Here is a 56414-nt window from a genome sequence, read left to right as displayed (position 1 = left end):
GGCTCAAGCCCTTTCATGTTCAGTAGTACAAAACAAACCAGTAACCGCAAACGGCTTAAGCAATGGTGAAGCGACCGTATCTGTACTTGGCGGTACTGCTGGTTATACTTACTTATGGGATAATGGTGAATCTACACAAAAAGCCATAGGACTAAACGCAGGAATGCATAGTGTAAAAGTTACAGATGCAAATGACTGCTTTACAGAATGTACTGTAGAAATTACACAACCAAATGTATTATCCTGCAGTATACAACAAGATGCAACCGTAAAATGTTACGGTGGTAATACTGGTAAAGCAACTGTAACAGCTGTTGGAGGAAATGGTGAATATATTTATGAATGGGATAATGGCGAAACAATGGCAACTGCTGTTGCTTTAACTGCCGGATTGCATTCAGTTACAGTTACAGATAAATTAGGTTACACTACAAAATGTGAAGTTACCGTTGGTCAGCCACAAGATCCTTTAAGTGCAACTACAACACAAGTTAATGTAGCTTGTGGTGGAGGTACAACAGGTTCTGCAACTGTAATTCCAGCTGGAGGAACAAGTCCTTACACTTATTCTTGGAACACAACTCCTGTTCAAACAGGAGCTACAGCTACAGGACTTCAAGCAGGAACGTATATCGTTACTGTTAAAGACGCTAATTCATGTACAATCACAAAAACGGTAACTATTATAGACGGAGACTCTATTAAACCAATAATAAATCCATTACCAGAAACTTCTACTATTAATTGCCCAGCATTACCTGTATTTACTCAGGCAACTGCAACTGATAATGGTGGTAATACTCCGGTTTTAACTTACGAAGATGTTACTACTCAAGGTAACTGTGCCGGCTCTTATTCAGTTACAAGAACATGGACAGCAAAAGATGAGTGTGGAAACATTTCACTTCCAGTAAGTCAAACAATTAATGTACAAGATAAAACAAAACCAACTTGGGTAACACAAACAGATTCTTTAAACAGAACAGTAGAATGCAGCGATACTCAAGCTTTGGCAGCAGCACAAGCTTTACTGCCAACTGCAACTGATACTTGCGATCAAGATGTTTCTAATATTGACAAAGTAAAAGGTGAGTTTAAAGCTTCTACAGAATGTGGAAATGCAGGAACTTACACTAATACTTGGACAGTAACAGATGCTTGTGGAAATACTTCTGAAACTTTTACACAAGTAATTACAATTCAAGACACTACTGCACCAACTTGGTCAACTGAAACAGCTTCTTTAGACAGAACAATAGAATGCAGCGATGCGCAAGCTTTAACAGCGGCTCAAGCTTTATTCCCAACTGCTATTGATGCCTGCGATACAAGTGTTACTAATATTGATAAAATAAGTGGTGAATTTAAAGCTTCTACAGGATGCGGAAATGCCGGTATTTATACTAATACTTGGACAGTAACAGATGCTTGTGGAAACATTTCTGAAAAATTCACTCAAATAATTACAATTCAAGACACTACAAAACCAACGTGGTCAACTGAAGCTGATTCTCTAAACAGAACAGTAGAATGCAGCAATACACAAGCTTTAGCAGCAGCTCAAGCCTTATTCCCTGTTGCAACTGATGCATGTGATACTAATGTAACTAATCTTGATAAAGTAAGCGGGGAGTTTAAAGCTTCTGAAGAATGTGGAAACGCAGGTACTTACACCAATACTTGGACTGTAAAAGATGATTGCGGAAATATCTCTGAAACATTTACTCAAATAATTACAATTCAGGATACAACAAAACCAACTTTTGTTGGCAACCTTCCATCAGATAGTAATGTTTCTTGTGACGCTGTTCCAGAACCATTTAATATGGAAGCTTCTGATAATTGTAATGGAGATTTACCAATTGTTTTCAAAGAAGTTAAAAGCGATGTTAAAAACGAATGCGGTACAGAATATACCTTAACTCGTACATGGACAACAAGTGATTGTGGAGGAAATTCAATTTCGTATACTCAAGTTATAACAGTAAGAGATACTACCCCTCCAACTGGTACTGCACCATCAGATGTTGCTAATCTACAAAGTGCTGCAGACATTCCAGCAGGAAGTCCAGCAGACATAAAAGATGCGGCAGACAACTGCGCAGGAAATGTAAACATTACAGTAAGTGACACTAATAATGGAGGAACTGGATGCAATGGTGAATCTTACATCTTAACTAGAACTTACACTTTAACAGACTGTGCAGGTAATAAAACAGAATTAGTTCAAACGTTTACAGTTGAAAATAAAGTTTCTGTAAGCGGTATTGCAACAAATGTAAGCTGCCAAGGAAAAAGTGACGGTTCAATTGCAGTTACCAGCAGTCCTGGATCTACTGTAGTTATTACAAATCAAAATAACGAAGTAGTTGGAAACACAAATTTACCAGCTGGAACTTATACTCTTACTGCAACATCTGTAGTAAATAGTGAAAACGAAACTTGTACAGCAACTGCAACGGTTGTTATTACTGAACCAAATTATAAAGTTAAAATATCTGGACAAATTATAAATATAGATACCAATACTCCTATTGCAAATGTTCCAGTAACATTAATTCCTCAAGGTACAACTACAGGACCAATCTTACTACGTGTAACTGGAGCCGATGGTATGTACAGCTTCACAGGAATGCCTGCAGGAAGTTATTTAGTTCAGGTTCAAGATGCTAATTTAAATAGCGCATATCAACTTTACCCAGTCGACTCGAGCTTGTTCTTTACTACTCTTAAAGAATGTGAATTCCAAGTTCATAACTTTGAATACGGAAAATCAACACTTCCAGTTTTAGGAGACTATGTTTGGTATGATGTTAATGGAAATGGTGTACAAGACGAATGGTACGATGCAAATAATGATGGTGTTGTAACTAAAAACATCCCAGATGCAGAAGGCGCCATAGATTACAGTCTTTGGGAATGGATCGATTTTAATGGCGACGGAAGTTATGTTGGTCCAGCAAATGCGGGCGAGCTAAATGCCGGTGGTTTTGGAAACGCATCAAATGCAAATATTATAATTGATGGTCCAAATGGATATCATTCTGAAGTAATCATTGGAATTCAAGGATTCTGGAGAGATAGACCAGAGCAAGCAAATCCATATGGAGAATATAACATCAAACTAGTTAGAGAAGCAAATTTAGATGCTGTTGCAGCAGCTTTAGGAGAAACTGGACTTGTAAAAGTTCTTCCAAGCTCAAGTTCAACAGATAAAAAAGCAACATCAAAACCTGCCAAACTGCAAATGCACACGGTATGTCAAACTACCAGCCAAAGCGGTATAATTGTAAATGTTACTCCTGAGGATTTAGTTCATTTAGATGCTGACTTTGGTGTAAATTGTAAAGAATTTAAAGATATAGTTGCCAATGATGATAGTGCCGGTCCAATTGCAGGTGTTAATCATATTACAAAAAATGTCTTGAATGTTTTACCAAATGATACACTTGAAGGCGTGGTCGTAACTGCCTCTGATGTAATAATAACTACCGTAACACCAAATGAGTTTTTACAATTAAATTCAGATGGCTCTGTAGATGTTTTACCAAATGCACCAGTGGGTACACTTACAATGGTATACCAAATTTGTGAAGCTGACGCAACTTCAAACTGCGATACCGCAACGGTAACAGTAACTATAGTAGCACCGGTAATGACTGTCACTGCATCATCAATTTGTGTAAATGATGTTCCATACCTTGATTACACTATAACTCCAGTTAACTTTACTCCTGTAAGTGGTGTATCAATAACTTGGGCAGATGCAGCAAACAAAGTGGTAACTACGATGACTGACTTACCACTAAACGGTCGTGTTTTATGGCCTGGAGCTACGGTTGATACAAACGGAAAAGGTACTGACTGGCCTGGATGGGTATTCCAAAACAACCAATGGATTCAAGCTGCTGATGGTTTTGAAGGATTACGCCCAACTGCAAACATTACATTATCTGTTAATCCTAGTGAAACAATAACTGTAAATTATCCTCCATCTGAACCGTTCTGTACTGCCAGACCAACATTTGCAATTGTTGCTAATGATGATAATGGAGGTCCAATATCTGGAGGTACAGGAGCAACAAATGTAGTGAATGTATACACAAATGACACGTTAAATGGTAATGCAGTTAATCCAGCAGATGTTACACTTACAACCGTAACACCAGATCCAACTGGAGCACTAACACTAAATCCTAACGGATCTATAGATGTAAAAGTTGGTACAACTGGAGGAACTTATACATTAACGTATCAAATTTGTGAAAATGCAGACAATGGAAACTGTGATACTGCGATTGTAACAATAACTGTTATTGATCCTGCACCGCCAACACCAGTTGACGCTGTCGATGACACTTACAGTAACATTGGATGTAACACTTTTGGATTAGTTGGAAATGTTTTAAGTAACGATATAAAAGGAGCTGCTAGAGCCACTCTTGAACTTGTAAACTTTACATTATTAACAGAAACCAATAGCAATGTAAAAACAGATCCTAATATCACATTCGATACATTAGGAAATGTAAGAGTATCAAGTTTAACTCCAGCAGGAACTTATACTTATAGATATCGCATTTGTGACAAATTAAGTTCTGAAAATTGTGATACAGCAACAGTAACGATAATAGTTCTGCCAAATGGTGTAACTAATATTGCCAGCCAAGCTTGTAATGACGATTCAACATTACTAAACTTATCTAATTTACTGCCAGAGGGTACACCAACAACAGGAACTTGGGTAGACACAAATAACACTAATGCCTTACAAGGAAGTACACTTAACGCATTAGGTTTAGCACTTGGCACTTACATATTCGAATATAGAATAAAAGACGAGAACTGTCCTAGAACAATTGCGCTTAATATGGAAATAAACGACGATTGTAAAGTACTGCCATGTGGAAATATAGTTGTACATAATGCTTTCTCTCCTAATGGAGATGGAAAAAATGATGTTTTCGTAATTGATAGTATTGATGATTTAACCTGTTATCCAGGAAACACTGTAGAAATCTATAATCGTTGGGGAATATTGGTATTTGAAACTACAAATTACAATAATGAAACCAATGCATTTGATGGAACATCTAGAGGTAGAACAACTGTCAAACAATCAGATGGATTACCAACTGGAACGTACTTCTACATTTTGAACTACAAATCATTGAATGGAAATAATGAAGTTCAAAATAATAAGAAAGACGGATACCTTTATCTTTCAAAATAAAAACAAAAAAATGCGCTATATAAACAATTAACATATAGCGCATTAAATAATAATTTGTAAAAAAAATACTTATTTTTGAATAAAGATTCATACTAACTTTGCGATCTTTTTACAGAATTAAAAAGTTAGTTGGTAATAACTAAATAATACACATCTACTATGAGAACAAAATTATTTTTCTTCGTCATTATGTCTATAGCCTTAACAGGTTATGCACAGCAGGATGCACAGTATACACAGTATATGTACAATGCAATAAATATAAATCCTGCTTACGCGGGATCTCGCGGAGCTCTAAGTGTTTTTGGTCTGTACCGCACCCAATGGGTTGGATTAGACGGAGCACCAGAAACCAGCAGTTTCTCTATCAACACACCAATAAACAATAGTAATTTGGGTATAGGGCTTTCGCTGGTAAATGATAAAATAGGTCCAACAAACGAGAATAACATCTCTGCCGATCTATCATATTCAATCCAAACTTCACCAGATTTTAAACTCTCTTTTGGAATTAAAGGAACAGCTAATTTATTCAATTTAGATGTTAACAAACTAAATCCTGAAGATCAAGGCGATCCGCAGTTTCAAGACCTTAGAAATAAATTTTCACCAAATATTGGAGCAGGTGTTTACTGGCATTCAGATAAAGCTTATATTGGCTTATCGGTTCCAAATTTCATCGAAACCAATCGTTATGATGATAATGATGTAGCCATTTATAAAGACAAAATCAATTATTATTTAATGGCTGGTTATGTATTTGATCTTGATAAATTACAATACATCAAATTCAAACCTGCAGTACTTACAAAAATGGTCGAAGGAGCACCTCTACAAGTTGATATTTCTGCTAACTTTATGTTTTTTGAAAAATTTGTAGTTGGAGCAGCTTATAGATGGAGTGCCTCTTTAAGTGCAATGGTTGGATTTCAAATCACAGACGGACTTTATTTAGGTTATGGTTACGACCGAGAAACAACAAACTTAAATAATTACAACTCAGGATCTCATGAGATATTCCTGCGATATGAATTCTTCAAGAAAAATGGTAAAATGACAACTCCTCGTTTCTTCTAAAACTTATTATTATGAAAAATTATACGCTCCTTTGCTTAATACTATTAAATATTTTTAACGGCTATTCACAGCAGTCAAAGGTTAATTCAGGTGATAAAAAATACGATGGATATGCTTATGTTGACGCCATTAAAACCTATGAAAGAGTGGCCGAAAAAGGATATAAGTCTGAGGATTTATTTAAAAAACTCGGAAACTCATATTACTTCAATTCGGAATTTGAAGGTGCCGCCAAATGGTACGGAGAACTCTTTGCAATGAATCCGTCTCCAGAGGCCGAATATTTTTACAGATATGCGCAATCTTTAAAATCAACTGGACAGCTTGCCAAAGCTGATAAAGTTCTCAACGAGTTTAACACCAAATACAAAAACGATTCTAGAGGTAAGCTTTATAAAGAAGATGTAAACTATCTCGATCAAATCAAATTAAACTCTGGGCGCTATAAAATTGAAGATGCCGGAATCAACTCTAAATATTCTGACTACGGAAGTTTTGTGTATGACAACAAAATCTATTTTGCATCAGCAAGAGATACTGGTAATTTCAGCCAGAGAAAGCACAAATGGACAGGCGAATATTTTACTAACATCTACAATGCAGATATTGATGCTGAAAGCGGAAGTTCGACTAAGGTGAATAAAATAAAAACAGCGATAAATACAAAATTTCACGAATCGTCTCCAGCATTTACTAAAGACGGAAAGACTGTTTATTTTACAAGAAACAATTTTATTGACGGCAAAAAAGGAAAAGATGATAACAAAGTTACTCTAATCAAAATATACAAAGCTACACTTGAAAACGGAAAATGGACCAATATAACTGCTCTTCCTTTTACAAGTGACAGTTTTAGCACTGCACATCCTGCTTTAAGTCCTGATGAAAAAACACTCTACTTTGCGTCTGATATGCCGGGAACAATAGGACAATCGGATATTTACAAAGTAAGTATCAACAGCGGCGGCGGTTATGGCACTCCTGAAAATTTAGGAAAATCAATTAATACCGAAGGAAAAGAAACATTTCCTTATGTAACTAGTGAAAATGAAATTTATTTTGCTTCTGACGGACATCCGGGACTTGGCGGACTTGATGTATTTGTGGGACAATTGCAGGATAATGGAACCGTAAGTGATATTCAAAACCTAGGTGCTGATGTAAATTCGCCTAATGATGATTTCGCCTATATTATTGATCCAGCAACCAGAAGAGGATATTTCAGCTCAAATAAAGCCGGCGGACACGGTTCTGATGATATTTATAAATTTCTAGAAACTAGAAGACTAAAATGTCTGCAGGAATTAACTGGTGTAATTACAGATGCTGAAAGCGGTATAATACTGCCGGGAACAAAACTTACTTTATATGACAGCCAGCAGGTTATTGTAAATACCACCATTTCAAATGCCGAAGGAAAATACAGTTTTGCCGTTGAATGTGGTAAATCATATAATGTGAGAGCCGTGAAAACAGATTATGCAACTAAAGAAGTAATGGTTAACATTGGAAAAGTAAGCGGAAAAACGGATCTGCCAATTGCTTTAGATAAAATCATTTGTAAAGTTGCTATCGGAGATGATTTAGGAAAATGCTTCGGAATAAAAATGATTTATTTTGATCTTGATAAATCAAACATTCGCGTTGAAGCTGCTTTAGACTTAGAAAAAATATTAGATGTATTGAATCAAAATCCAACTATGAAGTTAGATATTCGTTCGCATACAGATAGTAGAGCAACTCATCAATATAATGAAGCTTTATCTGACCGAAGAGCAAAATCAACTATCGATTGGCTTATTAAAAACGGTGTAGCTAAAAATCGTCTGACCGGAAAAGGTTATGGAGAAACACAGCTCGTAAACAAATGTTCTGATGGTGTACCATGTACTGAAGAAGAACACCAAATGAACAGACGAAGCGAGTTCATTATAGTTGGATTGTAATACTCCCAAAATATATTATATCAAAAAAGCTGTCTATAACTAGACAGCTTTTTTTACAAAAAAAACGTTGTAACTCAGGAATTACAACGAAAACTAACCAACCAATTTGAAAGTTTTTTAAATTTTTGCAAATATATTAGTATAATATTTTTTTCCTGTTGTGGGATCAGTAGATATTGAAATACCAAAATGTGTATAATTTCCTTCGATATTTTCTTTGTGTCCCGGACTGTCCAGCCAAGCTCTCACAGCTGCTTCAGAAGTTTTATAGTTATAAGCAACATTTTCTCCAACCCTTTTGGCGCCTAGAACACTTTCAATGTTTTTAGACCTCAAAACAAAATCATTGTGATTTACGAGGTTGTTATCAATCATATACTTATTATGAACTTCACATTCATATGAGATATGATTAATTTTTTCCAATGCATTTAAACCAATACTTTTCCGGTAATCGTTTATTAATTGCATTGTTTCTAATTCAGACGCATTGTAGCTGTAGTCTGTAATTAATTTTTCTGTACCCCCAGTACTTTCCGTACCTTCTGCGACTTCTGCCGAGCATGAGTTCATTGTGATCGAAATCACAATGAACAGCATGGCGCACATAACTTTTTTCATAATCTTTAGTAGTTTAGTTTTAAAGTAAATGTTGGGGCAAAAACCTTAAATAATTATGTGACAATCTTTTTACATTTCTATATCAAACGTATTTAATTTATCGGTAAACTACAAAAAAAATCGATAAACTACATAAAATATTTTTAAACAAAAGTAAAAATCTTACAAATTAAGAAGAAAGGCGCTCAATCTTCCATGAGAAATCAGATTGGCTTGTATAACGAATGCGGTCGTGAAGTCTATTTGGTCTTCCCTGCCAAAATTCTACCTGAAGAGGTGTTACTAAATAACCTCCCCAATTTTCAGGTCTTGGAATAGGTTTTCCTTCAAATTCATGTTCCAGCTTTTTTAGATTTTCTTCTAAGAAAGTTCTAGACGGAATAACTTCACTCTGATTAGAAACAATCGCTCCTAACTTACTCCCATCAGGACGAGAGTCAAAATAGCCGTCAGAAATATTTTCTGAGGTTTTTTGGGCAATTCCTTTAATAATTACCTGACGTTCCATTTCGTGCCAGAAAAAAGACAAACAAACATTAGGATTGGCTTCTATAGCCTTTCCTTTCTCAGAATTATAATTGGTATAAAAGATAAAACCTTCTTCTGAGAATTTCTTTAATAAAACTACACGAGATTTTGGAAATCCGTCCAATCCAATCGTAGAAACTGTCATGGCATTGACTTCTCCGCTTCCGCCAAAATCTTCAACTTCATGAAACCATCTGTTAAAAAGATTAATTGGATCTTCAGGAATATTAGTTTCTAATAATTCACTTTTCTCGTAAGATTTTCTATAATTGCTTAAATCGTTCATGATTGTTGATTTTAGTTTATTTTGTTTCAAGTTTCAAGTTTGTCAGGCTGAGCGAAGTCGAAGCCCTTCTTGTCTCAAAAGCCCTTCGACTTCGCTCAGGGTGACATACGTATATTAAAGTTTAAAACCTTTGTCACTTTGCACTCTGCATCTTTATCCCTTTCTAAATCAAAATTCAAAACTCAAACCGTCATCTCCTAAAAGAACATTAGGAAAAACGGATTCCGCCTCTTGTTTAAAACGTTCAATTCCGTCGTATCGTGTAGAATAATGCCCTAAAACCAATTGTTTTACATTTGCTTTTAATGCAATTTGTGCCGCTTCTTTTGCAGTTGAATGAAGTGTTTTTAATGCCAAAGGAGATTCAGATTCTAAAAAAGTAGATTCATGATATAAAACATCAACATTCTCAATAATCGGAATTATATCTTCGTTATAAACGGTATCAGAACAAAACGCATAACTCATTGACGGAATTGGGTCAAACGATAATTTTTCGTTTTCTATTATAGTTCCATCATCAAGCTTAACATCTCCTCCGTTTTTTATTTTTTGATAATAAGCAACATGAATATTATAGTGCTGAACTGCTTCTATGTTTAATTTTCTTTCTCCCGGTTTTTCCTGAAACAAGAATCCATTGGTATAAACACGATGTTTAAGGGGAATAGTTTTAACGATAACTTTAGCATCTTCAAAAATTACTTCACTTTTCTTCGACTCCAATTCATGAAAAAATAAGCTATAAGTAGTCCAAGATTCTGTCAGCTTCAATTGAAGAAGAATTAATTCTTTAATTCCTTTTGGCCCATAAATATGTAAATCGGTCGTTCTTCCTAGAAGAGAAAAAGTTGAGATCGTTCCAATTAATCCATAAAGATGATCTCCATGAAGATGGGAAATAAAGATGTGATTAATTTTCGAGAATTTAATCTTGTTTTTTCGAAGCTGTACCTGAGTTCCTTCTCCACAATCAATCAAAAACAAACGATTCTTGATTTCTAAAACCTGCGAAGTTGGGTTAGTAAGTGTTCTAGGAGTTGCGGCATAACAGCCAAGTATAGTTAACTTCAATTTAATGTTTATTCGTTTATTTGGTGAATCGTTTAATCGCGTTAAATTATAATCAAAAACTTATCGATTAAACAGTTAAACAAATCAACGATTAACCGATTCTTTAAAATCCTAAGTCTCTTTCAATTTCTTCCATCTCGATAATATCGTGCGCTTCTAAAAGTGAAGGCACAACAACTAATTTATCTGAAACGGCATTAAAATCAAGATCAGAAACTACAATTACAAATGATTTTTTTGCTTTTTTTTGAGATTTAGCAAGAGGTAAAAAAAGTTTCAAATCATTTTCTGAAAGTTCAGAATCTGATAACAGATCGATTATAACATTATGCTTTTCAAAGGTTTTAAATTGCTGCGTTACTTTTTCTACAAAGCCATTAAAATCACCTTGTGTATTTTTTATTGTAACGGTATGTCCTTTTTGATCTACTTTCATTTTATAATTTATGCGCTAATATTTTTTGATGAGCTAAGTTACGAAGTTTTTCTAAGTTTCGGGTTTCAAGTTTCAAGTTTGTCTCAACTTTGTCAGGCTGAGCGAAGTCGAAGCCCTTGCTTGCAAAACACATTTTGTACTTAAAAGTCCTTCGACTTCGCTCAGGGTGACATTCGGGTATTCACGTTCCAAAACTTGAAAGCTGAAACTTGAAACAAAAACTATTGAATCTTAGAAGCCAGTAAATAAATAACCGCCATTCTAATTGCTACACCATTCTCTACCTGATTCAAGATAACAGAATGATCAGAATCTGCCACTTCAGATGTAATCTCTACTCCCCTGTTGATTGGTCCTGGGTGCATGATTACAATTTCTTTTCCAAGAGAATCCAAAAGCGGTTTATCAACTCCGTATTGCTGTGCGTACTCACGTGTTGATGGGAAAAAATTCACATCCATACGTTCGTTTTGTACACGAAGCATATTCGCAACATCACACCATTCTAAAGCTTTACGTAAATTTGGTTCAACCGTAACACCAAGAGATTCAATATATCTTGGAATCAATGTTTTGGGCCCGCAAACTTTAACTTCTGCGCCTTGCATTTGCAAAGCATATATATTTGATAAGGCAACTCTCGAATGCAGAATATCACCTACAATAACCACTTTTTTTCCAGCAACATCTCCCAGTTTTTCTCTGATAGAATAACTATCTAATAAAGCTTGAGTTGGATGCTCGTGTGCACCATCTCCAGCATTGACAATACTCGCTTTGACATTTTTAGATAAAAAATAAGCCGCTCCAGGATTAGAGTGGCGCATTACAACCATATCTACTTTCATAGAAAGGATATTGTTTACAGTATCAATTAAAGTTTCACCTTTTTTAACAGATGATTGAGCTGCAGAAAAACTGATGACATCAGCAGATAAACGTTTCTGCGCTAATTCAAAAGAGAGTTTGGTTCTTGTACTGTTTTCAAAGAAAATATTGGCAATGGTAATATCTCGTAATGAAGGAACTTTTTTAATTGGTCGATTAATGACTTCTTTAAAATGATCTGCCGTTTCAAAAATCAGGTTAATATCATTCTCGTTGATATATTTTATTCCTAATAAATGATTTACGCTTAATTCTTTCATGTTTAATGTTTAACTGTTTATTTGTTTAATCGTTTAATCGTTGTCTTTGCGATTAAACAGTTAACCGATTTAACGGTCTAACTTTTTTTAATTTCTTTAATCGTTTAATCTTTAGATTTTTCCGATTAAACAATTAACCGGTTAACCGATTAAACTTAATTCGTCACTAAGTGAACAACATCTTCACCATCATTTTCTTTCCAGCTTACTATCACTTTTTCGCCATTAATAGCATCTACCTGACGACCTCTATAATCGGGTTGAATTGGCAGATGGCGACTGAAACGTCTGTCTATTAAAACCAATAATTCAATTTCTGAAGGTCTTCCAAAAGATTGAATTGCTGTTAAGGCAGAACGAATGCTTCTTCCGGTAAACAAAACGTCATCAATAAAAATGACTTTTTTGTTTTCGACTATAAAATTGATTTGGGTTTTATTGGCTTCGAGTGGTTTATCAGTACGACGGAAATCATCTCTAAAAAAAGTGATATCCAGATATCCCAAAGAAATTTCGGGAACCTTATATTCGTTTTCTAATATTTGTTTTAAACGTTCCGCTAAAAAAACACCTCTTGGCTGAATTCCCACTAAAATAGTCTCTGAGAAATCAAGATGTTTTTCGATTAACTGACAAGCCAAACGATGGAGTATGATAGTAACTTCTTTTGAATTAAGTAATACTTTTTGACTCATAAGTGATTGTAATGTTTGGTTGGCAAATATACGAAATCAGAATTTATTTGTTGGGTGTTGAGTAGGGAAATATCATTTTTTGTAATGAATGAGATTTCAACTATACAATCAAATCCAATTAAGCCATTATATTTCTTATTTCTGAAAACATAATTTTCTTTTTGAAAAATATTTTATTTTAAAAACATATTTTAGCAAAGAAAAACAGAAAATTAAAAACGAATAAAACTACAAATAATCTTAAATTTAATATGAAAAAAATCTTCTTTGTTTTAGTACAAATTCTATTAGTAAACCAAATAAATGCTCAGAAATTATCATCAGACTGGCAAAAAATGAGATTAAAAGGAACAATAAATAAAATCGTTGAAATACACGAGAGCTGCCCATCTGTAATGGTAGAAGGAGGCACATTTTATTGTCCAAAAGACACTACTAGTTATGAATTTAATCAAAAAGGATATTTAACAAAATCTAGTTCTGAAAATGATAATAGAAAAAAATCAAATTTAAATGGATTAGAATATATTACTACTTATGAAAATGTTGAAGGTGTGCAAAAGAAAAGCGCTGAAGATGTTTACAATGCAAAAAAACATTAATCAAACAATCTATTTATTATGTTCATACTGCAAAAGAGCAGATATTAAATCAATGGGAGTATTTTTATGATAATAATGGAAATAAAATCAAAGAAAAAACTACAGAATGGTGGAATGGAAATATAACCGTTAACTTAAGTGATCTTAATAAATATGGAGATACAACAAAAAGACAAACTTTGAGAAATGATAAAATTGTTAGTGAAGAAGAGTTTGATTATAACTATACCAATGATAAATATGGCAACTGGATAAGTAAAACTTCATCGAGTGGTAATCATAGTGAAACCTGGACACGAAAAATCTCTTATTATAAAAAATAAGGTTTACCCGCTCTGCGAAGTCTCCTGACTTCGCAGAGACAACAGTAAGACACTAAGAAAATCAAACCATATTGGAACGGGTACGAAGTCAGGAGACTTCGCACAGCATAATAATTCAAAATAAATTTAAAAAGAGTAAAAAACCATGAAAGCAAAAGTCATCTCAATTCCAGTTCTTAATCAACAAACGGCTTTGCAATTTTACATTGAAAAGTTAGGTTTTGTAAAAAAACACGATATTCCTTTAGGCGGAGATAATAGATGGCTGACAGTGGTTTCTAAAGAGGAACCAAATGGCGTTGAAATTTTATTAGAACCATCACCAAACCATTTTGAACCAGCTAAAACGTATCAAAAAGCGCTTTTTGAAGCAGGAATTCCGTGTACACAATTTAATGTAGACAATCTTGAAGAAGAATACAATCGTCTTGTAAATCTTGGTGTAGCATTTAAAACAAATCCAACAGAAATGGGAAATGTAAAAATTGCCATTTTAAACGATACTTGCGGTAATTATATTCAACTTATTGAGATGTTATCCTAAATTATGAAATAACATTTCATTTCCTTAAATATCTGTTGATAGAAAAAAAGTTATAATTGAATTTCGAGAAGACTATAATTGCTTATTAGGTGGACAAGGAGGAAAATATTTATATGAGAAAGAAAATGGGCATTGGATTCTAAAAAAAGGCTTTGATCAATGAATAAGTCAGAATGAAAAACCACAAATAAAAATCAATGGATAAATACAAAGAAACTTTCGAAACGTGGAATAAAATTGCAAATCTCTATCAAGATAAGTTTATGAGTTTAAGTTTGTATAACGATACTTATGACTTCTTTTGCAATACCCTAACACAAGAACAAATAAACGTGTTTGAAATTGGTTGTGGGCCAGGAAACATTACGAAATATTTACAATCCAAAAAACCCAGCCTGAAAATTACAGGTATTGACATTGCTCCAAAAATGATCGAATTAGCTAAAGCTAATAATCCTTCAGCCAACTTTGAAGTAATGGATACAAGGGAACTTAGTTCCTTAGATCAAAAATTTGATGCCATTATGTGCGGCTTTTGTTTGCCTTATTTATCCAAAGAAGATTGTTCTAAACTGATAATTGACTCTGCCAAAATACTTTTAAACAACGGGATTTTATATTTAAGTTTTGTTGCCGGAAATCCTTCTCAATCTGGTTTTATTTCGGGAAGCACTGGCGATCGCACTTATTTTTATTATCATACTTTAGAAGATATAATAAATCAACTTTTAATAAAAGATTTTGAAGTCATTAAACTATTCGACTTAAATTATGTAAAAGGTGAAGATATAGAAATTCACACTATAATAATTGCGAAGAAAAAAGAACAATCAATTCAAAAGCCGATTATATAACCTAACTCTACAAAGTAACCTGTTCTCTTTTTTTCAAATATAGTTGGGCTTATTCCGTACGCAAAACTACTATACCATGTTTGGGTATATTGAAGTTTATCTTCTTTCCTATTGCTCCAATCTTTTTACCTGACCATAAATCACGAATCTTCACTGATTTCTCAAGATTTACTAAATCTGATTTTAAAACAAATTGGTTTGCTTCATCTCCGCGATTCAAAATAGCAATCGCTTTTCCGTCTTTTCCTTTTTCTCCCAGCAGTTTTTCCCAAACCTCAATATTTCCCTCTTTAAATATTCGTCTTGCTTGATAAAACCCTTTATCTTGATTTAAAGCAATTACTTCTTTATTGGTAAGAATACCAACAGTTTCTTTTGACATAGTTCTTAAATCATTACCTGCTAATAGAGGAGAATTCAACATGCACCACATCGAAAAATGACTTTTATCTTCCTCATAAGTCATTCCTCTGCCAACCTGTAACATATCCATATCGTTATAATGCCCAGGAGATGAATATTTATACAAATCAACATTCAAATCTATAATCTTAAGTATAGACGAAAATTTGTCATCAATATCATAGGAAATTCTCCAAGAATCTGCTTTATCGATTGCCCATTCTCCAGGAAATTTCCATCGACAAACATTCAGAACAATTGCTTCATTCTTAGCTTTTACAGCCTTTAAAATTTTTAAATATTCTGTTTTTTCATCAAGATTCATTTTCTCGCCGCCACACCAGTCGACTTTTAAAAAATCGCAGCCCCAGTCTTCAAAAAAAGTTTTAGTATCTGCATCAAGATATCCATACATACCAACTCCGATACCTTTTTGATCATTATCGTAAATAGATCCGCAAGTATTTCTTCCTGCATCGCTATATATTCCTGCTTTAAGTTTTTTGCTGTGAATATAATCCACTAAAGCTTTCATTCCCGAAGGAAACTTTTGAGCATCAACAAAAAGATTACCTGCTGAATCTCTTCCGCCAAAATAACCATCGTCTATATTAACATATCTATAACCAGCATCGTACAACCCAGAAGTAATCATAGCATCAGCCTGCTCTCGAATCATTTTTTCATCGATATTCACTCTAAAATTATTCCAGCTGCTCCAACCCATTATTGGCGGTTTAGCTTCTTGCGCGAAAAGCAGCCCGTTTATAAAAAAGACGAAAATTAGTTTGCATATTATTTTTTTTGAGGCAGTCTTCATTTAGTATGATTTCATGTTTGTTGCGATATAAAAGCCAATTGAATAACTTTTAAAAATAGTATATTTCAGTTTAATAAATTAAAATAGTCCGAAATAAAAGTAATTTTAAAATACACAAACTCAAATATAAATACATTTATTGAAAATCTACAGCTATAAATAGTGTACTCCTCTGGAAACAGCAAACAAATATATTTTTTGGTACGAAAGAAACTAAAACGCCAAATCCTAAAACATTTTCAAAAAATTCTATAACACATTTTCCTGATTCGTGAACTAATTTTATTTATGAAATTATAAAACTCAGAATCATGCAAAATAAAATACTAAGAATGTTAATGGTATTTGTAATACTGTTTTCATTTACAAGCTGCGAAATTATTGGAGACATTTTTAAAGCCGGAATGGGATTCGGGATATTTATTGTAATCTTTATTATTGCGATAATCATTTTCATTTTCGCTAAACTTTTTGGCAATAAATAGACATAAAAAAATCCCGTTATTCTCATAACGGGATTTTTACTATTAAAGATTATACATCTTTTTTCTTTGCTCTTGAATTTTTTCATCATCAAGATATTCGTCAAATGTCATGTAACGGTCAATTACTCCGTTTGGTGTAATTTCAACGATTCTGTTACCAACAGTTTGTGCAAACTCGTGGTCATGAGTTGTAAAAATCACTGAACCTTTAAAGTTTTTCAATGAGTTATTGAAAGCGGTAATCGATTCCAAATCTAAGTGATTTGTTGGTTCGTCCAGCATTAAAATATTTGCACGTTCCATCATCATTCTAGAAAGCATACAACGTACTTTTTCTCCTCCAGATAAAACTCTAGATGTTTTTAAAGCTTCTTCTCCTGAGAAAATCATTTTCCCTAAGAAACCTCTAATAAATACCTCATCACGCTCTTCTTCTGTTTTAGCATATTGACGTAACCAATCTACCAAAGTCAAATCGTTTTCGAAGAAATCGTGGTTTTCAGCTGGTAAATAAGCTTGGTTTGTTGTAATTCCCCAGTCAAAAGTTCCAGAATCTGCTTTTTGTTCATTGTTTAAAATTTCATAGAAAGCAGTTGTTGCACGTGAATCTTTAGAGAAAAGAACGATTTTATCGCCTTTTGCCATATTCAAATCAACATCTTTAAATAAAACTTCTCCGTCTACAGAAGCAGATAAGTTTTCTACATTCAAAATCTGATCTCCAGCTTCACGATCCTGATCAAAAATAATCGCAGGATAACGACGGCTTGAAGGTTTAATTTCAGAAATATTCAATTTCGAAATCATTTTTTTACGAGAAGTTGCTTGTTTCGATTTCGCAACGTTTGCACTAAAACGACGAATAAATTCTTCAAGTTCTTGTTTCTTCTCTTCTGCTTTTTTGTTTTGCTGTGCACGTTGTTTTGCCGCTAATTGGCTAGACTCGTACCAGAAAGTATAGTTTCCTGAATAGTGATTGATTTTCCCGAAATCAATATCAGAAATATGTGTACAAACGGCATCTAAAAAGTGACGGTCGTGAGATACAACGATTACAGTATTTTCGTAGTTTGCTAAGAAATTTTCTAACCAAGCGATTGTTTCAAAATCCAAATCGTTGGTAGGCTCATCCATAATCAATACATCAGGATTTCCAAAAAGTGCCTGCGCCAAAAGCACACGAACTTTCATTTTTCCTTCCATATCACTCATTAAAGTATAATGATGCTCTTCATTAATTCCTAAGTTAGACAACATTGATGCAGCATCAGAATCTGCGTTCCATCCGTTCATTTCTTCAAACTGAACTTGTAACTCCCCTATTCTGTCAGCATTTTTATCGTTGTAGTCTAAATAAAGTTCATCCATTTCTTTTTTAACAGCGTACAAAACTTTATTTCCCATTAAAACGGTTTCCAAAACAGTATGCTCATCGAACATGTTGTGATTTTGGTTTAAAACCGACATACGTTTTCCTGGTTCTAAATGAATGTGCCCAGAAGTTGGGTCCATATCGCCCGAAATAATTTTAAGAAATGTAGATTTTCCAGCACCATTGGCTCCAATAACGCCGTAAATATTTCCGTGAGTGAATGTGGTATTTACTTCGTCAAACAAAATTCGTTTGCCAAATTGAACTGATAAATTATTGACTGTTAACATGAATGTCTTTTTAATTAATTTGGTGCAAAAGTACGGAAAAAGGTTCAGAGTTGCAAAGGTGCAAAGCGACTAAGTTTTTTTATTCTGGAGAGGTTTTCTCGCAGTCCCGATAGCAATCGGGAGTAAAGACGTAAAGTTTTATTTTTTTATAGATTATTACACGCAATCTTGTCATTTCGACTGAAAGGAGAAATCGCACTAGTTAATCGACAAAGATGTGTGATTTCTCCTTCGTCGAAATGACAAAAATGAGATTCCTTTGCAAAATTACTCCGATTACAACTTACTTTCTTTTGCCAGCGCAACTTCCAAACTTTCAAAATTTGGGAGTACTTTAGCAATCATTCCTTCTTTATTGAGAATAAAATGTGTTGGAAATGAATTGAGTTGTAAAGCTTCATTCATATATACTTTCATATCAGGAATTACAGCATACGAAAGAGGTTTTCTGATTAAGAATGCTTTTAATTGTTCTACGGAATCTTCAGCAAGACTTATAAAAAGAATATCTTTTCGGTCTTTGTATTCTTCTACTAATTTATTGACTTGAGGAAACTCTCTGATGCAAGGTGTACAGTGAATGTACCAGCATTTTATTACTATGATTTTTCCTTTCATAGATTCGTTTGTAACTAGATTTCCCTCTAGATCTTTAAACGAAAATTTAGGAAAAGCTGTCCCTTCCATCTGATAGTTTTTAATAGCATCAAAACCTATTTGATTTATAGTCGCTTTTATGCTTGTATCTGATTTTGGCAGAATTTTAAACAACTTGTAATTATAAACTGATTCTTCTGATTTTAATCGAATTGGAATATAATTTCCATTTGCTAATTGGTCTAAAAACTTTTCTTTTGAAATTTCTTTAGATTCTAAATCAAGAGCAGTAAAATCTCTTGAAAGCATGATTTTTTTACTTTGATAAACGGACCAATCACTAAATGTTTTTTGAATTTGAATTGGATCAACTTCCGGTGTTCCATTTTTAATTTGGCTGTAACCAAAGGTAAAAACTAAAAATGCTGCTATAAAAAGAATTGATTTCGGCATGGGTTTTTAATACAATATTTAAGTCTCAAAAGTACTAAAATTGCCCTTAAATATTGGGAACAGATTTATAAGGTTTCTAGAATATCTATTTAATTTTTAAGATTAGGTAAAAAAGAAATATCCATATAATATTTCTTTGGATTACTCGGATCGATCATCACTTTTATTATATCGTCTTTTATAAACTCTGTTGGATCAAACCAAATACTATCACTTTCAAAAACATACATTTCGTTTGTTTGAGGATTAAGCCACTGACTGGATATTTGAAACGGATTTCTTCCATTTACAGCCATATTGTAATTTAAGTGCACTTGAACAAATTTTGTTTCAATACGCTTGCCATTATCTCGAAGATACTCTGTTTTTCTTTGCTTTAAAATACCGAATAGAATGATTCCGAAACCAATTAAAAAGAAAACTGTTCCTAAAATCCCAAAAATTAAAGGTCCGATCCATAATGAGGCAAATCCGTTAATACTGGCGTCTTTTGGGTCTGCAGGATCGTACAAAACTTCAACACTTTCGCCTTCACTATAACTTGGAGGATTACTGCTGATTGATGATGTGAACTCTATTTTACTTCCAGATTTTGTCGTAAAACTAACCATTGGCGCATAAGTTGTAGAATTATCAGATCTTTTACTGATTAACTCTACAACGGTTCCTTGTACTGTTTCGGCTTTTTTCAAAAAAGCTTGTCTATTCTGATAAAAATAAAAAGCTCCTGCGAGCATAAGCGCTCCTATTGTTAGAAATACATATTTAATTATGGCTAATGTTTTCATATTTATTCTAGAAAAATAAGGTTGTTATTTAATTATGTCTGCATCAAAAATGCAATATTTAGATCAAATCTTCTACTTTTTGAAAAGGCTGTAAATGTAATAATTTCATTATTAAACTAAACTGCTCTACAGTTAAAAAACATATCACAAATCAGACTAATTTGTTGTAGTTTCTCAAAAGAAAAAATTTGCAAAAACAATCCAATTAATTTAATTAAATTAGCGAAAAAATCTGACTAAAAAATGACGTTTCCATTTCAATTTAAGCTCTTTAACGAAACTTTTTATTGGCACGCTTTATTTGAAACATTAGCCTTTTTTATTGGGATAAGAATCTATTACTTTTTAAAAAAAAGAACATCAGATCCTATCTCAGATATTAATCGTATTATCATTATGATTGGTGCTATGATTGGCGCATTAATCGGTTCTAGAGTTATTGCCTTACTTGAAAACCCTGCGGCAATTACCAATCAGACTTTTCTAATTTTTTTTCAAAATAAAACTGTCGCTGGAGGATTTTTAGGAGGATTGCTTGGAGTAGAACTTATCAAAAAAATAATTGGCGTTAAAATCTCTTCAGGTGATCTATATGTTATTCCGATAATTGTGGCTTTATTTATTGGACGTATTGGATGTTTCTCAATGGGTATTGCCGAACCTACTTACGGCATCGAGACTAGTTTTATTACGGGAATGGATCTGGGAGATGGTTTATACAGACATCCAGTAGCTTTGTATGAAATGTTTTTCATGCTTTTACTTTTTATCTTTTTCCAAAAAATAAAAAACCGAAATCTTGTTAATGGTGACCGATTTAAACTATTCATGGTGCTGTACTTTTTATTTCGTTTTTTAATTGAATTTATAAAACCGTATAATCCTTTATTTCTTCATTTAAGCAGTATTCAATGGAGCTCCATTTTTATTTTTATTTACTACTCGAAATTTATTAATCGGGTTTTTAATCGTTTAAGCAAAACTTTACTTTTACAATAACTATACTTTTATCCTAATGAAAACCCGCGATTATATATTCTACGATTATACCAAAAGTTTATGTCCAACATGCTTAGATCTTGTTGATACTAAAATTGTATTTCAGGACAATAAAGTTATGATGTTGAAACATTGCAAAACACACGGCGAATTGAAATCGATGATTGCTGATGATGTTGATTATTACAAACAGATTCGTAATTATAATAAACAATCTGAAATGCCTTTAAAGTTTAATACAAAAGTGCATTACGGTTGTCCATATGATTGCGGATTGTGTACAGACCATGAACAACACTCTTGCTTAACGATAGTTGAAGTTACAGATCGCTGCAATTTAGCCTGCCCGACTTGTTATGCAAATTCGGCTCCAAACTATGGAAGACATCGTACTTTAGAAGAAATTGAAAAAATGTTCGACACTGTTGTCGCTAATGAAGGGGAACCAGATGTTGTTCAAATTTCAGGAGGTGAACCAACTGTACATCCTGAATTTTTTAAAATTCTTGACATTGCTAAAAGCAAACCTATCAAGCATTTGATGCTGAACACGAATGGAATAAGAATTGCGAAAGACATTAAATTCGTTGAGACATTAGCCGGCTATATGCCTGATTTCGAAATCTACCTGCAATTTGACAGCTTTAAACCTGAAGTATTAGAAAAACTTCGCGGAGAAGATTTAACTGAAGTTCGTAAAAAAGCAATTGAACATTTAAATCAATTTAATATTTCGACTACTTTGGTAATTACACTTCAAAAAGGAGAAAATGATGATGAAATTGGTCAGATAATTGAATATGCTTTGCAGCAAAAGTGCATTCGAGGCGTAACTTTTCAACCTACGCAAGTTGCAGGTCGAAATGATAATTATGATGATCTTTCAGGCCGTATCACTTTAACTGAAGTACGCAGGAAAATTTATGAGCAGTATCCTCTTTTTACACCTCAAGATTTAATTCCTGTTCCTTGTAATCCTGATGCTTTATGTATGGCTTATGCTTTAAAAATTGATGGAGAAGTTTTCCCGATGACTCACTTAATTAACCCAGAAGATCTGTTAAACAACTCCAAAAACACTATTGTTTTTGAACATGATGAAAAACTAAAAACGCACATGCTGAATCTATTCAGCACCGGAATTTCTGTTGATTGTGCTGAAACCGAAATGAATGAATTAATGTGCTGCTTGCCAAGAGTGCAGTCAGACACTTTAAACTATAATAATTTGTTCCGAATTTTGATAATGAATTTTATGGACGCGCATGATTTTGATGTTCGTGCTGTTAAAAAATCTTGTGTTCATATTGTAAGCGATAAGATGAAAATCATCCCTTTTGAAACCATGAATTTATTTTACAGAGATCATAAAATTGATAAGATTCGAGAAAAACTGAATGTTTAATTTACAAACTTTTTAAAATATGGAAGGATTACTATTTCTTGGATTCATCCTCGCTGTGATGTTCTTAGTTGGATTGATTGGTTTAATTTCTGGAAAAGAAAACAAAAAATTCTTTTTAACAATTATGTTGATACCAATAATCATTGTAGTTATAGGATTTGGAACTTGCGTTGCTATGCTGAGTTAAACTCTGTGTTCTTTTGAGCAAAATTGACAATATCATTTTTGATAAAATCATCAATAACTCTAATTTTAGAGCTAAAAAAATATTTTACTTTCAAAAAAAAATTAAACTATCTGTTATGAATAACCCTTTAGTCGCAATTGGAGGTATGGCTGCTTTTATAAGTGTAATTGCTTTTCTTGCTGGAATTCTACGCCTCATTTTTATCTCACGCGATAGAAAAACTTCATTGAAAATTATATTGTTTGCCATTATTGGTTTTGTAATTGGTTTTGGCACCTGCGCAGCAAACTTCAAACTGGGAAACATGCATTAATAAAAAAGCCTGGTAATAAATTACCAGGCTTTATAATGTTCGCATTTGAGTGAAAACCAAATAACAAATCACCCAAATTTGATCATTATTCTGAAATAAAATTTAGATTAAAAAATAAATAACCAAACTCAATTTTAACCGTTCCAATATTCTATTTCTGTTTATCATAAAAGAGCTGTCTTCAGCAAATTTTGCCCTATTTATCTCTGTCAGAAAACCTGACAGAGATAAAAAAATTACTAAATAATTCAGGCAACACAACTTACTAAGTACTAACTCAAACCAAACTCATTATATTAATTTCTTAAGGCTTTCATAAACTGATAATTCAACATCAGCATGATCTTTACTATTGCATTGCTCAATTAAATTTTTAAGCTCATCTGCTTTTAATTGCGACTTATTATCTAACACAAGCAACAATTCTTTTGATGCATCACTTAAGCTTTTTGCCAAAGGTAAAAACGGCTGCACTAAAGGCGCATTTGCACTCAAATCTGTTAATTCTTTATGAAGCGCAATCCATCTGGTAAAGAATGCCGTTACTTTAGCTTTATTCTCTGATGTTTTATTTGCTAAATACTGACTTACAGCATCATTAAAAGCTAATGAATCTTTTGCATCTGGTCCGCAAGCATCTGCAAAAAGTGTAAACGGAGAGTACATTTGATATTCAGTTCCTCCTTTGTTTCTTTTATACCCTTTTAATGGTTCACAAACATTCGAAAATTCCTCTAATGCTTCTATATTTTGATTATTTGAAATGTTTCTTAAAATAACCGCTTTGTTACGAATGTGTGTTAATCCAAGTTCTTCTAATCTGAAAGAGACTACATCAAGACGTTTTCTCATACTAGTCATATCGGTAATATCTTCCGCAGACCAAAGTCTTTCTGCAATTGCTGCAGTTCTTGGCCAAAGTCTAGAATCGATAGTTGTAGGAGTTACAAGTTCTGTCCACATTGTTGCTTCTCCACCTAAAACTCTTGCTTTTTCTTCTGCTGATAAAACTGCACCTTTTGGCATAGGATCATTTAAATAATGACTTTCTATTGGGTATAATAAATCAACATAATATCCATTTGACATTACAGTTTTATATCCTTTTTTAACAGCATCAATCAATGACTGACCTGCAACAACACCTTCGTTTGGTCCTCTCCATGCATGAATAATAGCATCTTTTGACATGTTTTTTGTCAAAATCTCTTCCCAGCCCATTAATTGCTTACCATGTTTTTTAAGCATCGGAACTAACTGCATGGTGAAATAAGTTTGCAATTCATGATTGGTTGTTAACTTATTTTTCTTTTTAAATTCTTGAATTTTCGGATTTTCATCCCAATCTTTTCCTTCATTCTCATCTCCTCCAATATGAAAATAAGCTCCTGGAAATAATGGACAAACCTCATCAAAAAGTTCACTTAATATTTGATATGTTTTAGGATTTGAAGGATCTAATGTTGGTGAAAAGATACCAGCATTTCTTTCAATTCCATAGGTAGCGATTGCTGTACCTTGAATATTTTTTTCGGAAGTTCCTCCTGTCAATGTAATCACTTTACTGCCTATTTCTGGATAAGCTGTAAGTATTGCAGATGCATGACCTGGAACATCTATTTCTGGAACTATTAAAATACCGCGCTCATCAGCATATTTTACGATATTTTTAATTTCCTCTTGTGTGTAATACATTCCATCTGAAGCTAATTCTATTAGTTTTGGATGTTTTTTCATTTCGATTCTCCAACCTTGATCGTCAACTAAATGCCAATGAAACACATTCATTTTCATTGCTGCCAATCCATCTAAATTTCTTTTAATTACATCAACCGGCTGAAAGTGTCTTGAAGCATCTATCATTAAACCTCTCCATGTAAATCTTGGAAAATCTGAAATTTTTGATACTGGAAAATAAAATGAACTACTGTTATTTTGCAGCATTTGTAACAACGTTTCAAGTCCGTGTAAAGCACCTAAATCGCTTGTTGCGTTTATCGTAATTTTATTTTGTTTGATATCTAAGTGATAACTTTCATCTTCATATAAACCAATTTTACCACTTTTGGTACAATTAATCTGCAGTTCGGCATTTGGAACTTCATTTAACTTTGTGATAAAACCCTGCTGAAAAAAAATTCCTGTTCTACCATCTAAGCGACGTAAAAAACGAGTTACTCCTCCAAATATTCTTGGATTAGGATTTCCAGTTATGTTTACTTTAAAGTTTTTGTTTAAAGCAAAATTCCCGTCGTTTAATACAACACTCTGAGGCCAAGGCATAAGATTTAACTGCTCTTTCTGAATTTGAGCGCTAGAGGTTACACCTGCTAATAGTAGGACAAATAAATATTTCATTTTTACTGTTTTTGAAAAGATGTTATCCTAAGACAACATTAATAAATAGATAAAAGAAACAAAACTCAGATAGAATCTTATTGAACCTCACTAATCGCTGCGAAATCAATCTGAATTTTGTAATTTGATTCGTTCTAACCGAATCTAATTTTTAGTAATCGAAACGTTTAAAAGCTTCGATTGCTTCATATTCTGCCAATCCTAATTCATCATAAAGAATAGCGGTATTTTTATTTCTGTCTTCGGCTCTAACCCAAAACTCTCTTGAATCATTTCCTTGAAACATTACACGGTCTTTTTGAGACTGGTGATACAAAATAGCATGACGTTTTAAAAGCACTTCTGATGGAGAAAGGGGAACAGCCATATCAATTTCATTAATGTCCCATTCTTGCCATGCACCTCTATACAGCCATAACCAGCAATCATCCATGTATTTTTCAGGTTTTAATTCACCCATTGCTGCAAAAATCGCATTCAAACAAACTTCATGAGTTCCGTGTGGATCTGCTAAATCTCCTGCTGCAAATACTTGATGTGGTTTTATTCTGGCAATAATTTCTTTTACAATAGCGATATCTTCTGCTCCTAACGGATTTTTCTTTACTTGTCCTGTTTCGTAAAACGGAAGATCTAAGAAATGAGTTTTTTCATCTTTTAGTCCAATATATCTTGTTGCAGCATACGATTCTCTTCTTCGTATTAATCCTTTTAGTTTTCGAACTTCAAGAGAATCAATTTCGTTTTCTGATTTATGGTTTAAAAATTCAATTACAGATTTAAAGTTGATCCCACTTCCTGCTTCACCAACAAAATCTTTGGCAACCTCAGCAAACTTTAAAGCTTCATCATCTGTAACTGCAATATTTCCAGAGGTTTGATATACAACATGTACGTCGTGACCTTGTTTTATCAATTTTGAAAAAGTTCCTCCCATAGAAATCACATCATCATCTGGATGCGGACTAAAAAGAATTACTCTTTTTTTTGCAGGATTAGCTCTTTCCGGACGATGCGAATCATCTGTATTAGGTTTTCCTCCCGGCCATCCTGTAATGGTATGTTGTAAAACATTGAACATATTAATGTTCAAATCATAAGCAGAACCTTCTTGTGCCAATAGATCAGACATTCCGTTGTTGTTGTAATCTCTGTCCGTTAATTTTAAGATTGACTGTTTTGTTTTTTGGCACAACCAAACAATCGCTTTGCTTTTTAATTCCTGATTCCAAATGCATTCTCCAACCAGCCAAGGAGTTTTAAAACGTGTCAATTCTGATGCAGCTGACTGATCTAAAACAAAGGTTGCGTTAGGATGATTTTGCAAAAATGTAGCTGGAACTTCTGAGCTGATATCGCCTTGAGTAGTTCTTTTGATGATATCGGCTTTATTTTGTCCCCAAGCCATAAGTACGATTCTTTTTGATCGCATGATGGTCGAAACTCCCATTGTAATGGCTCTTTTTGGCACATTATCAATTCCATTAAAATCTGATGAGGCATCAACTCTTGTAATATGATCCAAAGTAATAATTCTGGTACCAGAATTAATATGTGAACCCGGTTCGTTGAAACCTACGTGACCTGTACGGCCAATTCCTAATAACTGAAAATCAAGACCTCCTGCATTTTTAATATTCATTTCATAATCGATACAGTATTGATTTAATTCATCAATTGCAACTGTACCGTCTGGAATATTTACATTCTCAGGATTGATATCGATATGATTAAAAAGATGCTGATGCATGAAATAATGATAGCTCTGATTGTTCTCTTTACTCATTGGATAATATTCATCCAAATTAAAAGTAACTACATTGCTAAAACTTAAGCCTTCTTCTTTGTGCATTCTCACTAATTCCTCATACACTTTTATAGGAGAAGAACCTGTGGCTAAACCCAATACGCAGGTTTTATTTTTTTCCTGCTTAGATCTAATTAACTGCGCAATTTCCTGCGCTACAATTACAGAAGCTTCTGCAGAATTTTTGAAGATTTCGTTATGGATTTTCTCAAATCTTGTTTCTTCAAATTTTCCCGCGCTTTTATAGCTGATATCAGGTTTTATTTCTAAAGCACTTTTCATTTATTTTCTTTTTTTTGTATTTACAATTTTGGTTTTTGAAATGGTATAGACAACTTTCACTGCCTATACCATTCACTAACCAAACTTAAATTCTTATACTCTGTTTTTAGAAATTCGGACCAGTAGTATCCCACCAAGTTCTAGTTCCTCCATTATCTGGACCTCCAAGTTTTGCAACACCTGTTTTAACTCCTTCTGGATTTCCATCTCTTTCACTTTGAACAAAGTTTATTCTTCTTACACCAAATTGAGTAGTAACTACACCAGCACTTTGATTATTAAGAATTGGTAATAATTTAGGATAACCTGTTCTACGGTGATCAGACCAAGCTTCTTGTCCGTCAGGGAAGTTAGCAATCCATTTTTGAGTAATAATTTTTTGAAGTTTCACTTCGTTACTTGCAGTATTATCCCAAGCAACAGTAACTTTATTTACCGCTAAACCACTATTGAATGGTGCAACTGGATCTACATAGTCTTTTGCTGTATTTACATTATTTGCAGTATATTCAGCAGCGCCTCCTGTAGCAAGCTGATCAAAAGATGCAGCAATACCAGCTTTGTACAATGATTCTGCATCACCTCCCATATTCCAGCCTCTTAAAGCACCTTCGGCTCTTAAGAAGTACACTTCGGCAGCATTCATCCAAACTACTTGTTTGTCATCTTTTATTACTTTTCCGAAATTTGAAAATTTCATGTGTAATGTTTTATCTCCAAGTATACCACCTGTACGAATTCCTTTGTACTGATCAGGAAATTGTTCTGATGTTGCAAAGTAAGCTTTCATTCTAGGATCATTATAACCTCCCATGATAGACTCCATATCTGCAGACATACGGCTGTCATTGTACTCATAAGCCGCAACTCTTAAAGGATGTTGTGAAACATCTTTAGTTACCATAAAAGTATCAGTAGCAGCTGTCATTACACCAAATTTTTGACTCATCGCTTTTTCGGCTTCTGCTTTAGCTAATGTTGGATTTACTTTTACAATACGCATTGCTAATCTTAAACGTAATGAATTGGCATATCTCACCCATTTTTCATAACTACCTGCATATGTTGAACGGTCCGTATTTACAAAAGAGCTTGGTTCTTTTGCGTCTATTCTTCTTGTTAATTCATTTACTGCAAAATCTAAGTCTTTAAACATTGCTGTATAAACGTCTTGTTGAGAATCGTATGCGATTGTCGAATTAGTAGTTCCTAATTGAGAGTAAACAATTGGTCCCCAAGCATCGGCTACTTTATGTAAAGTTTCTACTTTAATAATTGTTGCAAGTGCATAAAACTGATCGTATTTTCCTTTAGATTCTTTTTCAACTTTTAAGAAATTTGCCATTACAAGTGAATATGCAGCTTCCCATCCTGCTCCATTCCATTTATCAGTAAGAGCGTAAGAAAGATTATTTGCTCCATCAAAACCTGGAGCTGTTGAATAACCTCCCCAAGTATTTGCTGATAAATCAATGGCAATTTGATATCTCCAACCTGGAGTATTTACCATTACATTCTCGAACATATTTTTAAAAGGACCTAAGATATGGTTAAAGTCCTGTGTTACTTCCTCTTGAGTAAAAGCATCAGGATTACTATTAATCTCATCGAAATTATCTGTACAACCAACTAAGGCTAAAAGACCGAAACAGATTAATGATTTTTTTATATTGTTTGTTTTCATGATATTTTAAATTAGAAAGTTACATTTAAATTAAGACCAATACTTCTTGTTGATGGCAAACCATAAATATCAACTCCTTGTAAACCTTGACCTGTACTTAAAGCAATGTTTGGATCAAAAGGTGCATCTTTATAAAAGAAGAATAAATTTCTTGCGATTAATGATAAAGTTGCTGTATTAACAAATGGCAATGTTTTTTTACTGAAAGTATAGCCAAGTGAAACCTCTCTTAAACTTACGTTTGTAGCATCATATACATACTCAGCTGTAGCTCCGTTAAGTCCGCCAACTGCTTCGTAATATTTTTGAGCATCCATTGAAGTCACTTTAGTACCATTAGGCATAACTGCATTTACAGGAACACCACCAGCATTTCTTGCATCTCCACTTCTTTTTGAAACTCCGTAAAAATCATTCATAGATTCTGTAATACTCATTACATCACCTCCAAAACGTCCATCGATTAAGAAGTTAGCTGTAAAAGCACCAAACTTAAATGTATTTGACCAACCTAACATGAAATCAGGATTTGCATTACCAACTTCACGGAAAGCTCCTTCAATTGCTAAGTTTCCTTTGTCATCTAAAACAATTTCTCCTTTATCATTTTTAACGATACCTTTTCCTTCAATAACTCCAAATGGTCTTCCTTCTGTTAAAGCATATCTGTAGTTGATATTGTTTACAGGAGTTAAAGGAATTGTTCCTCCTAATTCTTCTGGAATTTCTTTAACTTTATTTTTATTTTGAGAATAGTTTACTGTAGTATCCCATGAGAATTTATCTCCAGTGATGATTTTTCCAGTAAGAACAAGTTCGATACCATGATTTTCGATACTACCAGCGTTAATTCCGTAAAAAGTATAACCGTAAGGATTAGTACTTGGTGCAGGAACTTGGATGTATTGATTTTTAGTTTCTGAATTGTAATAAGAAACCTCAAAACCAAATCTGTTATTAAACATTCTCCATTCTGTACCAAATTCGTATTCTGATTTTAACTCAGGTTTTAAAGATTCACCTGGTCTTGGTCCTACTGTTGGAGGAATAATGATACCACCTTGAACTGTTGATTTTGGAGAAGTTACGAAAGCCGAAACATCGTTTCCTACTTCTGCATAAGTTCCTCTTACTTTTCCAAAGTTAATCCACTCAGGTAAAGTTGTCATTTCACTAATAAGAGCAGTCACACCCACAGATGGGTAAAAGTATGATGGAGTATCTGTATTTACTAAAGTAGAAGACCAGTCATTACGTCCTGTAATATCTAAATATAACATGTTTTTGTAACCAAAAGTAGCAGAAGCAAATATAGATTGAACTTCTCTCGCAGAACCTGTAGCTTGAAGATTTAAGTTATCTACACCTTTGTTACTTCCAAAATTTCCTAATGTAAATAAGTTAGCATTAATAAGCCCTGGAGTGATACCAGAATCTAAAGTAGTTGAATGATTTGCTAAAGTATTATTGATACTAGCACCTACTATAGCATTAAAGCTGAAATTCTCGTTGAAATTAGTATTGATTTTAGCAATTAAATCTCCATAACGTTGTGTACTTAATGTACCTACATTAATATATCTACCATTATATCCAGACAAAGAATTGTTTGTAGTAGCATAAATTCTCTTATCAAAATCATTTTCAATTCTGTTATAGCTGTATCTTGCACCAATGCTCAACCAGTTGTTTGCTTTATAATCTAAAGCGATGTTTCCGTTAAAGAAATTATCTTTATCAACAGATTTGTTTCTATTGATTAACCAATAAGGATTTTGAACGTAGATATCAGCATCCAATGGTGTGTAGAAATTTTGTCCGTAAAGGTTTCTAGAAGGAATAAATGATTCGAAATTATCTTTGTAAAAATTAAAGTCATTTGCTCTTTGAAACAAATAAACACCTGTAAGAGGATTTGAATAAAGTCCGTTTACCGGTCTGTTATCAATAGTTTGGCTTGTATATTTTGCATCAGCAGAAACAGTTAATTTATTGTTGAAAAATTTAGCTGTTTGACGGATTCCAAAATTGTTTTTCTTTAATCCATTACCTTCAATAATCCCTGAAGAAGAAGTGTTAGCATAAGATAAAGTTGTAGAAGCAATATCTGATCCTGTTGTAAATGAAGCAGAAGTAATTTGCGTAACTCCTGTATTAAAAAAGTCTTTTACAAAATCATTTGAAGCTACTTTTCCTCCCCAAGATTTTTGTGCATTTAAAGTTCCATATTCATTTTGGAATTTTGGCAAAGAATGTACAGATTCAAAAGTAGTAACAGAAGAAACTGCTAAGTTTCCTTTGTTTTCCTTATTTTTCTTAGAAGAAAGCAAAATAACACCATTTGCTCCTTGAGATCCGTATAATACAGATGCTGCTGCACCTTTAAGTACGGTCATTCCTTCATAATCATCAGGGTTAATTAAAGAAACTGTATCTCCCCCGTCACGGTTACCTCCTGCAGTACTACCAAATGAATCATTTGGCTGATTTGAACTACCATTATACAAAGGAATACCATCAATTACATAAAGCGGCTGGCTGTTTAATATAGAAGAGTTACCACGAATAACTACTTTTGTAGATCCTCCAGTACCTGCAGAACTTTTTGTTACTGCAACACCGGCAACTTTACCTGCAATTGTATTAATAACGTTGGCATCTTTTACACGAGTCAACTCTTCTCCTTTAAGTTCTTGAGCTGCGTAAGTAAGAGATTTTCTAGTTTTCTTAAGACCTAATGAAGTAACAACTACTTCGTTTAACGCATTTGATGCAGCTGGTACCATTTTAACATTAATTGTAGTAGCATCACCTACAACTATCGATTGTGTTTCAAGACCTACATAAGTAAAAACTAATGTTTGTCCTTTTGTAACTTCAATAGTGTACAATCCGTCAAAATCGGTAGTAGAACCTTTTTGACCTCCTTGCACAGCAACAGATGCACCCGGCAACGGCATCCCATCAGAATCTGTAATCACACCTTTAACATTTTTTACCTGAGCAAGCGAAACTTGCGCCGTAAAAACAATCATAAAGATTAAGAAAATTTTTTTCATGTTTATTTATTTTGTTAGTTATGATGTAAAATTATTCTTAAGGGATTGTTAAAAAAAATATATTATACAAACTGCCTGAAATTTTAAACAAACGACATAAATCGATCAATAATCCGTCGCACGAAAACGTTTTCCTATCTATAAAATGCAGTTTTTACCACATTTACGGAGATTTTATTCAACAATAGGTTAGTTTTATTAAAAATCATTTAACAAATCACAAATATTTGAAAATCTGTTATTTAAGATAAAAACTATCAAATTCTTTTAAATATTATTAAAAAAAAGAAGTAATTAAATGTTAAAAAAAATGCCTAATAAAATGTTATCATAATTTTAATTTCTAAGATTTAATTACAATAACACCTTATTAGGCAAAACTTTATGCAGGAATTTCTATTTAATTAGCATCCCACCAAACTTTATTCAACCAATCATTTTTTCCTCCCATTCTAGCTAATGCATCTAAATAATTTGCTTCATTCTTCTGCATCTCATCATTTGGATAATACAAACGTGTTGGCGTAACACCATTTGTCTGAGAATCTGGATTTGTAATAGGAACTAATTTTGGAAATCCTGTTCTTCTCCAGTTTGAATAAGCTTCAATACTATTAAAAATATAAGTTATCCAAAGCTGTGTTGCAATTTGTTCTTTTTCTTTTCCAGCAACTAATGGTTTAGCATTTAGGTAAGTATCAATTTTAGATTGACCAGCCGGCAGCGCTCCATAAATTTCTAATTGCTTAATACCTGCCTCAACTCCTTTTTTATAGTAATCAGCTGCAGAACCAGAAACCCAGCCTCTAAAAGCAGCTTCAGCCAGTAGCAATTGTGTTTCTGAATAACTAACATGTAAAAAAGGTGTCGTTTTTTTCTTGAAATAATCTTGAATTCCTGACGTTGCATCTGTTCCACCTGGAGCTTGATATTGATACAAACCTGGTTTTACTCCTTCATATAAATTTTCACCTGGTCCTATTGGTGCACCTTGTTTAACACTGCTGGTTTTTTTAGGAGTCGCAAGCATTGTTAATCTAGGATCTCCATTGTCTCTAAGATAATCTATGACCAAAGTTGTAAAGTGATCTCCATTTTCATTCCCTACAAAAGCATAAGCAAGTCCATTTCCTCTAAAATCAATAGATGCTGGATCATCATTAAAACTTGCATCTAAATGGCGCATGATACAATTATCTTCATTGCTGGCAAAAACCCCATTTTGTAAAGCCGCTTTAACTTGTTTTTCAGCTTCGACTGGTTTTATCTCAGAAATTCTCATTCCTAGACGCAAACGTAATGTGTTTGCCAGTTTCTTCCATTTTAGAACATCACCATTATAAAATAAATCGCCTTTTATGCTTCCGCCGCCAACTTTTAATTGATTATAAGCTTCATCTAATTCTTTAAAAAATGACGCATAAATATCTTCTTGTTTATCATATTTAGGCGTTACAATTCCTTTTGAGTAACCCAAACCAGCTTCAGAATAAGGAATATCACCATAAATATCAGTCATACGCTGTGCTACCATTACTTTCATAATCTTACCAACAGCATTCATGTTTGAAGCGGCAGGATCATTTTTTGTATTTTCAAGAATATCTACTACATTCTTTAATTCATTAGAATATCCATTTCTCCATAAAGCTGTAGCATATCCGTCATCTTTATTAAATCTGCTTCCAAATGTAGTTACGTTCCATGCACCAGAATAATGCTGTACAAAACCACCAGAATAAATTAAGTTGGTTCTCCATTGATAAAACCCATCTCCTGACATACACAATTGTATAAATGTAAGTTGTCCAGCTGGATTAGCAGTCAACGCCACAGGATCTTTCTCCAGCGCGTCAAAATTTTCAGTACAGCCTACTGCAGTAAATAATGCAAGTATGGCTATTATTATTTGTTTGAATTTCATAATATCTTTTTTTTAGAATGCAATTTTAATATTAAAACCATACGACTGTCTAAATGGTAATGAACCATATTCAAAACCTTGTCCGTTTCCAGATGTATACATAGATTCTGGATCAACATTTGGAAGATCTTTATTAAAAGTCAATAAGTTTCTCGCAAATGCCGAAACATAAATTGAGTTAATTTTAGCACCCGCAAAAACACTTTTTGGTATTTGATAACCTAAACTAACTTCTCTTAATTTTACATACGAAGCATCATAAATAAATGGAGCTGGTGTATTATTAAATACTGTATTCCAATAATCCTGAGGATTTACAGGTTTTGTATTTTTTTCATACTTCGGATTGGCTGTAGTTCCAACATTTACCACACCCTCAGCAACATAACCTCCTGTAGGAATCCATGTCGCTTGACTAAAATTAGGATCGCTCGCAATTGCTTGAGCTCTTGCTTGATTATAAGCATCTCTACCATCAGTAGTAACATTCAAAAGTCCTTTTTGAGCCGCAACAGAATTAGTCATAGAATACACATCCATTCCAAACTTCATATCAATTAAAAATTGAAGTGTTATTCCTTTATAGCTAAATCTATTTGTTAAACCTGCAGCCCAATCTGGAAGGCCTTTTCCTAATGCTACTTTTTCATCTGTAAATAATGGCAGACCATTTGCACCAACAACTTTTTCACCGGCATCATTTCTTAAAAAATCTCTTCCCATAATTGTTCCGTATTTACCACCAACTTCTCCCACAATAGAAGCTCCTGCCCAGCGTGCTTCAGAAATAGTGTAAGTTTGAATATCGGGATGTAAAGAAAGAATTGAGTTTTTATTTTTTGAGAAGTTCAAATCAATTCCCCATTCAAAATCTTTAGTTCTAATAGGTGTACCAGACAAAAAGATCTCAATACCTTCGTTACGCAATTCTCCAGCATTAACCGAAATAAACTCATATCCAGAGGTTGCAGATGAAGGAAGATCTAGAGTTTGATCAGAAGTATCTTCACGATAAACAGTAATATCGGCTCTTAATCTATTTTTAAAGAAAGAAGTTTCAAGTCCAAACTCTACCCCTGTTTTAGATTGGTAAGTTAAATTAGGATTTGGCGCCGCACTATTTTTGATATTTACCACACTCTGACCATTGTAAGATGCAAACGTGGTATAGTTTAATGCATTTTTATAAGCACCAGGAGCATTAGAAACTCTAGCCCAAGAAGCTCTAAATTTTCCATAATTAAAAACTTCATTTTTAAAATCAAAAGCATCAGAGAATACAAAACCCAGCGAAGCCGCAGGATAAAAAGCATCTTTATTAATTACACTGAACCAGTCATTTCTTCCTGTAAATTCCGCATATAAATATCCTTTGTAATCAAACTTTGCTGAACCATAAACTGAATTTGTTCTGGTTCTAGTTTCAACAGGAGCATTTTCTGTTTGATTCACAAAATTACTAATGTATTCAGTTCCAGGCTCTATAATTTTTGTTCCAAATCTTGAATTTTGATCTCTTCTAAAATCTCTTCTTCCAGCACCTAAAATTCCTGAGAAAGTAAAATCTTCAGCTAATTTTATGTCACTAAAAGTTGCGATTAAGTCAGTATTCATCTCTGACACATTTATATTATTTAAACCCAGATATCCTTCATCTCTTCCTGGCCATGTACTTCCTGCGGCCATAAAATCTTTAGCACTAAAAGCATAAGTATCTAAACCAGATCTCAACGTTAATGCTGCCCATCTTTTTAACTGATAAGTTCCTGATACATTACCTATAAAACGATTTTTCTTAGATGAATTATGATTCTCGTCTATCGTAAAATATGGGTTTAATTGATAAATATTAGTATTCCATTCATATATCTTACCTGTTTCTGGATCCTTATAATTCTTTAACCAAGCTTGATCAATATTTGGAGCCAATCCGCTTAATGAATAACCAATATTATTAGGAGAATCGCCTAGACCTGGTCTATTTTCAGTATTTTCGGCAATATAATTCACATTAGCATCCAATGTAAATTTATCCGATTTTAAAGTTGCATTTAAACTTGCATCATTTCGCTCTAAACCAGATCCCGGAATTACGTCATCGTTATTTAAATTATTATATCCAAAACGTACATAAGCATTATCACTTCCTGCCGATAATGAAATTCCATTTGTAGTTGTAAATCCAGTTCTAAAAAAATCTTGAATATTATTATCGACTTTAGCATAAGGTCTTGTCGAGCCGTCAAATATTTTTACTTGCGCTCCTACAGATTGAGAAAACTTTGGTCCCCAAGCACTGGTAGTGTAATTATAAAGTTCAGAAGGACCTCTGCTAGGATCTGGCAACGCACCATTTGTACCAGTTCCATAATCACTTTGAAAATCAGAATACTTAGCATTTACACGATCAAAGCTTACACCGCTTGTCAATTCAACTTGAAGCTTTCCTTTGCTTCCCTTTTTAGTTGTAATTAAAATTACTCCGTTCAAAGCTCTTGAACCATACAATGCCGCAGCAGCTGCACCTTTCAATACTGTTAAGCTTTCAATGTTGTTAGGATTAATTCCTGAAATTCCATCTCCATTATCACGTCCATCAAACCATCTGCTTGCTGCAGCATTATCATTTGACAAACCAGAATTATCAATAGGAACTCCATCTACAATATAAAGCGGCTGGTTACTTTCGCTTATACTTGAAATACCTCTAATAATAACTCTCGTACTACCCGCAATTCCCGTTGATGGTATTGACACGTCTACACCGGCAACTCTTCCTGATAAAGCTGAAGTTACATTTGTTGTAATCGCTTTATTTAATTGATCACCTTTTACATCTTGAACGGCATAACCCAGTTCTTTCTTTTGTCTTTTAATCCCAAGTGCCGTAACAACAACTTCATTTAAATTTTGCGCATCTTCTTTAAGCACAACATTAATTGTAGGTGAAGAAGTCACCGTTACTGTTTGGGTTTTAATACCAATATACGAAAACGCAAGAACATCTCCCGCAGATGCTTGAATCGTATACTTTCCGTCATAATCACTTTGGGTAGCCGTTTTTGTACCTTGAATAATAATACTTACTCCAGGCAGCGGCAATCCATTTTGATCGCTTACCAAACCTTTGATCGTTTTTACTTGTGCAAATGACATTTGCGAAGTAAAGATAATCGCAAGGATTAACATAATTTGTTTCATTTTTATCATGGTTTTGATTAGTTAAGCGATAAAAATATTGTTAAGGCACTGTTAAAAAAAATATATTATACAAACAGTACAGTTTTTTAAACAAACAACACGAAACATTCAACATTATGTTTTACGAAAACGTTATATCGTTGAAATACAGCATTTTTCAACATTTATTTTAAAATTTAATTCAAAAAAATTGTGTTTTTGACAGTAATTATGTAAAGTTGTACTGTATTTACAAGTCCTCCCTAAATAATAACAAAACGTTAAAAAAGTTGAACGAAATTCGAAAATTAAACTTTGACATAAAACTTCAAAATCATATTTGGTTTTGGGGCACTTATTTCACTCTCAACTTTTTGCGATGGGGCGCTTACTTTAATGACTATCCATATTCTTTTAAATCAAATTTAATTGAGTTCTCTCTACACATTCCTTTAGTATATTTTAATCTATTTATTTTAGTACCTAAATATGTCCTAAAACAAAAATACATTACCTACACTTTTGCTTTACTAGCAAGTCTTTTTGGTATTTATCTTCTAAAAACTGCACTTACCTTTTATATTATCTCAGAAAATATTTGGCCGGAAGCGAATCGAGAATATCACCCGTTTGAGATTAATCATATTGTAGCAGTATGCATTGGAGAATTGTATGTTCTAGCAATGGCTTCATCTGTTTACTTAACGCTGACTTGGCTTCGTGAACGTGAAAGAAACAGATCATTGCGAGAAAATCAGTTTAAAATCAAATTGAAATATCTAGAAAATCAAATTCAACCACATTTCTTTTTTAATACTTTAAACAATCTTTATGCATTGTCATTAGAATCTTCAGACAAAGTTCCAGATGTAATTATCAAACTTTCGAACTTAATGGAGTATGTTCTGTATGATGTAAAAGGAACTAAATTTGTTCCGCTGATTAAAGAAATAGATTATATTCAGAATTACGTTGAGATTGAAAAATTACGTTTTGAGAATGTCGAAGTTACTATTAATTTAGAATCGAACATCGAAGATATAATGGTTCCGCCGCTGATCTTTATCTCATTAGTAGAAAACGCCTTTAAACATGGCAGTATAAACAATACTAATTTAAAAATTAAAATCAACTGTAAGATTATTGATAACAAAATGTTAGATTTTGAAATCTTAAATAATTTTGTACTTTCACAAAATCTTAACTCAAAAGGCGGTATTGGTCTGGTTAATACAAAAAAGAGATTAAAACTGATTTACAAAAATCATTTTAGCTTAAAAGATACAACAAAACTGAATTACTATATAATACGTTTACAAATACCAATTGATAATGAAGATTAAATGTGTATTGATTGATGATGAACCTTTAGCTATAAAAGTACTGCAAAATTACTTTGCAAATTTTACAGACTTTGAAGTAATAGGAACATTCAATAATTCTCTAGAAGCGCTGGATTTTATAAACAGCACCTCTGTCGATGCCGTTTTTCTTGATATCAATATGCCTATGATGACTGGTTTTGAACTTATCAGTTTAATGGAAAACAAAACCAAAGTAATCATAACCACCGCATTTAGAGAATTTGCTGCCGAAAGTTACGATCTCGATGTTTTAGATTATTTAGTAAAACCCATTCCGCTTCCACGATTCATAAAATGCATTAATAAAATTACAACAGAATACAATTTAAAAAACAATATTAAGGTCGATACCTCAAAAAGCGATTCGCATATTTTTATCAAAGTAGATAAAAAAATGATGAAGATTAATATTGAAGAAATTCTGTTTATAGAAGGAATGAAAGAGTACATAAAAGTGGTTACTCCTGACAAAACCTATATCACCCACAGATCATTAACCTCATTATCTGAAGAACTGCCTGCTGAACGCTTTTTGCGCATTCACAAATCGTATGTTATTGCTTTAAACAAAGTAAAATCAATAGAAGGAAACCGCATCCAGATTCAGTCCTACACAATTCCTATCGGAAGAAATTACAGTAAAGACGTCAAAAATCGAATTTTGGAGTAAAATTTTAACATTTCTAACTCTATATAAATTAACACATTGTTGAATAAATATTGTAGTTCGTTTAAATTTAACATTATTTTTAATCAATAATTTTTTTTTGATACACGTAACAAATATATTTACGGTCTTCAAAAAACAATTTTATTAAAAATTAACCTTATTACAATTATGAGTTCAGAAAATGTGCAAACCAAATGGGGGCAGTTTATCTCGTTGATAATAGTCTTCTTCTTTTGGGGTTTTGTTGGTTCCGCCAATGATATCCTTATTCCCGTATTCAAAAAAGTATTCACCTTATCTCAAGTTCAATCACAACTAGTAGCGTGGGCTTTTTATGCGGCGTATTTTGTAGGATCTTTGATTTTCTTTTTAGTTTCCTTAAAATTAGATGTTCTACAAAAATTTGGATACAAAAAAACCCTTTCAGCTGGTTTAGTACTTTCAGCTTTTGGTTCATTTTTATTCATCCCTGCAGCAACAATGGAAAGCTTTCCATTTTTCTTAACAGCCCTATTTACTGTAGGATTAGGTTTTTCCATTCAACAAATTGTTGCCAATCCATTAGCCATTAAAATGGGAAGCCCTCAAACCGGAGCTCACCGTTTAACGCTTGCAGGAGGTATTAACTCTTTTGGAACAACAATTGGAGCAATTTTACTGGGAATCGCTTTATTTGGAATGGGTGACAACAAAAAAACAGCACTTTCTTTAGAAGATATTAAACTACCTTTTATCATCCTTGGTCTTGCATTTATTGCAGTTGCAATTTTCATGAACTTCTCTAAAATTGAAGACCCGGCAAAAGAAGAGGAAGAAGTAGTTAAAACAGCACACGAAAAATTCAACATCCTTGATTATCCACAACTATACCTAGGAATGTTAGGAATTTTTATTTATGTTGGAACCGAAGTTACAATTATCAGCAACCTGCCTGCTTTACTTCATACTGCCGAATTTGGTAATGTATTAGAAGATGCAATCGCACCATTTATCGCTCTATACTGGGGAAGTTTAATGATTGGCCGTTGGAATGGCGGTGTTAACGTTTTCAATACTTCAAACTTAGTAAATACAGCATTAAAATTCATTGTTCCTGCTGTTGCATTTGGAGTAATTATTGGAGCTAATATTTTTGCAGCACACGATGTTTCTTCATTCTACATCTACCCAATCTGGATTTTAGTATTTATTGGAGTAAGTTTTATAGGAGGAAAAAATGCTGGAAAAACACTAATGCTTTTCGGAATCTCTGGTTTATTAATGATGCTTGCAGGATTAGTTTGTCCAAGCCCGGAAATTGCTAAATTTTTCTTTATCTCTGGTGGATTATTCTTGTCAATTATGTGGCCTTCAATCTTCGATTTAGCAATCGCTGGTTTAGGAAAAAACACTGGAAAAGCATCTTCATTCTTAATCATGATGATTCTTGGAGGAGGAATTATTCCTTTAGTACAAGGAAGTATCTGCGATTTTGACCTTACACGACCAGAAGGAATCTTTGGTATTACATGGACACATTTCTCTTATATTGTACCTCTTTTAGGTTTTGCTTATTTAGGATTCTATGGCTTCTACTGCCCTAAAATATTAAAAAAACAAGGAATCAGCCACGTTCAAAGTGAAGGAGGCGGTCACTAATTAAAATATAATTACAATAAAAAAGTCCCATTTTTCATAAAATGGGACTTTTTTTATACACTCTGCCAATAACATAAAACTAAATTCAAGCAGTATCAAAAAACAATTCAAAACAACCTCTGAACCTTTACGACTTTGCTTCTTTGAACCTCATTACATTACTTAGCATTTATAATATTACTCAAATTCTTTTTAAAAATAGCCTTATTTTGCTCATTTAAGTTATACACAACATCTTTATCAGCGTGAACAATAACTTTGTCTATATTGGCCGCTAAAAGAGCCTGAGGGTCCTTGATTTTTAATGTGCAGGCACCATCAAAAAAACCGTCGTCTTCAATAATCTTTTTAGCTTCGATAATTGTTCCATCACTTAATACTGCCGATATTGTCATTGTTTTATTGAGTGTTTTAGAGTAAAATCCATCCATAACCAACATCAATCGGTATGAGTTTTTCAACTCAGGTCCCTTAAATTCATGTCGGGTAATATTATAACGCAAACCTTTAGCCAATACCTGAAATTTAGCACTGCAGTCCAGCTCATAAGTAGCTACATCTCCAGCTTCATTAACACTTGTAAGAATCTTTGCCGCTTGTGCATTTATAGATAAACTCGCAACAAAAAATGACATTAAGAATAGTATAATTTTCATAAATAATTTGTTTTTAGGTTACTATAAAAGTAAAAAAAAACGTCTTTTCTCGTTAGAAAAAAGACGTTTTTAATTTTACAAGTATCTAATAATTACTTATTTCCCTTCTCGAAGTCAGCTACAAATTGTGCTAAACCGATATCAGTTAATGGGTGTTTCAATAATCCGTAAATTGCAGAAAGCGGTCCCGTCATTACATCAGCACCAATTTTTGCACAGTTTACAATATGCATTGTATGACGTACAGAAGCTGCTAAAATTTGAGTTTCATAACCATAGTTATCATAAATCTCTCTAATTTCTTGAATTAAATTCAAACCGTCTGTAGAAACATCATCTAAACGACCAATAAAAGGAGAAACATAAGTTGCACCAGCTTTTGCAGCCAATAATGCTTGTCCTGCAGAAAACACAAGAGTTACGTTTGTTTTAATTCCTTTATCAGAAAAATATTTTGCAGCCATTACACCTTCCTTGGTCATAGGCAATTTTACAACGATTTGATCATGTAATTCAGCTAATTCCTCACCTTCTTTTACCATTCCTTCAAAATCCAATGCATTTACTTCTGCACTTACATCACCTTCTACAAGATTGCAAATGTCAACATAATGCTTCAAGATATTGTTCTTTCCAGTAATTCCTTCTTTAGCCATCAAAGACGGATTAGTTGTTACACCATCTAAAACGCCTAAAGCTTGTGCTTCTTTAATCTGAGCTAAATTAGCAGTATCGATAAAAAATTTCATAATCTATTTATATTTAATTGTGTGTTTAAAAAATCGGTGCAAAATTACAAAATCATTAGCAATAACAATAGTAATTTCAAAAAAACAAAATCAGTTTAAAGCCATATCCGTGAAATAATCAACTAATTTTCATTTACAAATTATAATGATTCATCAGCATTTTTTCATAAACCTTATCTGGCAATGCACGTTTCAATACAATCGAAAACTTTTGCATGAAAGCGCCAACTTTGTAATGAACTTTTGGTTTATCTTGTTGAATAATTTTAAAAATAGCTTCAGCCATTTCATTTGGATTACTTCCCGCATCAACATGCTCATCCATTGTTGCTAACGTTTCTCCATACACTTTTTCATAAGCAGAACCTTGAATAACCGGCGCATGATAACGTCCTGATGCAATATTTGTTGCAAAATCACCAGGAGCAACATTTGTAATTTCAATCCCAAATTGCTTCACTTCCATTCTCAAAGCCTCTGTAATCAATTCTAAAGCTCCTTTTGAAGCCGAATAAACACTTCTGTAAGGCAGTCCCATATAACCTGCAATTGAAGTAATATTAATAATTAAACCAGATTTTTGCTCACGCATTTGCGGCAATACAGATTTCATTACCTCAATTGGCCCAAAGAAATTGGTTTCAAAATTGTTTTTAATTTCTTCCATCGGAATTTCTTCCAAAGGTCCTGTAATTCCAACTCCAGCATTATTAATTACAATATCCAATCTCCCGGAAGCTGCAATAATTTTATTTACCGCCAGTTTAATTGATTCAGCATTTCGAACATCCAGAGCCACTAACGGAAAAATAGAATTCAATACTTTTTCAGGATTTCTGCTGGTTCCATATACAACGAATCCTTTTTTATGCAAAAATTCACCAATCGATTTTCCGATCCCGGAGGATGCGCCAGTAATTAAAACAACTTTATTCATTTATTGAGTTATGAGTTATGAATTGTGAGGTCTGAGTTCTAAGTTTTACAAAAAAAAGACAAAAATTTTCATCTCTAACGCTTAACTTCAAACTTCACTAAGGACCAAAAATAAAAAAATCCTCCCGAAGGAAGACTACTTTTACATTAATTCTAAAAAAAAATCCCGAAACTTCGGGACAATAAAAAAAAGAAAAAAAATGGCAAGCGACCTACATCGCACCGCTCAACCACGTACCCTTGCTATGTTCCCATCCTGGGGGAGTCTGCAGGAGCTGGTCGTGTAGGACTTGCCGGTGCAAATATACAATCTTTTTATATTTTTGCAAGAGCTTTGCTGCTATAAAAATATCGTTGTATATTGGCTTATTCAAATTTTAAACTATGAAAAAATATAACTTCCTAGCTGTCATTTTATTAGGAACCACATTAATTGGATGCGGAGATAAAAATAAAGGTGAAAATTCTTTATTTAATATTGACGATTCTGCTTTTCCTGCCCATTTTCTTCCTCAAGAAGCTGTTTCAATCGGAATTTCGAACCCAAATTCGAAAGAAATCGACAGTGTTGCATACTTCGTTAACGATAAAAAAGTAGGAAGTAAAAAAGGAAATGAAAAATTTAAATTTGAACTAAAAGATCAAAGATTAGGCTATCAATATCTAAAAGCAACTGTTTATTTTGGAGGAAATTCATCTGATGCGACTAAAAGAATTGAATTAGTTTCAAGTGTTGAACCAAAATTATTGAATTATACAGTTGTAAACACCTATCCGCACGACACCAAAGCTTTTACAGAAGGTTTAGAGTTTTATGATGGCGTTTTATATGAAAGTACAGGTCAAAAAGGAGATTCTTATTTTAGATCTGTAGATTATAAAACTGGAAAAGTGATTAAACAAGTAGATCTTCCGAAAGAATATTTTGGTGAAGGAATTACTTTTATTAATGGAAAAGTTTTCCAATTAAGCTGGCAGGAAAAAACAGGCTTTATTTATGATGCTAAAACATTAAAACTTGAAAAAACATTTACCTACGACAAAGAAATTGAAGGCTGGGGAATGACAAATGACGGAAAATACATTTATCGTTCAGACGGAACTGAAAAAATCTGGAAGATGGATCCTGAAACTCAAAAACTTATTGATTACATCAATGTATATTCAGGAACTTCAAAAATTAAAGTTCTTAACGAATTGGAATACATTAACGGAAAGATCTATGCAAATGTTTGGCAAAAAGATGCTATTGCAGTTATAAATCCAACTTCTGGAGCTGTTGAAGGCATTTTAAACCTTTCTGGTTTACGTAAATTCATCAAACATCCAGAAGCCGAAGTATTAAACGGAATCGCTTACAACCCACAAACCAAAACCATATTTGTTACAGGAAAATACTGGGAAAAAATGTTTGAAATAACTGTTTCAGAATAAATCGCACACAAATAATTTTACGAATTTCACAAGTTTCACATAATATTACGTGATAATTTGTGAAATTTGTGTTTTTAAACCTATCTCATAAAATAATGATTACTTTAATTACCAACATACAAGAACTGCTTCAAGTTCGTGAAACTTCAACATCAAAAGTTTCGGGAGCTGAAATGGCAATACTTCCAACCCTTAAAAATGCATTTTTAGTAATAAAAGACAATCTAATTGCTGATTTTGGATTGATGCAAAATCTTCCTGAAATTAATGCAGATGAAGTTATCGATGCCACAGGACGTGCTGTTCTGCCATCTTGGTGTGACAGCCACACTCATATTGTTTATGCTGGCAATCGCGAACAGGAATTTGTTGATCGTATTAACGGATTTACTTATGAAGAAATTGCTAATCGCGGAGGCGGAATATTAAATTCGGCTAAAAAACTAAATGAAACCTCAGAAGAAGATATTTACGAACAATCTAAACTTCGTCTTGAAGAAGTAATGCACCTAGGAACCGGCGCTGTTGAAATAAAATCAGGTTACGGACTTACGATTGAAGGCGAATTAAAAATGCTTCGCGTAATTAAAAAACTAGCCGAAAATTATCCTATTTCAATAAAAGCTACATTTCTGGGAGCTCATGCTTTTCCAACGCACTACAAAGAAAACAAGTCTGGTTATATCGAAGAAATCATAACTCAAATGATTCCTGAAATTGCTCAAAATAAGCTTGCTGATTATATTGATATTTTCTGCGAAAGCGGTTATTTTTCTGTTGAAGAAACCGAAAAAATAATGAATGCAGGAATAGAATCAGGCTTAATACCAAAAATACACGTAAACCAATTCAATTCTATTGGCGGAATACAGGCTGGCGTTAAATTTAAGGCGCTTTCTGTAGATCATCTTGAAATTATGAACCCAGAAGATATTGAAACTTTAAAAGATACAGAAACGATGCCGGTTGCTTTGCCATCATGTTCTTACTTTTTAAGTATTCCTTATACTCCAGCCCGCGAAATGATCAAAGCTGGTTTACCGCTTGCATTAGCAACAGATTTCAACCCAGGTTCTACTCCATCAGGAAATATGAATTTTGTTGTAGCAACGGCTTGTATAAAGATGAAAATGACTCCCGAAGAAGCTATAAACGCAGCTACAATTAACGGAGCTTATGCAATGGGACTTTCTGAAACACATGGAAGTATCACAAAAGGAAAAAAGGCCAATCTTATCCTGACGAAACCAATTTCTTCTTATTATCAAATACCTTATGCATTTGGCAGTAATTTAATTGAAAGTGTTTTTATAGAAGGAAAAATTATATAATAACTATATTTTCAAATAGTTCTATCAATAAAAAAAGGTCTGTAAAAAAATCACAGACCTTTAATATTTTAGTGGTATTATTACTTAAGCGACGTGGTATTATCTTAAACTGAAACTTGTTTTAGAAACCAACTCATCATTATCAAAAACATTGATAAAGTAAGTTCCTTTCGCAAAATCTTTACCTGGTAAATCTTCAGTAACATTTACACTTTTGTTCTCATATTGAACAGTAGTTTTAAAGCTGTATGTTAATGATTTATCACCAAAACTTTCAGTTTTCTTATCTCCTAAAACGTTATTTTTAGAATCAATCACTTGAACATAATACGTTTTATCACCAGACTTAGCGATTTGATTTTCAGCAATTGTAAAGCTTACTTTCAAAACATCAGCACGGCTTGCTTTATCAGTTTCAACTTGTTTTCCTGAGCTTTTCAATTTGTAAGCTGCAGTTTTAGTATTTAAAACTGATAATTTAGAACCTCTCTCTACAGTTTTAGCCAATTCTTCATTTTGACCAACTAGTACCTCGTTATACTTTTTAGATTCTCCCAATACTACAATAGTACTATCTCTTTGAGTAGTTAAAACACCATTTTGTTTTTTCAACTCATCGTTTTCAGCAACTAAAGTTTTCATTTTACCTTGCATTGCTTGAACTTGAGATCTGAATTTAGAAACATCACCTTTAGATTTGTTCAAATCATCCATTAAAGCCACTACTTTATCTCTTTCTTGAATTAATTCATCAGACATTGAAGTATTCTCTGCAATTGCAGCATCATAAGTCGCTTTTAACTCTTGCAAATCTTTCATAACAGATTCTTTCTCTGTCATCGTTGTTGTAAGTTCAGTTTTAACCACTTCAGTATCAGAAGAAAGTTTAAAAATATACACTAAGCTACCAATTAGTAGGACTGCTAAAACTGCGATTATCGCCTTTAGACTTGAATTGTTGTTCTTTGGGTTTTCCATATTGAATAATTTTCTTTAAAAACAAATTTAAGAATTAATATATCGTAATAACGTAAGTTGACGCAATTATATTATTTTTGGAAAATATTTTTTTTTAATGGAAAAACTAATTCCTTTTACAGTCAATGATTTGGCAAAAGTCACAAATCATCGAAGCGGCGAAATAAAATTTGGAGAAAAAATGATTGTCATTCCTAAGGGAGCTGATAAAATCAAATTTTTACAAGAAAGTGAAGCAAAATATGTTCTTTTGGGAATCCCAGAAGATATAGGCGTGCGTGCTAACTACGGTAGACCTGGAGCTGCTTCTGCTTGGGATAGCGCTATAAAAAGTATTGCCAATATTCAGCATAATCGATTTTGCAAAGGCAGCCAGATTATAGTTTTAGGACAGCTAAATGTTGCCGAAGAAATGCGCAATGTTGAAAAGCTCGACTTTAACGACATTGACGACCGATCTAAACTAAGTCAATTAGTTGAAAAAATTGACAAAGAGGTTTCGCATATTATTTTTACCATAATTAAAGCTGGAAAAACTCCAATTATCATTGGCGGCGGTCATAATAATGCCTACGGAAACATTAAAGGTTCGGCTTTAGCCAAAGGAAAACCTATTAACGCCATAAATTTTGATGCCCATTCAGATTTTAGAATTCTAGAAGGCCGTCATAGTGGAAATGGTTTCTCATACGCTTACGAAGAAGGTTTCTTAAAAAAATATTTCATTTTTGGATTGCATGAAAATTATACTTCAAAAAGTGTTTTAGACATTATCAAAAAACTTGAAGACCGCGTTCGCTATAATACTTATGACAGCGTCAATATTCGTAAAGAAAAAGACTTTGACAAAGAAATGGCTCTTGCACTCGAATTTATCAAAACCGATTCATTTGGAATTGAAATTGACTTAGATGCAATTCCTAACATTGCCAGCAGCGCAATGACAATAAGCGGGTTTTCGGTTGAAGAACTCAGACAATTTATTTCTTTTTTCGGACAGCATAAAAACGCAGCATATCTACATATTTGCGAAGGCGCACCAGATTTAGCTGACTCTCCAAACAACAATTTAATTGGAAAATTAATTGGTTATTTAGTTACCGATTTTGTAAAAGCTAATAACGAAAAAGAAAAATCTCAATGAAGAACAACTACTTTAAAACCACACATTTCCCAAATAATACAAGAATCAAATAAACGATTGACCGAATAAACCTATCTTTGCACAGATTTTAGTACTTAAAACTAAAATCTTAATTACTAAGATATGTTATTCGAAGATTTATCACTTTCAAAAAGTATACAAAAAGCCGTATTTGAAGAAGGCTACTTAAATCCTACCCCAATTCAGGAAAAATCAATTCCGATTGTTTTAGCTGGGCGAGATTTAATTGGCTGCGCGCAAACAGGTACGGGAAAAACTGCAGCATTTGCAATTCCTATCATACATCAATTACACCGAATTGTAGGTTCTTCAAAAAAGGCCAAACAAATTCGCGCTCTTGTAGTTACTCCTACTCGTGAATTAGCAGTACAAATTGGTCAAAGTTTTGACACTTATGCTAAATATACAAACCTAACTCAGCTGACTATTTTTGGCGGTGTTTCACAAAACCCGCAGGTTGAAGCTTTAAAAAATGGTGTAGATATTTTAGTAGCCACTCCAGGCCGCTTGCTTGATTTACATAAACAAGGTTTTCTAGATTTTAATCATTTGCATACTCTAGTTCTTGATGAAGCGGATCAAATGCTTGATATGGGTTTTATAAATGATGTAAAGAAGATTGTAAAACTGACTCCAAAAAACAGACAAACTTTACTTTTCTCTGCTACAATGCCTTTAGCAATTCGGGAACTGGCTGAAATGTTTTTACAAGATCCTGAAAAAGTAGAAGTTTCTCCAGTTTCTTCAACTGCCGAAAATGTAGAACAGCGTATTTATTTTGTTGATAAAACAGAAAAAAGAAACTTATTATATCATTTGATAAAAAACGAAAACTTATCGAATGTCCTTGTTTTTTCTAGAACAAAACACGGAGCAGATAATGTTGTTAAGGCACTTAGAAAAAAAGACATTCCTGCTGAAGCAATTCACGGAGATAAATCTCAAAATGCAAGACAACGTGTTTTAGATGCTTTTAAAAACAAAGAAGTTGGCGTACTTGTAGCTACTGATATCGCTGCAAGAGGAATTGACATTGAACAACTTCCTTATGTTATCAATTTTGATCTGCCAAATATTCCTGAAACTTACGTACACCGAATTGGACGTACCGGGCGTGCAGGAAATGGCGGTATTGCAATTTCATTTTGCGGAAAGGACGAACATCCATACTGGAAAGATATCCAGAAATTAATAAAGGTAGATGTTCAAACTATTACAGACCATCCTTACCCTTGGCACGAAGGAAGTCCTGAAGCAGGAGAAAAACCTAAAAATTCAAACCGAAGCGGCGGAGCTCATAAATCGAGAAAATCAAATGCTTCTAAACAAAATAAAAAACGCTGGTATTAACCAGCGTTTTTTGCTTCATTTATTAAATAGTTTAAAATCTTAAACAGCTTAACAGGTTCAAACGGTTTCACAATAATATCATTTATTCCTGATGAAATTGCTTCATCTGTTATTTCATCTTTATCAAAAGCAGTCAACGCAACTATTGGTGTTTTTATCCCTAAAAGACGAATTCTTTTTGTGGTTTCAAATCCATTCATTAAAGGCATATTAATATCCATTAAAATAAGATCAAACTCTTCAGTTTCTAATATCTTTAAAGCTCCAAATCCATCGTCTACAACAGAACAGATATAGTTATTTTTCTCGATAATCTTCTTCGTTACCAACTGATTAATCAAATTGTCTTCAACAATTAAAATTTTATAGATTTCATTGGACGTTAAATCAACTTCAATCTCTTCTATAATCTTTTTAGTTTTCTGAGGATCATGCTCAAATGGAACTTTAAAAGAGAAAGCCGTTCCCTTACCTAGATCACTTTCTACACTAATTGTACTTCCAAATAACCCCAATAGTCTTTTTACTATACTAAGCCCCAGACCGGTTCCTTGATAATCTTCATCTTTTCTTCCCACTTGAACAAATTTTTCAAAAATTTTATTTTGATCAACAGCAGCTATACCTACTCCATTGTCTTTAATTAGAAAATCTAAAAAGTAAAACTTCCCTTCGATTCGGTCAAGTTTAACTACAATATCGACTTCACCATTTTTAGTAAATTTTAAAGCATTACTAACTAAGTTCATTAAAATTTGAGCCAAACGAAGTTTATCTCCAATTAAATACTCTGGAATCTTTTCGTCTATATCTATATTTATTTTATTATTATTTTTTTGAGATAAAAAAGAAAGGGAATTCTTGATTACAGTTATCTCATCAGAAATATTAAATGTTAAGTTCTCAAGCACCACCTTATTTTCTTCTATTTTATTGATTTGAAGAATATCATTGACAAGCGATAATAAATATCTGGCAGAGAATTTCAAGGCACTTAAATGCTCACTTCGTGATAATTCCTTATGTTCATCGAGCAGCATATTCGTTATACCAACCACACCATAAAGAGGTGTACGTAATTCGTGGCTTATAGTCGAAATAAATTGAGTTTTCAATAGCGAGGCTTCCTCAGCAATTTCTTTTGCTTTTAAAAGCTCTAAATTGTGTTTTTTCTTAAGACTGATATTTTTAATTAAAGTAATAATCAGAAATAGCAAAATCAAAGAAATCAAAATAAACAGAATAACAATAATTTTTGATTTTTTAAGACTGTGATATTGTTCTATTTTTTCGTTCTCAACTTTATCAATCTGTCTTTTATATTCGTCTAATTCAAGATTAAAACCGGCAACGGTAGCTTTCTTTATTTTTTCATCATTGTACAACTCATCTGTAAGCTTGGTATACATAGAAAGATTTTCATAAGCTTCTTTCAGTCTGTTTTTTTTAGTTAAAAATCTTGAATATTCTAAATGAGCAAACGCTAAATCAGACTTTTGAGTATTATCCTTCCCTGCTTTTATTGCTTTTGTAAAAAAGGCATCTGCCAAGTTGTCCTCATTACGAAAATTGTGATAAATACCATTAAACATATTCACAACAATTTCTGTCAATTCATCTCCGTACTTTTCCTTATTCTCATTTACATATTTTAGATACGGATAACCTTCCTCATATTTCTTAATATCAAAATAGGCCCAGACAATATTTACATTACTAAAATAAACCTGACTTAAATCTTTAATTTTTAAACCATAAACAATCGATTTTTTATAATATTGGATTCCTTTCTCGAACTGTTTTTTTTCAAAACAGTACATATTTCCTAGATTATTATAAAGATTGTATTTAATAGAATCGTTTTTTGTTTTATTGGCATAATACAAACTTTTGTTGTAAAAGAAGATTGCCTTGTCAACTTCTAATAACTCATTATAGTTTGCAGCAATAATATTGTACGAACGAGAAATTAAGGTCGGATTCTTAGAATCAGTTGCAGCATTTAGTGCAGCTCTGGAAGTAATTAATGATTTTTCGAAGTTTGACTCTCTAAAATCAGCTAATGCTTTTTTTATAAGTTTATCGATCTTTGCCTCTGATATGGGTTCAGTTTGCCCGATTGCTGAATTGACAAAACAATTCAGAAATAGAAGAAAAAATAAAAAAATCCGTTTTCGGGGCATTAATCGGCTAATTTTATCAAATATACATTTAAAAATTTAAAAAAGAGCTGTATTTCAATTAAAAAATACAGCTCTTTTTTTACATATAAAAACACATTTTTCTATTGAAAAAAGTATCTTTTTTTAACTTTCAGATACAACCTCTGTTTCTTCATTACCTTCCCATTGTCCAACAACCGAAGTAGCTAATGCATTACCTAAAACGTTTGTTGCACTTCTAAACATATCGCAAAAGTGATCAATAGGTAAAATCAAGGCAATACCTTCTACAGGAATTTTAAACATTCCGCAAGTTGCAGCAACAACAACTAAACTAGCTCTGGGCACACCTGCAATTCCTTTACTGGTTAACATTAATACTAAAAGCATTACCATTTGAGTTCCTAAATCTAAATCAACTTTATAAAATTGAGCAATAAAAATACTCGCAAAAGTCATATACATCATACTTCCGTCTAGATTAAATGAATAACCAAGAGGCAGCATAAATGATACAATTCTATCTTTTACACCAAAACTTTCTAATTCTTCAGTTAATTTAGGAAAAACAGCTTCACTGCTTGTAGTTCCAAAAGCAATCGCCAAAGGCCCTACAATACGTCTTAACAACTCTGTCATTCTTCCTTTTAGAAAAATATAACCTACAGCTATTAAAACAACCCATAATGTACCAATTCCAAGTAAGAAAGACCCAAAGAATTTAAAGTATGTTATAATCAACTCTTCGGCATCTCTAATTGCAAATACACCTGCAATAGCACCAAATACACCAATTGGAGCAAAGTTCATTACATAATTCACCATTTTTAAAACGATGTGTGACATTTTATCTAAAGCTCCAATTACAGGCTTCACCGTATTTCCTAATGATGCAGCAGCTAATCCGAAAAAGATTGAAAATACAACGATTTGCAAAATTTCATTGGTAGCCATTGCTTCAAAAATACTCTTAGGAACAATATGCTCAACAAAATTCTCGAAAGATAAATTTTGAGTTTTCCCTGTTACCTCTGTTGCCGATGCCATATCAACATGCCCTAAATTGATTCCAACTCCAGGCTCTAAAATATTAACATAAAATAGTCCAATTAATAAAGAAATAAATGAAGCTGTAAAAAACCAACCAAGTGCTTTTCCTCCAACTCTTCCAACCGTTTTAATATCACCTAATTTTGCGATTCCAACCACTAAAGTTGTAAAAACTAAAGGCGAAATAATCATTTGCACCAAACGAATAAAAATAGTTGCCAGCATTTTTATTTTGTTGCTGAAAGACAACGCAGCTTCTGGCGAAATATAATGGTGTAAAGTAATTCCTAGAGCTGCTCCAAGAACCATAGCAATTAAAATTTGCCCAGTTAGTCCTGAAAGAAATGATTTTTTTTTGGTTTCTGTAACTTGCATTAATTTGTTTTTTAATTATTAAAATATAAGACCCTCACTGTCTTAATTTTTATTAATATGTTTTGTTGATTAAATAAAAATCAGCCAAAACAATTGCGGCCATTGCTTCAACAATTGGCACCGCACGAGGTACAACGCACGGATCATGACGTCCTTTTCCGGTCATTGGCGTTATATTTCCTTTATTATCAAGTGAATCTTGAGTTTGCATAATGGTAGCAACCGGTTTAAAAGCAACTCTAAAATAGATATCCATTCCGTTACTAATTCCACCTTGAATTCCACCTGAAAGATTTGTTTTTGTAGTTCCATCAGGATTATACAAATCGTTATGTTCGCTTCCTTTCATTTCAGATCCAGAAAATCCACTTCCGTATTCAAAACCTTTAACTGCATTTATAGAAAGCATCGCTTTCCCTAATTCAGCATGTAATTTATCAAATACCGGCTCTCCTAAACCAACTGGAACATTTTGAATTACGCAAGACACAACACCTCCAACGGTATCGCCTTGTTTGCGAATATCACGAATATACTCTTCCATAATTGCTGCTGACTTTTCGTCTGGACAGCGAACTGGATTGCTTTCGATTTTAGTAAAATCTAAATCCTGATAAGGTGTATCTAAATGAATAGGCCCAACAGAAGATACGTAAGCATTAATTTTAATTTCAGGCAGCATTTGTTTTGCAATTGCTCCTGCTACAACTCTGCTTGCTGTTTCACGTGCTGAACTTCTTCCGCCTCCGCGATAATCGCGAAAACCGTATTTTTGATCATACACATAATCAGCGTGACTTGGTCTGTAATTATCTTTTATATGCGAATAGTCGTCTGACTTTTGGTTGGTATTTGGAATAATAAAACCTATTGGAGTTCCTGTAGTTTTACCTTCAAAAATTCCAGATAAAAACTGAACTGCGTCTGGTTCTTTACGTTGCGTAACAATTGCTGACTGTCCTGGTTTTCTGCGAGACATTTCAACTTCAATTGCTTCTAAATCAAGTTCAATTCCTGATGGACAACCGTCTATAATTCCGCCTAAAGCTTCACCATGAGATTCTCCAAATGTTGTAACTTTATATAGGGTGCCGTAGCTATTTCCTGCCATTGTTATTTGTTTTGAGCAAATGTAAGTTTTATGAATTAAATTAAAAAATTTAAAATTGTTATTGTTAATTAAAGATCAAACAAATAAAAATCACAATTTATTAAAACTGCAGCCAAATTAGTAACCTTTTGATAAAACCATTTTACGAAGAGATTCTTTTATTTGCTAAACTTCAAATTAATAAAAATTGAAAAAAAGAAATGTTGAATTGGTCATTATCTCAGATGTCCACTTAGGAACTTACGGAAGTCACGCCAAAGAATTAAACAACTATTTATCAAGCATTAAACCTAAAACTTTAATACTTAACGGAGATATAATTGATGCTTGGCAGTTTCGAAAATCTTACTTTCCTAAATCGCATTTAAGAGTTATACAACGTATAATAGGAATGGCTTCTAAAGGAACAAAAGTCTATTATATTACTGGAAATCACGATGAAATTCTTCGAAAATTCAGCGACATGAATCTAGGAAATTTTAGCTTGGTTGATAAATTAGTTTTAGAATTAGATGATAAAAAAGCTTGGATTTTTCACGGAGATGTATTTGATGCTTCCGTACAACATTCAAAATGGATTGCAAAACTAGGCGGTTTAGGATATGATTATTTAATTTTGAGTAATCGTTTTGCTAATTGGTGTTTGGCAAAACTAGGCAGAGAACCTTATTCCTTTTCAAAAAAAATAAAAGCCAGTGTAAAAAAAGCCGTTAAATTCATTTCAGATTTTGAGACCACTGCAACTGATTTGGCTATTGAAAAAAATTACGATTATGTAATCTGCGGACATATTCACGAGCCCAAAATAGTTACAAAAGAAAACAAACACGGATCAACATTATATTTAAACTCCGGTGACTGGATCGAAAACTTGACAGCATTAGAATATCATAAAAAACGCTGGAAATTATATTCTTATACAGAAAGTAATTTTTCAGAAGAAGAAAATCTTTTTGAAATGGAAGACATTATTACCTCTCAGCTAATCTCATCAATAATTCTTAAATAGTAAACATATAGCAAACCACTACTTTTAGGTTAATCTACAACGTTTCAAATGGTGCGAAATGTGAATTATATAACAATTTCCAAAAATCTTATACGTTCTTGAATTAGGAGAACTATACATTTGAAAAAAATTAATTTAACCATTTTATGAAAAAGATTATTCTATCTGCCATTATGCTATTAGGATTAGCATTTACGGCTCAATCACAAGAAATTTCAAAAAACGCTCTTGGTATACGTTTAGGCGACAATAACGGTTTTGGAGGTGAAGTATCTTACCAACTGGGATTAAATCAAAAAAACAGACTTGAATTTGATTTAGGATGGAGAAACAGCAGTGATGTTGACGCCATTAAAGGTGTTGCTTTATACCAATGGGTTTGGAATATTGATGGCGGTTTTAACTGGTATGCCGGTGTTGGTGGTGGTTTAGCTGCATGGGATCACGATTATTACAATAACAACTACAAATATAACGACAGCGGAACTTATGTTTTTGCAGCTGGAGATATTGGTATAGAATATAGATTTAGCGAAGTGCCAATTACATTATCATTAGATGCTAGACCTGAAATTGGTTCTGGATATTACGATGATGACAACTTCGGATTTGATGTTGGTCTTGGTGTTAAATTTAGATTTTAATCCAAAAAAAATCAATAACT

The 56414-nt window shown here is 33.1% G+C and carries 43 protein-coding genes and 1 other RNA gene; 20 read left to right on the top strand and 24 right to left on the bottom strand.

The window, feature by feature from the left end:
• From BOW57_RS16565 to BOW57_RS16555, 3 genes are all read left to right on the top strand, one after another.
• Nucleotides 1-5233, top strand: a 5233-nt coding sequence (locus BOW57_RS16565; protein WP_129055842.1) for a gliding motility-associated C-terminal domain-containing protein, incomplete at its 5' end; no start/stop codon positions are given.
• Between the two features lie 159 nt (nucleotides 5234-5392).
• Complete coding sequence (locus BOW57_RS16560) at nucleotides 5393-6310, top strand: type IX secretion system membrane protein PorP/SprF (protein ID WP_089052846.1); 918 nt, start codon at nucleotides 5393-5395, stop codon at nucleotides 6308-6310.
• 11 nt (nucleotides 6311-6321) lie between these two features.
• On the top strand, nucleotides 6322-8256 hold the full coding sequence (locus tag BOW57_RS16555) for an OmpA family protein (RefSeq protein WP_129055840.1): 1935 nt from the start codon (nucleotides 6322-6324) through the stop codon (nucleotides 8254-8256).
• A 117-nt stretch (nucleotides 8257-8373) separates the two neighbouring features.
• Here the strand turns inward: BOW57_RS16555 and BOW57_RS16550 are convergent, their stop codons facing one another.
• From BOW57_RS16550 to pyrR, 6 genes are all read right to left on the bottom strand, one after another.
• Nucleotides 8374-8877, bottom strand: coding sequence for a CAP domain-containing protein (locus tag BOW57_RS16550; RefSeq protein WP_164973731.1), 504 nt, complete (start codon nucleotides 8875-8877; stop codon nucleotides 8374-8376).
• A 169-nt stretch (nucleotides 8878-9046) separates the two neighbouring features.
• Complete coding sequence (gene pdxH / locus BOW57_RS16545) at nucleotides 9047-9691, bottom strand: pyridoxamine 5'-phosphate oxidase (protein ID WP_129055838.1); 645 nt, start codon at nucleotides 9689-9691, stop codon at nucleotides 9047-9049.
• 168 nt (nucleotides 9692-9859) lie between these two features.
• On the bottom strand, nucleotides 9860-10765 hold the full coding sequence (locus BOW57_RS16540) for a ribonuclease Z (protein ID WP_129055836.1): 906 nt from the start codon (nucleotides 10763-10765) through the stop codon (nucleotides 9860-9862).
• 103 nt (nucleotides 10766-10868) lie between these two features.
• Nucleotides 10869-11201, bottom strand: coding sequence for a ribonuclease Z (locus BOW57_RS16535; RefSeq protein WP_089059159.1), 333 nt, complete (start codon nucleotides 11199-11201; stop codon nucleotides 10869-10871).
• A 221-nt stretch (nucleotides 11202-11422) separates the two neighbouring features.
• Entirely contained in the window at nucleotides 11423-12349 is a 927-nt protein-coding gene (locus BOW57_RS16530) for an aspartate carbamoyltransferase catalytic subunit (RefSeq protein ID WP_029273654.1), read from the bottom strand.
• A 155-nt stretch (nucleotides 12350-12504) separates the two neighbouring features.
• Nucleotides 12505-13044, bottom strand: a complete 540-nt coding sequence (pyrR, locus tag BOW57_RS16525) for a bifunctional pyr operon transcriptional regulator/uracil phosphoribosyltransferase PyrR (RefSeq protein ID WP_089052841.1) — start codon at nucleotides 13042-13044, stop codon at nucleotides 12505-12507.
• A gap of 251 nt (nucleotides 13045-13295) precedes the next feature.
• Between pyrR and BOW57_RS16520 the strand changes: the two genes are divergently transcribed.
• The 3 genes from BOW57_RS16520 (at nucleotide 13296) to BOW57_RS16510 (ending at nucleotide 15367) form a co-directional block, all read left to right on the top strand.
• Nucleotides 13296-13646: a hypothetical protein gene (locus BOW57_RS16520; RefSeq protein WP_129055834.1), complete on the top strand. Its 351-nt coding sequence runs from the start codon at nucleotides 13296-13298 to the stop codon at nucleotides 13644-13646.
• Nucleotides 13647-14114: 468 nt separating this feature from the next.
• Nucleotides 14115-14513 (top strand): VOC family protein, encoded by a 399-nt coding sequence (locus BOW57_RS16515; protein ID WP_129055833.1) that lies wholly within the window; start codon nucleotides 14115-14117, stop codon nucleotides 14511-14513.
• A 197-nt stretch (nucleotides 14514-14710) separates the two neighbouring features.
• Nucleotides 14711-15367: a class I SAM-dependent methyltransferase gene (locus BOW57_RS16510; RefSeq protein WP_129055831.1), complete on the top strand. Its 657-nt coding sequence runs from the start codon at nucleotides 14711-14713 to the stop codon at nucleotides 15365-15367.
• 49 nt (nucleotides 15368-15416) lie between these two features.
• Here the strand turns inward: BOW57_RS16510 and BOW57_RS16505 are convergent, their stop codons facing one another.
• Nucleotides 15417-16589: a glycoside hydrolase family 27 protein gene (locus BOW57_RS16505; protein ID WP_129055829.1), complete on the bottom strand. Its 1173-nt coding sequence runs from the start codon at nucleotides 16587-16589 to the stop codon at nucleotides 15417-15419.
• Nucleotides 16590-16900: 311 nt separating this feature from the next.
• Here BOW57_RS16505 and BOW57_RS20670 point away from each other — a divergent pair, with 311 nt between their 5' ends.
• On the top strand, nucleotides 16901-17074 hold the full coding sequence (locus BOW57_RS20670) for a hypothetical protein (protein ID WP_164973730.1): 174 nt from the start codon (nucleotides 16901-16903) through the stop codon (nucleotides 17072-17074).
• 42 nt (nucleotides 17075-17116) lie between these two features.
• On the opposite strand, the gene BOW57_RS16500 is transcribed toward BOW57_RS20670, so the two are convergent.
• From BOW57_RS16500 to BOW57_RS16490, 3 genes are all read right to left on the bottom strand, one after another.
• Nucleotides 17117-18736 carry an ABC-F family ATP-binding cassette domain-containing protein gene (locus BOW57_RS16500; RefSeq protein ID WP_089052836.1) on the bottom strand — a complete coding sequence of 540 codons (1620 nt, stop codon included), beginning with the start codon at nucleotides 18734-18736 and terminating at the stop codon, nucleotides 17117-17119.
• A 276-nt stretch (nucleotides 18737-19012) separates the two neighbouring features.
• Nucleotides 19013-19786 carry a TlpA disulfide reductase family protein gene (locus tag BOW57_RS16495; RefSeq protein ID WP_129055827.1) on the bottom strand — a complete coding sequence of 258 codons (774 nt, stop codon included), beginning with the start codon at nucleotides 19784-19786 and terminating at the stop codon, nucleotides 19013-19015.
• An 89-nt stretch (nucleotides 19787-19875) separates the two neighbouring features.
• Nucleotides 19876-20574 (bottom strand): DUF3592 domain-containing protein, encoded by a 699-nt coding sequence (locus BOW57_RS16490; RefSeq protein ID WP_129055825.1) that lies wholly within the window; start codon nucleotides 20572-20574, stop codon nucleotides 19876-19878.
• Nucleotides 20575-20817: 243 nt separating this feature from the next.
• Here BOW57_RS16490 and BOW57_RS16485 point away from each other — a divergent pair, with 243 nt between their 5' ends.
• The 4 genes from BOW57_RS16485 to BOW57_RS16475 all read left to right on the top strand — a co-directional run bounded on the left by BOW57_RS16485 (nucleotide 20818) and on the right by BOW57_RS16475 (nucleotide 23478).
• Nucleotides 20818-21573: a prolipoprotein diacylglyceryl transferase family protein gene (locus BOW57_RS16485; RefSeq protein ID WP_129055823.1), complete on the top strand. Its 756-nt coding sequence runs from the start codon at nucleotides 20818-20820 to the stop codon at nucleotides 21571-21573.
• 16 nt (nucleotides 21574-21589) lie between these two features.
• Nucleotides 21590-22978: a radical SAM protein gene (locus BOW57_RS16480; RefSeq protein ID WP_129055821.1), complete on the top strand. Its 1389-nt coding sequence runs from the start codon at nucleotides 21590-21592 to the stop codon at nucleotides 22976-22978.
• Between the two features lie 19 nt (nucleotides 22979-22997).
• Nucleotides 22998-23165, top strand: coding sequence for a hypothetical protein (locus BOW57_RS20665; protein WP_164973729.1), 168 nt, complete (start codon nucleotides 22998-23000; stop codon nucleotides 23163-23165).
• A gap of 115 nt (nucleotides 23166-23280) precedes the next feature.
• Complete coding sequence (locus tag BOW57_RS16475) at nucleotides 23281-23478, top strand: hypothetical protein (RefSeq protein ID WP_123872308.1); 198 nt, start codon at nucleotides 23281-23283, stop codon at nucleotides 23476-23478.
• A gap of 291 nt (nucleotides 23479-23769) precedes the next feature.
• On the opposite strand, the gene BOW57_RS16470 is transcribed toward BOW57_RS16475, so the two are convergent.
• From BOW57_RS16470 to BOW57_RS16445, 6 genes are all read right to left on the bottom strand, one after another.
• Nucleotides 23770-25836 carry a beta-N-acetylhexosaminidase gene (locus tag BOW57_RS16470; RefSeq protein ID WP_129055818.1) on the bottom strand — a complete coding sequence of 689 codons (2067 nt, stop codon included), beginning with the start codon at nucleotides 25834-25836 and terminating at the stop codon, nucleotides 23770-23772.
• A gap of 151 nt (nucleotides 25837-25987) precedes the next feature.
• Nucleotides 25988-27925, bottom strand: coding sequence for a glucosamine-6-phosphate deaminase (gene nagB, locus BOW57_RS16465; RefSeq protein WP_129055816.1), 1938 nt, complete (start codon nucleotides 27923-27925; stop codon nucleotides 25988-25990).
• Nucleotides 27926-28031: 106 nt separating this feature from the next.
• On the bottom strand, nucleotides 28032-29609 hold the full coding sequence (locus tag BOW57_RS16460) for a RagB/SusD family nutrient uptake outer membrane protein (RefSeq protein ID WP_089052828.1): 1578 nt from the start codon (nucleotides 29607-29609) through the stop codon (nucleotides 28032-28034).
• A gap of 11 nt (nucleotides 29610-29620) precedes the next feature.
• Nucleotides 29621-32668 (bottom strand): SusC/RagA family TonB-linked outer membrane protein, encoded by a 3048-nt coding sequence (locus tag BOW57_RS16455; RefSeq protein ID WP_129055814.1) that lies wholly within the window; start codon nucleotides 32666-32668, stop codon nucleotides 29621-29623.
• Between the two features lie 400 nt (nucleotides 32669-33068).
• Nucleotides 33069-34592 (bottom strand): SusD/RagB family nutrient-binding outer membrane lipoprotein, encoded by a 1524-nt coding sequence (locus tag BOW57_RS16450; RefSeq protein WP_129055812.1) that lies wholly within the window; start codon nucleotides 34590-34592, stop codon nucleotides 33069-33071.
• A 12-nt stretch (nucleotides 34593-34604) separates the two neighbouring features.
• Entirely contained in the window at nucleotides 34605-37793 is a 3189-nt protein-coding gene (locus tag BOW57_RS16445; protein WP_164973728.1) for a SusC/RagA family TonB-linked outer membrane protein, read from the bottom strand.
• Nucleotides 37794-38062: 269 nt separating this feature from the next.
• On the opposite strand from BOW57_RS16445, the gene BOW57_RS16440 reads away from it, so the two are divergent.
• From BOW57_RS16440 to BOW57_RS16430, 3 genes are all read left to right on the top strand, one after another.
• Complete coding sequence (locus tag BOW57_RS16440) at nucleotides 38063-39115, top strand: sensor histidine kinase (RefSeq protein ID WP_089052823.1); 1053 nt, start codon at nucleotides 38063-38065, stop codon at nucleotides 39113-39115.
• Nucleotides 39105-39806, top strand: a complete 702-nt coding sequence (locus BOW57_RS16435; protein ID WP_089052822.1) for a LytTR family DNA-binding domain-containing protein — start codon at nucleotides 39105-39107, stop codon at nucleotides 39804-39806. The genes BOW57_RS16440 and BOW57_RS16435 overlap by 11 nt, the downstream gene beginning before the upstream one ends.
• 168 nt (nucleotides 39807-39974) lie before the next feature.
• Entirely contained in the window at nucleotides 39975-41444 is a 1470-nt protein-coding gene (locus tag BOW57_RS16430; protein WP_089052821.1) for an MFS transporter, read from the top strand.
• Between the two features lie 158 nt (nucleotides 41445-41602).
• On the opposite strand, the gene BOW57_RS16425 is transcribed toward BOW57_RS16430, so the two are convergent.
• The 4 genes from BOW57_RS16425 to ffs form a co-directional block, all read right to left on the bottom strand.
• Entirely contained in the window at nucleotides 41603-42100 is a 498-nt protein-coding gene (locus BOW57_RS16425; protein WP_129055808.1) for a hypothetical protein, read from the bottom strand.
• 92 nt (nucleotides 42101-42192) lie between these two features.
• On the bottom strand, nucleotides 42193-42849 hold the full coding sequence (gene fsa / locus BOW57_RS16420) for a fructose-6-phosphate aldolase (RefSeq protein ID WP_089052819.1): 657 nt from the start codon (nucleotides 42847-42849) through the stop codon (nucleotides 42193-42195).
• 133 nt (nucleotides 42850-42982) lie between these two features.
• Nucleotides 42983-43786 carry an SDR family oxidoreductase gene (locus BOW57_RS16415; RefSeq protein WP_129055806.1) on the bottom strand — a complete coding sequence of 268 codons (804 nt, stop codon included), beginning with the start codon at nucleotides 43784-43786 and terminating at the stop codon, nucleotides 42983-42985.
• A 197-nt stretch (nucleotides 43787-43983) separates the two neighbouring features.
• An RNA gene (gene ffs / locus BOW57_RS16410) (signal recognition particle sRNA small type) lies at nucleotides 43984-44081 on the bottom strand.
• An 88-nt stretch (nucleotides 44082-44169) separates the two neighbouring features.
• Between ffs and BOW57_RS16405 the strand changes: the two genes are divergently transcribed.
• Together BOW57_RS16405 and hutI are read left to right on the top strand one after the other, a co-directional pair.
• Nucleotides 44170-45219, top strand: coding sequence for a glutaminyl-peptide cyclotransferase (locus BOW57_RS16405; protein ID WP_129055803.1), 1050 nt, complete (start codon nucleotides 44170-44172; stop codon nucleotides 45217-45219).
• Nucleotides 45220-45314: 95 nt separating this feature from the next.
• On the top strand, nucleotides 45315-46550 hold the full coding sequence (gene hutI / locus BOW57_RS16400; RefSeq protein WP_129055800.1) for an imidazolonepropionase: 1236 nt from the start codon (nucleotides 45315-45317) through the stop codon (nucleotides 46548-46550).
• A 99-nt stretch (nucleotides 46551-46649) separates the two neighbouring features.
• Here hutI and BOW57_RS16395 read toward each other — a convergent pair whose 3' ends face one another.
• On the bottom strand, nucleotides 46650-47528 hold the full coding sequence (locus BOW57_RS16395; protein ID WP_089052815.1) for a hypothetical protein: 879 nt from the start codon (nucleotides 47526-47528) through the stop codon (nucleotides 46650-46652).
• 97 nt (nucleotides 47529-47625) lie between these two features.
• Between BOW57_RS16395 and BOW57_RS16390 the strand changes: the two genes are divergently transcribed.
• Both BOW57_RS16390 and BOW57_RS16385 read left to right on the top strand, forming a co-directional pair.
• Nucleotides 47626-48672: a formimidoylglutamase gene (locus tag BOW57_RS16390; RefSeq protein ID WP_089052814.1), complete on the top strand. Its 1047-nt coding sequence runs from the start codon at nucleotides 47626-47628 to the stop codon at nucleotides 48670-48672.
• Nucleotides 48673-48795: 123 nt separating this feature from the next.
• Nucleotides 48796-50043 carry a DEAD/DEAH box helicase gene (locus BOW57_RS16385; RefSeq protein ID WP_089052813.1) on the top strand — a complete coding sequence of 416 codons (1248 nt, stop codon included), beginning with the start codon at nucleotides 48796-48798 and terminating at the stop codon, nucleotides 50041-50043.
• Here BOW57_RS16385 and BOW57_RS16380 read toward each other — a convergent pair.
• From BOW57_RS16380 to aroC, 3 genes are all read right to left on the bottom strand, one after another.
• A complete protein-coding gene (locus tag BOW57_RS16380; protein WP_129055797.1) occupies nucleotides 50040-52226 on the bottom strand; it encodes a response regulator in 2187 nt (728 codons plus the stop codon). The two genes, BOW57_RS16385 and BOW57_RS16380, sit on opposite strands and share 4 nt — an antisense overlap.
• Before the next feature lie 123 nt (nucleotides 52227-52349).
• Nucleotides 52350-53630, bottom strand: a complete 1281-nt coding sequence (locus BOW57_RS16375) for a dicarboxylate/amino acid:cation symporter (protein WP_129055795.1) — start codon at nucleotides 53628-53630, stop codon at nucleotides 52350-52352.
• A gap of 52 nt (nucleotides 53631-53682) precedes the next feature.
• Nucleotides 53683-54741, bottom strand: a complete 1059-nt coding sequence (gene aroC, locus BOW57_RS16370) for a chorismate synthase (RefSeq protein WP_089052810.1) — start codon at nucleotides 54739-54741, stop codon at nucleotides 53683-53685.
• Between the two features lie 187 nt (nucleotides 54742-54928).
• Here aroC and BOW57_RS16365 point away from each other — a divergent pair, with 187 nt between their 5' ends.
• Together BOW57_RS16365 and BOW57_RS16360 are read left to right on the top strand one after the other, a co-directional pair.
• Complete coding sequence (locus BOW57_RS16365) at nucleotides 54929-55750, top strand: UDP-2,3-diacylglucosamine diphosphatase (protein ID WP_089059187.1); 822 nt, start codon at nucleotides 54929-54931, stop codon at nucleotides 55748-55750.
• Nucleotides 55751-55896: 146 nt separating this feature from the next.
• Nucleotides 55897-56394: a hypothetical protein gene (locus tag BOW57_RS16360; protein ID WP_089052808.1), complete on the top strand. Its 498-nt coding sequence runs from the start codon at nucleotides 55897-55899 to the stop codon at nucleotides 56392-56394.
• The last annotated feature ends 20 nt before the right edge of the window (nucleotides 56395-56414 follow it).

The organism is Flavobacterium sp. YO64, from assembly GCF_004119505.1.
In the GTDB taxonomy this organism is placed as follows: Bacteria; Bacteroidota; Bacteroidia; order Flavobacteriales; family Flavobacteriaceae; genus Flavobacterium; species Flavobacterium oncorhynchi.
This window is presented reverse-complemented; position numbering and strand designations above follow the sequence as displayed.

Excerpts from the sequence above, each read along its gene's own strand:
- BOW57_RS16520 (WP_129055834.1), top strand. The coding sequence starts at position 13,296 with ATGAAAAAAATCTTCTTTGTTTTAGTACAAATTCTATTAGTAAACCAA.
- BOW57_RS16450 (WP_129055812.1), bottom strand. The coding sequence starts at position 34,592 with ATGAAATTCAAACAAATAATAATAGCCATACTTGCATTATTTACTGCA.
- BOW57_RS16445 (WP_164973728.1), bottom strand. The coding sequence starts at position 37,793 with ATGAAACAAATTATGTTAATCCTTGCGATTATCTTTACTTCGCAAATG.
- BOW57_RS16375 (WP_129055795.1), bottom strand. The coding sequence starts at position 53,630 with ATGCAAGTTACAGAAACCAAAAAAAAATCATTTCTTTCAGGACTAACT.
- aroC (WP_089052810.1), bottom strand. The coding sequence starts at position 54,741 with ATGGCAGGAAATAGCTACGGCACCCTATATAAAGTTACAACATTTGGA.
- BOW57_RS16385 (WP_089052813.1), top strand. The coding sequence starts at position 48,796 with ATGTTATTCGAAGATTTATCACTTTCAAAAAGTATACAAAAAGCCGTA.
- nagB (WP_129055816.1), bottom strand. The coding sequence starts at position 27,925 with ATGAAAAGTGCTTTAGAAATAAAACCTGATATCAGCTATAAAAGCGCG.
- BOW57_RS20665 (WP_164973729.1), top strand. The coding sequence starts at position 22,998 with ATGGAAGGATTACTATTTCTTGGATTCATCCTCGCTGTGATGTTCTTA.
- BOW57_RS16390 (WP_089052814.1), top strand. The coding sequence starts at position 47,626 with ATGGAAAAACTAATTCCTTTTACAGTCAATGATTTGGCAAAAGTCACA.
- BOW57_RS16460 (WP_089052828.1), bottom strand. The coding sequence starts at position 29,609 with ATGAAAACAAACAATATAAAAAAATCATTAATCTGTTTCGGTCTTTTA.
- BOW57_RS16405 (WP_129055803.1), top strand. The coding sequence starts at position 44,170 with ATGAAAAAATATAACTTCCTAGCTGTCATTTTATTAGGAACCACATTA.
- BOW57_RS16475 (WP_123872308.1), top strand. The coding sequence starts at position 23,281 with ATGAATAACCCTTTAGTCGCAATTGGAGGTATGGCTGCTTTTATAAGT.
- BOW57_RS16555 (WP_129055840.1), top strand. The coding sequence starts at position 6,322 with ATGAAAAATTATACGCTCCTTTGCTTAATACTATTAAATATTTTTAAC.
- BOW57_RS16550 (WP_164973731.1), bottom strand. The coding sequence starts at position 8,877 with ATGAAAAAAGTTATGTGCGCCATGCTGTTCATTGTGATTTCGATCACA.
- BOW57_RS16535 (WP_089059159.1), bottom strand. The coding sequence starts at position 11,201 with ATGAAAGTAGATCAAAAAGGACATACCGTTACAATAAAAAATACACAA.
- BOW57_RS16455 (WP_129055814.1), bottom strand. The coding sequence starts at position 32,668 with ATGAAAAAAATTTTCTTAATCTTTATGATTGTTTTTACGGCGCAAGTT.
- BOW57_RS16495 (WP_129055827.1), bottom strand. The coding sequence starts at position 19,786 with ATGCCGAAATCAATTCTTTTTATAGCAGCATTTTTAGTTTTTACCTTT.
- BOW57_RS16435 (WP_089052822.1), top strand. The coding sequence starts at position 39,105 with ATGAAGATTAAATGTGTATTGATTGATGATGAACCTTTAGCTATAAAA.
- BOW57_RS16395 (WP_089052815.1), bottom strand. The coding sequence starts at position 47,528 with ATGGAAAACCCAAAGAACAACAATTCAAGTCTAAAGGCGATAATCGCA.
- BOW57_RS16415 (WP_129055806.1), bottom strand. The coding sequence starts at position 43,786 with ATGAATAAAGTTGTTTTAATTACTGGCGCATCCTCCGGGATCGGAAAA.
- BOW57_RS16560 (WP_089052846.1), top strand. The coding sequence starts at position 5,393 with ATGAGAACAAAATTATTTTTCTTCGTCATTATGTCTATAGCCTTAACA.
- BOW57_RS16530 (WP_029273654.1), bottom strand. The coding sequence starts at position 12,349 with ATGAAAGAATTAAGCGTAAATCATTTATTAGGAATAAAATATATCAAC.
- BOW57_RS16505 (WP_129055829.1), bottom strand. The coding sequence starts at position 16,589 with ATGAAGACTGCCTCAAAAAAAATAATATGCAAACTAATTTTCGTCTTT.
- BOW57_RS16480 (WP_129055821.1), top strand. The coding sequence starts at position 21,590 with ATGAAAACCCGCGATTATATATTCTACGATTATACCAAAAGTTTATGT.
- BOW57_RS16510 (WP_129055831.1), top strand. The coding sequence starts at position 14,711 with ATGGATAAATACAAAGAAACTTTCGAAACGTGGAATAAAATTGCAAAT.
- BOW57_RS16430 (WP_089052821.1), top strand. The coding sequence starts at position 39,975 with ATGAGTTCAGAAAATGTGCAAACCAAATGGGGGCAGTTTATCTCGTTG.
- BOW57_RS20670 (WP_164973730.1), top strand. The coding sequence starts at position 16,901 with ATGCAAAATAAAATACTAAGAATGTTAATGGTATTTGTAATACTGTTT.
- hutI (WP_129055800.1), top strand. The coding sequence starts at position 45,315 with ATGATTACTTTAATTACCAACATACAAGAACTGCTTCAAGTTCGTGAA.
- BOW57_RS16500 (WP_089052836.1), bottom strand. The coding sequence starts at position 18,736 with ATGTTAACAGTCAATAATTTATCAGTTCAATTTGGCAAACGAATTTTG.
- pdxH (WP_129055838.1), bottom strand. The coding sequence starts at position 9,691 with ATGAACGATTTAAGCAATTATAGAAAATCTTACGAGAAAAGTGAATTA.
- BOW57_RS16425 (WP_129055808.1), bottom strand. The coding sequence starts at position 42,100 with ATGAAAATTATACTATTCTTAATGTCATTTTTTGTTGCGAGTTTATCT.
- BOW57_RS16485 (WP_129055823.1), top strand. The coding sequence starts at position 20,818 with ATGACGTTTCCATTTCAATTTAAGCTCTTTAACGAAACTTTTTATTGG.
- BOW57_RS16490 (WP_129055825.1), bottom strand. The coding sequence starts at position 20,574 with ATGAAAACATTAGCCATAATTAAATATGTATTTCTAACAATAGGAGCG.
- pyrR (WP_089052841.1), bottom strand. The coding sequence starts at position 13,044 with ATGAGTCAAAAAGTATTACTTAATTCAAAAGAAGTTACTATCATACTC.
- BOW57_RS16515 (WP_129055833.1), top strand. The coding sequence starts at position 14,115 with ATGAAAGCAAAAGTCATCTCAATTCCAGTTCTTAATCAACAAACGGCT.
- BOW57_RS16470 (WP_129055818.1), bottom strand. The coding sequence starts at position 25,836 with ATGAAATATTTATTTGTCCTACTATTAGCAGGTGTAACCTCTAGCGCT.
- fsa (WP_089052819.1), bottom strand. The coding sequence starts at position 42,849 with ATGAAATTTTTTATCGATACTGCTAATTTAGCTCAGATTAAAGAAGCA.
- BOW57_RS16380 (WP_129055797.1), bottom strand. The coding sequence starts at position 52,226 with ATGCCCCGAAAACGGATTTTTTTATTTTTTCTTCTATTTCTGAATTGT.
- BOW57_RS16360 (WP_089052808.1), top strand. The coding sequence starts at position 55,897 with ATGAAAAAGATTATTCTATCTGCCATTATGCTATTAGGATTAGCATTT.